The sequence below is a fragment of the Amphritea balenae genome (assembly GCF_003858655.1).
Lineage (GTDB): Bacteria > Pseudomonadota > Gammaproteobacteria > Pseudomonadales > Balneatricaceae > Amphritea > Amphritea balenae.
The window spans coordinates 1-57,671 of the sequence record NZ_RQXV01000015.1 but is presented as its reverse complement, the minus strand read 5'-3'; the positions used below and the strand labels follow the sequence as shown (position 1 = coordinate 57,671).

The following is a 57,671-nucleotide window of genomic DNA, read 5'->3' as shown; positions in this document are numbered from 1 at the left end:
GATTGCTGGCCGAAACAGGCTGAGGCGCGGCCACTTCCTGAGTCACTACGGTAAATGGCTGCGCTGTCGCTATTGGCGTAGTCACAGCAGTACCCGTTGTCACATCAGAATCGATAACCACCGGACCACGTCCCCCGTCAGAACGGTCTTCAACCGGTGGAGAGAGATTGGCATTACCACTAATACAGCCCGTTAACAGCGCCGCTGTTGCCAGCGCTGAACCTGTCTTTAACATATTTTTCATTGCTTTATTCCGTTCTGAACCAGCGTTTAAACCAGTCTATCGGGTTACCTACGACAGCATCTCCACAACCGGAAGACTGCTGTGGCGCCGTCCCTTCAATAAATGGCAGCTGCCGGGCACCTTCACAATGTTCACCGGAAAGGAGTCCACTCACATCATCAACCCAATGATACTGGATACTGGACGGTCTTTCCGCCATAAATGACTGAGGTTTAGCCTGACGCATAAACTCGGTCCATACTTTCAAGGCTCCACTACTACCGGTTAACGGGAGTGGCTTATTATCATCCAGTCCCAGCCAGACAACCGCCAGACGGTCACCGGCAAAGCCGGCGAACCAACTATCGCGCTGCTCATTCGTGGTACCGGTTTTACCGGCAACGTTAAGGTCTTCAGGTAATGCGCTATACACTGACCGTGCGGTCCCCTCACGTACAACCTCTTGCATCGCATACTGAATCAGATGCACTGGTCCGGCAGCGACTGTTTGCTGAATACTGAAAGAGTAGCGAGACAGCTCCTCATTCTGGCTATCCGTCACCATACGAATAGCCCGCATCGGCACCTGAAACCCATTTCCAGCAATGGTCTGATACAACTGAGCCACCTCAACCGGCGACATCGCAGTTGCACCCAGCAGCATCGACGGATAATTACGAATCTCCCGTTCGAGTCCTAGCCGCTGCAGCATATCGATCACTTTATCCGTACCTATGGTCATCCCCAGCCGGGCAGCTGACTGATTATAGGATAACGCCAGCGCCCGATGCAGAGGCACCGACCCATGGCTTTTTCGATCATAATTTTTGGGCTGCCACTGATCACCATTAGGCAGATCAACCGTAATCGGCTCATCTTCAAGCACGGATGCCAGACTATAACCATCCTCCAGCGCAGCCAGATAAAGCGCAGGCTTGATTAGCGATCCGATCGGGCGCTGCGCATCCAGTGCCCGGTTAAACCCCTGATAACGGGTTTTACGTCCACCCACAACGGCCATTACCTCACCACTATGAGGGTTGCTGACCACCATACCTCCCTGTAACTCTTCGACAGGTTTTCCATAACGTTGCTGAAGCTTGTTAAGGGTACTCACCATACTGCGCTCAGCACGAACCTGAGCGATGGGATCCAGGGCTGTGAATACCCTCAACCCCTCACTATTCAACGCCTCTTCCGGATACTCTTCACGCAGCTGTCGTTTAACCAGATCCAGATAAGCCGGGTAAGCGCCCTTATGTAATGTTTGTTGTTGCACCACACCCAAAGGCTTCTTTTCTGCTGCCAGGCGTTCCGCCAGCGTGATACTGCCCTGGTCCTGCAATACAGAAAGCACCAGATTCCGACGTTTAGTCGCCCGTTCAGGGTTACGACGGGGGTCATAATAGGAAGGACCTTTGACCATAGCAGCCAGCAAGGCAACCTGATGTAGTTTTAGCTCCTGAATGGGCTGTGCAAAGAAATACTGACTGGCCAGACCAAAGCCATGAATCGCCCTTAAACCCTCTTGCCCCAGATAGACTTCATTAAGATAAGCTTCCAGAATCTCATCTTTGCTATAGTGCCGATCCAACAGCATCGCCATAGGAATCTCTGCCAGCTTACGGCTCAGAGATCGCTCAGAGGTCAGGTAAAAATTCTTAATCAACTGCTGCGTCAGGGTACTCCCCCCCTGAACAAAGCGGCCTGCTTTCACATTGGCGACCATCGCCCGGGCAATACCCCGGGGCGAAACACCATAGTGACTGTAATAAGCCCGGTCTTCGATTGCTATCAGTGCATCGATCAGATGGGGTGGCGCTTCAGCCAGCTGAATCAGATCCCGGTCTTCATTATCTTTCGGATAGATACCACCAATCAGAATAGGTTCAAGCCGCGCAAGCGGCAGCACCGCGCCTTTATCGTCACGGATTCGACTAATGGTATTACCGCTAAAATCGATCAGTAATCGCTGCGCAGCTTCGTGGCTATCAGGGAAATCAAAGCCCCGGGTATAAACCCGCACCCTGGAACTGGCCCACTCGGCACTGCCTGGCTGAGTAGCACGGGACTGAAACTGATATCCCAACCCTTTCAGCTCAATTTTCAAATCATCCCGACTCAGTGGCTGCCCCGGATAAAGTTCTAACGGACGTGCGTACACCTTGGCCGGCAGTGCCCAACGCTTACCCTCAAACTTTGATCGCACCTGGGCATCCAGATAGAGCAGCACCGCCGCACCGATAACCAATCCCAAGACAGATAACTTTAACAACAGTTTAATCAGGCGCCGTTTCCAGGATGGCTTTACCGCTTTAGTGCGCTTTGATGCTTTAGCACTCTTTTTTGCCCGGGACGAAGCTGCCCCTCTCTTTTTTGCCATTGGCTACGTATAATCCTCTATGACTTCCGGTAACGATTATAAAAAACATGCTTCCAGTATTGATTTCAGCTCTGCTCAACCCCCAAAGCTATCCTCACCCGGTATCTGAAATACAGGTGATTGAGACGCATATTTCCTGGGTGATCCTGACCGGCGAAATCGCATACAAAATAAAAAAACCGGTAGATTTTGGTTTTCTCAATTTTACCAGTCTGGAGAGCCGTAAACACTACTGTTATGAAGAACTACGATTAAATCAGCGTTTAGCTCCGGATATTTATCAATCAGTGGTGGCATTTTGTGGCTCTGCATCTGAACCTGAATTGAACGGTTCGGGCGAACCATTCGAGTATGCCGTACAGATGCGTCAATTTGATGATTCACTCCGGTTAGACCGTTTATTACATAAAAGTGCCCTGACCTCGCAACATATTGATGCCCTGAGCCAACAAATTGCTGAATTCCACCTACAGGTCCCCCACGCCAGTGCCGATGGAGCCTGGGGGGAGCCAGAGACAATCTGGCAGGTAGTGAGCGATAACTTTCTTCATGCAGCAGAACATCTGGACAATCTTGATGACTGGATGCAACTACAGCAACTGGCTTACCAGATTAGTCAGCAATTCCGCAGCCTGACGCCAAAAATAGTGCAACGTAAACAGGACGGTAAAATCCGCGAATGCCACGGCGATCTACATCTGGCAAATACCACCCTGCTGAACGATCAGGTCCGACTGTTTGACTGTATCGAGTTCAATCTCGAATTCCGTTGGATCGATACTATTTGCGACCTCGCGTTTCTGCTAATGGACCTTGAAGCCAACCAGCAACATCGATTTTCCCATCGCTGTCTGAATCGTTACCTGGAGCTGACCGGCGATTATGATGGTACCCGCCTGCTTAACTTCTACAAAGGTTACCGGGCCATGGTGCGGGCCAAAGTCGCCCTGATCGGCGCACAACAAGATTTTGATGAATACCATCAGTACATTCAATTGGCGCTCAGCTATGCCAACAAGCCCTCCCCCGTACTGTTTCTTATGCATGGCGTATCCGGGAGCGGCAAAAGCTATCTGAGCCAGCAACTACTGGAGAGCACCGGCTCGATCAGAATCCGTTCTGATGTTGAACGCAAGCGCTTGCACCGGGAATTAAGTTTAAAAGGTGAGAACCTTGAACTTTACGGCCATGAAATGAACGCGCATACCTATAATCATCTTAAAGGATTAACAGAAAAGCTGTTGCGAGCGGGCGAGTCTGTCATCGTCGATGCCACTTTCATTCGCGAACGCACCCGCAGTAGCTACATAAAAATGGCCGCACAGCTAAACATTGAGATCCGTATTATCTCATGTCAAACCGACCAGCCATTGCTGGAGCAACGGCTGGAACAACGCCAATTAGAAGATATTGATCCCTCTGATGCGGATATCAACATCATGCGCCAACAGCAAAAAAGCCAACAACACCTGAATAACGCAGAGCAACAGATTAGCTATCTGATTGATACAGGCCATAGCAACCCTATTGATCACCTTTATCAACAGATACGCAACGATAAGCAAATCAGTAACATCTGGCCTGATGATCTAATTCCGGAGCGACGCTAAAAATGCCTAAAATTACGACATTATTTGATATTGATGAGATCGGCGAAGGCGCCGCAAAAGGCATCCAGCTCGGCCAGCGCAACCTGTTTGCAGTCAATCACCAGGGGCAGATCTATCTGTATGAAAACCGCTGCCCGCACAAGGGGATTCCCCTTGAATGGATGCCGGATACTTTTCTGGATGCGGAGAAGCAATATATCCAGTGCTCAACTCATGGCGCACTGTTTACTATCGATCAGGGGCTCTGCATTGCCGGCCCTTGTAACGGGGCCAGCCTGAAACCGATCACCTACGATGTAGTGGAAGGCAAGATCTGTATCGCAGAAGATTCAGATTAATTTATAACAGTACCGGCAGAGAATGACTGATCGTCACCTCTTGCGGGGTGATTTTTGCGCCATAAGCATAGATTTCTACGCCAGCCAGAGCCGCTTCGCGTAACAGCTGACCATATTCAGGATCAATATGATCCGCCGGACGAACCTGTTCTATACCCGTGTGCGGCACACAGAACATCAATACCGCACGGTGCCCCTGCTCTACCATCAACATCAGCTCACGCAGATGTTTTGCCCCCCGGGCAGTGACTGCATCAGGAAAAGCACCAACACCGCTATGTTCCAATAGGGTCACATTCTTGATTTCAACATAACAAGTCGACTTAGCATCATCTTCAAGCAGCAGATCAATACGGCTGTTCTCATCGCCATATTTAACCTCCTGCCGAATAACACCATAACCCTGCAATTCAGCGATCACACCACTTTCAATTGCTTCGCGAATAAGTCCGTTCGCCCGACCGGTATTGATACAGGCCCAGTAACGATTTTTGACTCTGACCAACTCCCAGCCAAACAGATATTTACGTTTCAGATTACCTGAATCCATTATCCAGACGTCACTACCCGGATCGGCGCAGTTTTTCATTGAGCCGGTATTAGGACAGTGCACAGTTATCTGACGACCGTTTTCCAACTCAATATCAGCCAGAAAGCGTTTATAGCGCTTAATTAGTCGCCCTGACTGCATATTTGTAAGCTGCATCAGTTAAACCTATATTTTAATCGGGTCAGCATTTTCTCAATCTGTTCGATACCCGTGGTATAGGAGAAACGAATAAACTGATTGGCTCGGTGTTCACCAAAATCGACACCCGGCGTCACCGCTATTTTATCCTGTTCCAATAGTTCCCAGCACAGGTCAAAGGTATTATCAGTCAGATGAGAGGCGTCCGCATAGACATAAAACGCGCCTTCAGGCGTCAGCGGTATACCAAAACCCAGTTCGCGCAGGCCATTCACTAACAGATCCCGACGCTCACGAAAGGCTTCACGGCGCGCTTCAAGAATATCCAGGGTTTCCGGCTCAAACGCTGCCAGCGCGGCATGCTGAGCAATAGTCGGCGGTGATATAAACAGGTTTTGCGCCAGCCGTTCAATATCCGCCACGGCAGCATCAGGCACAACTGTCCAGCCTAAACGCCAGCCCGTCATACCAAAATATTTAGAAAAGCTATTCAGAACAAAGGCATCCTGATCCACTTCCAGCACGGATGTCGCATCAAAACCGTAGGTTAATCCGTGGTACAGCTCGTCAACGACAAGGTGCCCCCGGTTAGCCCGCACAGTCTGAGAAATGAGTTCTAACTGCTCCCGCGGCACGACACTCCCGGTTGGGTTTGCAGGTGAAGCCAATAGCACACCAGCGGTATTCGGCTGCCAATTCTGCTCAATCAATTCAGGTGTAAGCTGATAGTTATCTCCGGCATCCGTCGGTACCAACTGTCCCCGGGCTTCGATCAGGCGTAGAAAACGAGGATTACAGGGATAACCCGGATCAGCCATCATAAACGTCTGGCCCGGATTGGCCAGGGTCGAGAACACCATTAGCAGAGCACCTGAAGCGCCTGCCGTAACAATAACTCTTTCCGCCGGGATGTCTAACCCATAGCGCTGCTGATAAAAGCCGGCAATCGCTTCCCGCAACTGAGGGATACCCGCCGCAGGTGTGTACTGAGTATGTCCGGCCCGTATCGCAGCAATACCTGCTTCAGCGATAGGTTCCGGCGTTGCAAAATCGGGCTCGCCTGCGCACATATGCACGACATCATGACCCATAGCATCCAGCTCTTTCGCACGCTTCAGCAGATCCATTACTTTAAAGGATTCAATCTCGGCAACCCGATCAGACCAGTTACTCATTCCCGACACTTCCTGTCACTTAAGAATTATTCAATGGCGGGGATTATACATTAAGGAAGGTACGAATAAGTCCATTGTTTTCTCTGCGGGCTATAGAATAGCCAATACCCAAAGGGCATGCTAATGCGCGAAAGACTGTGCAGTGAAATGTCTGGACCTTTTCAAACTGTCTGACAACGCAAATGGCCATTCTAGGGCCCACCCCTCTTTTTAAAAGAAGCTGAGGGGCTTGTTCGCACCTTCCTCGCCCAGCCCCCCCATATAAGAGACAAACCAATTTCAGCTGAAAACTAGCAGATCACTGCTATAGTTACCTGATGTGCTGCTTTCTATTAAACATGTGCTACACAACAGACTGAAAGAATTAAGAAAAAGTTACGGATGGCATTATGCAGGAGTTTTTTGTTACTGGGGCTGGTGAAACTCTGAAGGTTCTGGTAACTTCAGCTCCCTTCTGATTACTGGTTTAGATCAGTAGTAGATAACTGTAGATACGTTCGGGCACGGTTGCCCGACCTGAGAGAGAGAAGCGGGGCAGACTATGCCGAATCAAGATACACAGTTCACACACTTCGAACCATACCCAATTAAGGAAGGCGAAGAGTATATGAATGATCCACAAAAGGATCATTTCCGCGCTATTCTGAATTCCTGGAAAACGGAATTAATGGAAGAGGTTGACCGCACGGTTAACCATCTGCAGGAAGAAGCGACAAACTTTGCTGATCCAAGCGACCGCGCAAGCCAGGAAGAGGAATTCAGCCTGGAACTACGTACCCGCGATCGCGAACGCAAGCTAATTAGCAAAATCTCTAAAGCGATGGAAAGCATCGACGAAGACGATTACGGCTACTGCGACGCTTGCGGCGTTGAGATTGGCGTACGCCGTTTGGAAGCGCGTCCTACAGCGACACTTTGCATCGATTGCAAAACTCTGGCTGAGATCAAAGAGAAACAGCTCGGTATCTGATCTGTCTGCGGTCAGCTCTGCGGCTGACCGCTGCTATTGATGGTCTATACAGGACGTTTCGCCCCCTCACCCACTGGGCCGCTCCACTTCGGTTCATTGCTGGCTGCGCTAGCCAGTTTTCTCGATGCACGCGCCCATCAGGGTCGCTGGCTTATTCGTATTGAAGATCTTGATCCCCCCCGGGAAATTGTCGGTGCCAGCGACAGCATTCTTCGCACGCTTGAACAATTCGGTTTTGAGTGGGATGGCCCCGTCTGGTATCAAAGCCAGCGTCATCCGGTTTATCACGAAATCCTTGAACAGCTTCTGCATCAGAACAATGCTTATCGCTGCAGCTGCTCCCGACAAGAGATTATCAAACGTACCGGCAGCTCGGTGTATGACGGCTATTGCCGAACCCATTCAGCCGATAGAAATAAAGCCTGCGCGATCCGCTGTCACTGTAGCAATCACTACGCTTTTCAGGACCGGATTCTCGGATTACAGGACTTTTCCAGCCGGCAAGACGATTTTGTGATTTTCCGCCGCGATGGCTACTTCGCCTACCAGTTAGCCGTCACTATTGATGATGCGGAGCAACAGATCAGCCACGTAGTGCGCGGCTCCGATCTGCTCGATTCGACCCCCAAACAATTACAGCTACAACATCTGCTGAACTACCCTCAGCCTGAATACGCACATATTCCGGTAGCGACAAACAGTCAGGGGCAAAAGCTCAGTAAACAGACCTTTGCTGATGCACTGAATGACCAACAACCCGTACCACAACTTATTCAGGCGTTGAATTTCCTTAATCAACAGCCACCAGCAGAACTGACCGAAGCGACTACATCAGAATGCCTCAACTGGGCAGTTCAGCACTGGAACATAACCGCAATCCCTGCTCAGCTGGGTATCACGTTGGAGGGGCACTGATGCATTTTTACCGTCTACTAATCGTCATGGTCATCGGGGGCTATCTGTTATCCCCGGTGCTGGATCAGTGGTGGCCCGACTCCGCCACGCCCTGGTACCGACCTTTTCTGATCTGGGCAGCCCTGATCCTGATTGTAGCCATATTAGAACGGAGACGTCGCAGCGATGAGTTTTGATCTTAGCGAACTGCTGATCATCGGCATTACTTATCTGACCTTTCTGTTTGGTACCGCTTATATTACCGAGCGAGGCTGGATTCCGGCGCGTATTATTTATCACCCCATCACCTACATTTTATCGCTGGGTGTATTTACCAGTGTCTGGACCTTTTATGGCACCTTCGCTATGGCAAAAGAGTCCGGATTCAGTTTTCTGGCCTCCTATCTGGGGGCAAGTGCTGCGTTCTTTCTCGCCCCCGTTATTCTGGTGCCCATTCTACGTATCACCCGAACCTATCAGCTCAGTTCACTAGCCGACCTGTTTGCATTCCGTTTTCGTTCAGCAACGGCGGGCACACTGACCGCAGTCTTTACGCTGCTAGCCACACTGCCACTGATCTCTATTCAAATTCAGGCAGTTGCTGACTCACTGCATATCATCAATCAGGATTTCACTTCTAATCAGATCGCCATCGGTTTCTGCACCGTTATTGCGCTGTTCTCTATTCTGTTTGGTGCCCGCCATGCATCGCTACGTTATAGCCGAACCGGTCTTATTGTTGCCATGGCGACCGGTTCACTTATCAAGCTTATCGCGTTAGGCGGCTTCGCGATTTATGTTTTCTTTAATGTTCTGGATGGTCCAGCAGGGCTTGAGCAGTGGCTAAAGGCGAACCCTACGCAACTGGACGTTTTTAATACCCCCTTAGACAGTGATATGTGGCGCACTATGCTGCTCGGCTTTTTTTCCGCCGTCATAGTGATGCCCCACACCTTTCATATGATGTTTACCGAAAACACATCATCCAACAGTTTGCATAAAGCCAGCTGGGGCGTGCCTTTATATCTGTTATTACTCGCACTGGCTGTTCCCCCGATCCTCTGGGCCGGCATTAAGATAGGTGTAGCCGATCAGCCCGCCTTTCTGATCCTGCATCTAGGGATGGGCCTACACTCAGACTTCCTTACTATTCTTGCCTTTATCGGCGGTCTGGCGGCGGCCAGCGGCATCATAATTGTTGCCACTATCTCAATCTCTTCAATGTTGCAGAACCACCTGATACTGCCGTTACTACCGGTGCCCAGCACCCAACAGCTTTACACCCGGCTACTATGGTTACGTCGACTACTGATCATAGTGATAATGCTCTGCAGTTATCTGTTCTACACCCGTATCGGACTAAACCATAACCTGCACTGGCTGGGCACGTTGGCATTCATTGCGTTTATGCAATTTCTACCCGGTATACTCGCTACGCTGTTCTGGCCCGGCGCTAACCGTAAAGGGTTCTGCCTTGGTCTGGTCGTGGGTATGGGCATCTGGATCTTTACCATGCTGCTAGGGCTGATGAGTGAAGTAGAGAGCACCTTTGAAGTAACCTTCCTTGCAGAGCAGGGCTGGCATCAGATCGCCATCTATTCCCTGGCAGCAAACATTACGGTGTTTCTGCTAACCTCACTGATAACCCGTAGCTCAGCCGAAGAGATCACCAGTGCCAGCGCCTGCCTGCACAACAGTCTGCAACGCCCGGTAGGGCCTCAGCTTAATATTCGCCACAGTGATGAACTGGTAGAGTTACTTTGCAAAAGACTGGGCCGACTGACCGCGCAACGTGAAATTGATAACGCCCTGAATGAACTTAATCTAAACAGCGGCGAGCTTAATGCAATCGATCTGATGCGCCTGCGAACATTAATAGAGAGCCGGCTCAGTGCTCTCTTTGGTCCTGTAGAAGCCAGTGCTCTACTTAATCAACAGAGTCATGACAGCACTTTGGGACAGTATCGTACCCGGGACATTCACCTGCTTGAAGGCCAGCTGGAAAACTATCAAACTCAGCTCAGTGGTCTGGCGGCGGAACTGGATAACTTACGCCGCCATCACCGCATGACCCTGCAACGCTTACCTATCGGCGCCTGCTCGCTGGATGAAAAAGGCCAGATTATCTTCTGGAATAGCGAAATGGAGCTCTTTACCGGTTTGGCAGCATCATCGGTGCTGACCAAAAACCTGAAAAGCCTGGCACCGCCCTGGGGAGATTTATTAGCTGACTTCTCCCATCAGGATCAAAACCATCTGCTATCCCACCATCTGCTAATTGATGAGGAAAACTGCTGGCTTAGCCTGCACAAGGCCAGCCTGGCCGATGATAGCGATGCGATGGTTATTCTGCTGGAGAACGAAACTGAGAACCAGATTCTGGTAAACCGTTTATCTCACAATGAACGACTAGCTTCTATCGGTCGTTTTGCCGCCGGTGTCGCCCATGAAATTGGCAATCCGGTTACCGGCATTGCCTGTCTGGCACAAAATCTTAAGTACGAGACTGACGATGAAATCATTCTTGAAAGTGGTGAGCAGATTGTTGAACAAACTCACCGCATCACTCGTATCGTTCAATCACTGATTCGGTTTGCCCATACCGGCCAGAGTGATATTCAGGAAATGCAGGAAGCGGTAGATCTCAAGCATATTATTGATGAAGCGATCCATCTGGTTTCAATGGATAGCCGAGGCAAACAGATACAACTGATTAATCATACCGATGTAACAACCAGTGTTAGTGGTGATCCGCAGAGGTTGCTGCAGGTATTCGTTAATCTGATCAATAATGCCTGTGATGCATCACCGGTTAATTCGTCGATCTGGATTGATGCCGAAGTCGGCAGCAACTCAGTTAAAATCACAGTAACAGACGAAGGTTCAGGTATTCTACCCGAACACCAGAGCCGTTTATTCGAACCATTTTTCACCACCAAAGACCCGGGGAAAGGCACTGGCCTGGGCCTGCCTTTGGTGTATAACATCATTGAAGAGCATTATGGTAGTATTAGCGTTGTGAGTCCTGCCAATAAAAATCAGAACAAGGGCACTCAGGTGGTTATCACCCTTCCCAGAAGTCCACAGGCGAATTAATCCTGAAGGACAGGTGTTTTTGAGCAAAGGTAAACCGAATGAGCCGTATTCTGATAGTTGAAGACGAAACTATAATCCGTTCTGCCCTTCGGCGGCTGCTAGAACGTAATGATTATAACGTCGACGACGCCGCCTCCGTTGATGAGGCGAGCAGTAAGTTTAATCTGAATGATTACAATCTGATCATCAGTGATCTGCGACTTCCCGGCGCACCGGGAACAGATCTTATCACCCTGGCGAAAGCCACTCCCGTCGTGATCATGACCAGTTATGCCAGTATGCGCTCAGCCGTCGATGCCATGAAACTGGGTGCCGTCGATTATATTGCTAAACCTTTCGACCACGATGAGATTCTGGAAACTATCGCCAATATCCTGAAACTCAGGGGTGAAGCAGATAAAACTGCGGCGGATACAACTGAACAGAAAGCGCCGACAGGGTCAGGTAATCAGATGGTTGGCACCTGCCAGCCTATGCAGAATCTGTTTAAACGTATTGAAAAAGTTGCCCGTACCGATGCCACCGTGTTGATACAGGGTGAATCCGGAACAGGTAAAGAGCTGGCCGCTCGGGCGATCCACCAGCAAAGCGCCCGTGCCAACGCGCCGATGATCTCTGTTAACTGTGCATCCATCCCAGAATCACTAATCGAGTCAGAACTCTTCGGCCATGAGAAAGGCGCCTTTACTGGCGCTGACGCTACCCGAAACGGACTGATTGAGGCGGCTAATGGCGGCACTCTGTTTCTCGATGAGATCGGCGAACTACCACTGGAAGCACAGGCACGCTTGCTACGTTTCCTGCAGGAAAGTGAGATTCGACGGGTCGGCTCGGTTAAGTCTCTAACGGTCGATGTAAGGCTGATAGCAGCAACACACCGTAACCTGAAGGCACTGGCTAAAACCGGCGAGTTCCGGGAAGACCTGTATTACCGCCTCTATGTTATGGAGCTCCAGATGCCACCGTTGCGTCAACGGGGTGAAGATATTATTCAGATTGCACAGCAATTCCTGAAAAAAAGCTGCGAGAAAATGGGTTCCCGGTTACTTAAATTCAGCGATGACGCCTGCAATACCATGCTTCGCTACAACTGGCCCGGTAATGTCCGCGAATTACAGAATGCTATTGAGCGTGCGGTTATACTGGCTGACGATCATACCATTACGACCGACCTGCTGGGTCTGGATATCGAACCTGAATCCTTAGCCTCACTAGAGAGCAGCTTCGCCAGCGGTAGCTCACTGGTTGCCGAAACCACCGATAATAAAGTTGAACAGCGAGCCGACCATAACCTCTCACTGGATGATTACTTCCAACGCTTTGTCTTGGAAAATCAAAATAGTATGAGCGAAACGGTATTGGCTAAAAAACTCGGTGTGAGCCGTAAATGTTTGTGGGAGCGCCGTCAGAAACTTGGCATCCCCCGTAAACCGAAATAGCACTAAAAGTAGTACCAGGGGAGTAATCCGCAGGTAACAACAGATCCCCCAAAAGTGTTACTTTTCGCTATTTACGCACCTGCAGCATGGGTAGTTAGGTAACACTTTTTGTTACCCCTCCTGTAAGAAAACAGGTAACAAACATAAAAAATAAAACCTTATTACTTAAATAACAACAAGTTACAAAAACTGGCACAAGCCATGCTTATATACATGTAACAAGAAAAAAAATACTTGTAGCAAATAATCATAATAAAAATAAAACCCAGATTATGTGCCGTCAGGTAACCCTGCCTCGAACAACAATAACAATGAGGCTTAAAAGCTGATCGCTGAATTTGACACCCAATACAACGGTCCCGAATCAGTGCTCTTAGAACAAAAACAACAAGCTAAGAATAGCGTTGTTGTCTAATAGGCGGTCAGCTTGCCCATCTCCTTCTTCATCTCGTATTACTTTTTCATCACGCACTACTCTTCCATCTCGCTTTAATGGTTCACTATTTCTAATATCCACAGATCATGGTCGAAATGCGATCAGCTTTGCATATTTTCACGCTTATTTCGTGCTATGATGCGCGCTTTCATTCCGGACAAGAATTTCACAGGGCTTTTTCAAAGAACCATGGAAAATAAGTCATCACCGATCGGTTCATTTATCCGCCGCCTGTTTGGCCGGAGCCAGGACGATAATCACATGCCTGCAGAGCAGTCAAGCCAGGGCCGACGTCTGATTCCTGAAGAGGAACATCAGATCCCGCGCCGCCATCTAAATGATGCAGCGATGAAAACCGCATATCACCTTCAGGATGAAGGCTATGAAGGCTACCTGGTCGGCGGATGCATACGCGATCTGCTATTAGACAAGCGACCAAAAGATTTTGATGTAGCGACCAATGCCACGCCGGAACAGGCGCATGCCCTGTTTCGCCGTTCACGCCTGATAGGCCGTCGCTTTAAGCTCCTGCATGTCCGGTTTGGCCGAGACCTGATTGAAGTTGCCACGTTCCGCGCCAGCCACGACAGCCAGCCGAAGAACAGCGACGGAGAGCACGGCCGCCAGAATGATAGCGGCATGATTGTACGCGACAATGTTTACGGCACTATTGAAGAAGATGCGCTACGTCGTGACTTTACCGTCAATGCACTCTACTACTGTCCTAAAGATCACTGCGTTTACGATTTTGCTAACGGCTACAGCGATCTGAAGAACAAGACCCTGCGTATGATTGGTAACCCTGACGATCGCTACAGGGAAGATCCTGTACGAATGCTCAGAGCTGCCCGCTTTGCTGCCAAGCTGGATTTCAATATTGAACCCGCTTCAGAAGCACCAATAAAAGAACTGGCCTATCTGTTAAAAGACATTGCTCCGGCACGCTTGTTTGATGAAGCACTAAAGATTTTCCAGTCTGGACATGGCGTTGCATCATACCACCAGTTCCGTCGCTACAACCTGATGGAACAGTTGTTCGGTCAAACGGTCTATTGTCTCGATAATCCAGAAGGCTATCCGGTTGAAAAACTGGTGCTAAACGCCCTACAAAATACTGACCGCCGACTCCAGCAAGGCAAGAGTGTTACACCGGCCTTTCTGTTTGCAGCCCTGCTCTGGTATCCAATGCAGCGCCGCATGAAACAGTTACAGACTGAAGCGGGTATGCATACCGTACCGGCTATGCATGAAGCCGCCAATCAGGTAATTGGTGAGCAGATTCGCCAAACCGCTATTCCACGCCGTTTCTCTACGCCTATTCGTGAGATTTGGGAGTTACAGTTCCGCCTGCCACGCCGTCAGGGCAAACGCGCCGAACGAATTATGGAGCACCCACGTTTCAGAGCAGCATACGATTTGTTGGTACTGCGTGAAAACAGCGGTGAAGACCTCGAGGGGCTGGCCCAGTGGTGGACCGACTACCAGGTTCAGAACCCTCAGATCCGCAGCCATATGAGCCGTGAAGCCAATCGGGATGAGCCTCAGAAAAAACGGCGCAGACGTCGGCCACCACGTAAGAAAGAGCGCAACGATGGCTGATAGCTGGACTCGCTGCTATATCGGTTTAGGCAGCAACCTGGAAAACCCTGTTACTCAGGTTACAACGGCTTTGGTAGAACTTCAACAGCTCCCCGACTGTCGCAACCTGATGCATTCCAGCCTGTACCGCAGTGACCCGGTCGGCCCCGCTGGCCAACCGGATTATATTAATGCGGTTGCGGCCATTGAAACGACACTGACACCCTTAGATCTTTTAGACGCCTTACAAGCACTCGAGCAGAAGCATGAGCGCGTCAGAATCCAGCACTGGGGACCCCGAACACTGGACCTGGATCTGTTACTTTACGGTAACCAGCAGATAAACTGCGAGCGCCTGACTGTACCCCACGCCTATCTGACAGAGCGTAACTTTGTCCTTTATCCCCTTGCTGAAATTGCACCAAAACTCAGCATTCCCGGTGAAAAAAACCTCTCTTTTTATCTTAAGAACTGTGAAATAAGTACACTTGAAAGAATTTAATTTACAAAATACCCCCTTATAAACAAAGGGTTACTTCGTTTGTTACGCTTATGCACAATAGATAATAGTTAATCCGATACGGCATAGGTATAATCCCCATCCGTGTGAGTAACAAATAGACAGGTTTCTTATGAACAACATTACCCTACATACACTGATGGCTCGCAAGCAGGCCGGTGAGAAGTTTTCGGTACTGACAGCATATGACGCCTGTTTTTCCCACCTTATCAGCACCGCAGGTGTTGAGGTGATGTTAGTGGGCGATTCCCTGGGCATGGTATTACAGGGCAATGACAGTACTTTGCCAGTCTCGGTTGAAGAGATGGCATACCATACCGCTGCTGTTAAAGCGGGAAATCAGGGCTCTATGATCATGGCAGACCTGCCGTTCATGAGCTATGGCACTCCGGAACAGGCGATGGACAGTGCAGCGGCATTAATGCAGGCTGGCGCGCACATCGTCAAACTGGAAGGCGCTGCCTGGCTGGATGAAACCATCAGCTTACTGGCTGAACGAGGCATTCCGGTATGTGCACATCTGGGTCTTACGCCACAGGCAGTTAATGTCCTGGGCGGTTATAAAGTACAAGGACGTGATAATAGTGCCGCTAAGAAGATGATCGAGGACGCAGTACGTCTGGAACAGGCAGGTGCAGCGATGCTGTTACTTGAATGTGTTCCGACCATACTGGCCGGTGAGATCACGCAAGCGGTTGATATTCCAGTCATCGGTATTGGCGCTGGACCTGAAACGGATGCTCAGGTACTGGTAATGCACGATATGCTGGGTATTACTCCGGGCCGTAAGCCAAAGTTTGTTAAAAACTTTATGGCTGATAGCAGCGATATCGCAGGGGCCTTTAAAGCCTATGCTGATGCTGTTAAGGAAGGCACCTTTCCGGGACCGGAACACGGGTTCGAATAATCATGCAAACAATTTTTTCTATCACCGAGCTGCGTAAAGCACTCGGTGCGGAGCGTCGTGCTGGCAAAAGAATCGGCTTTGTACCAACTATGGGTAATCTCCATGATGGTCATATCCAGCTGATTCACCAGTCCAACGCTACGGCTGACATTACGGTCGCCAGTATCTTCGTTAATCCGCTGCAGTTTGGCGAAAATGAAGATCTTGACGCCTATCCACGCACTTTGCAGTCAGATTCTGAGAAACTGGCAGCAGCTGACTGCGACTACCTTTTCGCCCCCAATATTGACGAGATGTATCCTAACGGCCAGGTCATTCAGACCCAGGTTGAGGTACCTGTCATCTCTGATCTTCATTGCGGTACAAGCCGTCCCGGACACTTCCGCGGCGTAGCAACAGTGGTTTGTAAGCTGTTTGGTATGGTTCAACCCGATGTTGCTATCTTCGGTGAGAAAGATTTTCAGCAGCTGATGGTTATCCGTCGCATGACCGAAGATCTGTTCCTGCCGGTTGAAGTTCAGGGATCACCCATCGCTCGTGCAGACAACGGCCTGGCACTCAGCTCTCGTAATGGCTATTTAACGCCGGAAGAGCTAGCCATTGCGCCGACACTGAATCGCACTATCCGTAACACAATCAGTCAGATTAAAGCGGGTCGGACTGATTACAGTGCACTACAGGAAGAAGCTCAGGCAGTGCTTGAAGAGGCAGGCTTCTCCCGCGATTACTACAACATTTGTAACCGCTATGATCTTCAGGCTGCGAAAGCCGATGACAGCGAGCTGGTTCTGGTAGCAGCAGCTTACCTGGGCAAAGCCCGTCTGATCGATAACATGGTTATCGATCTCTGATCAGCACCTCTCCTATACGGTATCCCAACCGGGATACCGTATTCTCATTATGTGTATTGTTCTTTGGTCTGCTTGGTTATTCATTAACCAACTGGTAGATTCTGTTCTGTGTCGTTTTTTTCTTACAGATGCCACCTAACCGGGTTAATCCCATTGCAGTTGCCTTTTGACTATGCTGTACTGCACTGCACCATAAATAATGATTATAAAATAAGCTGCTGAGTTGCTATGGCTGGCTGCTGACTCACCTGCCATAAACTTGACTACTGCAGCAAATATACAAGCAAGAGGAACTATCCATGCGTGATGTTGTTATTGTAGCTGCCGGTCGTACGGCTGTAGGTAATTTTAACGGTTCACTGGCCTCTGTTGCTGCCAGCGATCTTGGCGCTACGGTTATCAAAGGTTTGCTGGAAAAATCCGGTGTACCGGGCAATCAGGTTGACGAAGTTATTCTGGGCCAGGTACTGACTGCAGGCTGCGGTCAAAACCCAGCTCGTCAGGCGACTATCAATGCAGGTCTGCCGGTTGAAGTTTCTGCCATGACTATCAACAAAGTATGTGGTTCAGGCCTTAAAGCTATTCAGCTGGCTACTCAGGCGATCCGTTGTGGTGACGCTGAAATCATTATCGCTGGCGGTCAGGAAAACATGAGCCAGTCTGCTCACGTACTGCCAAACTCTCGTAACGGTGCCCGCATGGGTGACTGGAAGATGGTTGATACCATGATCAAAGATGGTCTGTGGGATGCGTTTAACGACTATCACATGGGCATCACGACCGAGAACATCGTTGAGAAATACGGTTTCTCCCGTGAAGAGCAGGATGCATTTGCAGCTGCATCTCAGAACAAAGCTGAAGCCGCTCAGAAAGCTGGCAAGTTTGAAGAAGAGATCATCCCGGTTGTCATTCCTCAGCGTCGCGGTGACGATGTTGTATTTAACACCGATGAGCAGCCACGTCACGGCGCTACTGCTGAAGCTCTGGGCAAGCTACGTCCGGCATTTAAGAAAGACGGTTCAGTAACCGCCGGTAACGCATCTACCATCAACGATGGCGCCGCTGCAGTAATTCTGTGTTCCGCAGAGAAAGCAGCTGAACTGGGTCTGCCTGTGCTGGCTAGCATCAAAGCTTACGCATCTGCAGGTGTTGATCCATCTATCATGGGTACTGGCCCAATCTGCGCAACTCAGAAAGCACTGGATAAAGCTGGCTGGTCTGTGTCTGATCTGGATCTGGTTGAAGCAAACGAAGCTTTCGCAGCACAAGCAATGTCTGTAAACAAAGATCTGGGCTGGGATACTGACATCGTTAACGTTAACGGTGGCGCAATCGCTCTGGGTCATCCGATCGGTGCTTCAGGTTGCCGTATCTTTGTTTCACTGCTGCATGAAATGGCGCGTCGTGATGCGAAGAAAGGTCTGGCAACACTATGTATCGGTGGCGGTATGGGTACTGCTCTGGCTATCGAACGTAGCTAATATCGCAATCGCTATTTAAAAATAGCATTAGCAAACAGCTAGATAAAAAGCCGCGGCAGATACCGCGGCTTTTTTTATTCCCGCCTATCTCCGACTCCAGTTTCAGCTTCTATACTTAGCATTATCGTTCTCAATTGAAATGCCGCCATGAATTATAAATATCTGGGCATCTCAACACTGCTTTTGCTTCTGCTTAGTATCGTTGTCGCCCTATTCATCTACTGGACCACCCTGCTAAATCTTTTGCCTGATCCGAAAGTTTATCCTTATGCAAAAGTTCAGGGCTTGCCGCCAGTCACTACGCAACGCTATCTGCCCTATACAGGCCCCCACCCCAGGTATTGGAATCGCCCTCAGGATAGCTTCCATTACCCGATAAAACTGGGACAAACCGGCCCGCTGACCTCAAATTATGATATCCCTCTACAGTACCCTTTCTCCTGTGAAGGAGAGTATGCCGGACTGGGAAACCCCACCCCTGATAACAACCAGGGCTGGGGCACCAAAACACCGCCAGATAGCGACACAGGACTGAGTTACAGTAAAGACTGTCTGTATCCGACCCACGCCTGGTACCTGTATAACCGAACCGGTACTAAAAAATTCTACCCCCTGGAACAAGCCAGCGATGACATCGCTCAAATCGAGATAGCCGGTCAGACCCAGGACTTTATCATCCGTGTCGAAACCGGCACCATCAACCGCTTCATCTATAGCATTGCCGCCCTCAAAGGTACTGAAGGCAGTTTAGACAAACCCGATGCCAGCTCTTGGAATAAGCGCCTGATCTATCAGTTCAAAGGCGGCGTCGGTATCGGTTTCCGTCAGGGTAAAACTAAGCCGGGATCGATTCCCGCAAAGCATTTTGAACAGCTTAAAGCGGGTTATGCAGTGGCTTACTCCACCGCTAATCAGACCTCTAATCATTACGATATATGGCTGGCTGAAGACACCGCCCTGAGAGTCAAACGTCAGTTCATGTCACTCTATGGTAAACCTGATTTCACTATCGGCATTGGCGGATCAGGCGGTGCTATTCAACAATACCTTATCGGCCAGAACGGCTCCTCATTGTTGGATGGCGCTATCGCTCAGTATGCCTATCCGGATATGCTCAGCCAGACATCTTATGTGTTCGATTGTGAACTGTTGGAATATTACTTTGATGTTCTGGCCCCCGGTTCAGACTGGCAAAGTCGTAAACAGCGGCAATTAGTAGAAGGCCTGAACAGCGGTAAATTAAAAGACAAAAATCGCGCCTATATCTATGCCGCCGCACTGATCAATCAGGGTTTACTACCCCGCTTTTCTGATAGCAGTAACGAATGCGTCCGTAGCTGGCGCGGCTTAACACCGCTGGTTTATAACCCCCGCTACGCCAGTTTCCTGCCCCATTACAGTAAGCCAATACAACAAGCCACGCACTGGAGTCACTGGGACAGTCTCAAGTATATTTTTGGTCATCGTCAAGATGGTTATGCCATGCGCACCTGGGATAACGTTGGCGTTCAGTATGGTCTTAATGCTTTGCGTAACTTTCAGATAACAATAAAAGAGTTTCTCCATCTGAATGCCAGTATCGGTGGTTGGAAACAACCGGCACTACTGAAACAGGAAAACTTTTGGCGCCTCAATGGTCAGGGATCATTCTGGGACTTCAGCCCCTGGAGCCATCACAATATGAACCTCAGCCCGGATGACGGAGAGACACCCGCGATCAGAACCCGGGCCGATCTGGCAGCAATTCAGGCGGCCTACCGCGCCGGACACATTTTTATAGGCCAGCTGGATATCCCGGTGATAGATCTGCGCCACTATCTGGAACAGGAACTGGATATGCATCACAGCAGCGCCTCATTCTCAGCCAGACTGCGGTTATTACAACAGCAGGGGCATCATGACAACCAACTGATCTGGGTGTCTGACAAGCAGTTTAATCCAACCCCCATAGCGCTAGAAGCGATGTCGCAATGGCTGGAGAATCAGCACTCTTCTGATAACAAAGACCTGTTCACCGCCCGACCTGAAGGATTAAATGATCGCTGCTACGACCGTCAGGGCAATATCATTGCCAGCGGTAGCCAGACCTGGGACGGTGAGTGGAATAACAAACCCGAAGGCCAGTGCATGGCGCACTTTCCTATCTTCAGCACATCACGTGCTGAAGCCGGAGAAAGTCTGAGTGGTGATATATTCAAATGTCAGTTACAACCCGTGGCAGAGGCACTTGATAGCGGGCTCTATGAGCCGGTCGATATGAGCACTCAGCTAGCCCGGCTGGAACAGATATTTCCGGAGGGGGTCTGTGACTACAGCAAACCCGACATGGGACGCCCCGCCGATCTGCTGATCAATTAGCTCCTGGCGGATAGCTTAGGTTCGATGAAGTGATTGATCGCTTTCGAGCTCAGGCCGTCGCAATCGCGCCTTTGCCTACACCTTCAAAGGCTCTTACCATCACATCCCGATCAGAATGCTCAGCCTTAACCTGTTGCGCAAGGTGGCAGGCGATCTGCTCAACGGTAGTTTCAGTATCAATCAGATAGCAATATTGCGCCGGCAGACGAATCTCAAATTCCCCTTGCGGTGCTTCGTAACGGTAATGATGCTCCGCACCCGGCTCACTCACCAGATGGTCACGGGTACCTATATAGATATCATGGTAGGTTTCGGCCCACTGCTGTTCGACACCGGTATCACGCTGACCATCAAGAAAGATCTCAATACGGGAACGGTGCCCGTGAGCGATACGCTGACAGTTGCCATCATGTTGCTGCAGGCCGTGGCTGTATTGATAAAACGCGCCACTGATCGCTTCAGGTACAAAACTGATCTCCAGCCCTTTTACCTCATCAGGGAAAATAGCCAGTAACTGATCACGACACCATTGCGCCAGACTGGTTTCGGTAATCTGCTCCAGATCCACCAGCACGATCGCCTGTTCAGGGGAGCGACAATAAAACTTACCGCCCGCCGGATACTGCCAGTTTACCGACGTTTCACCATCCGCCTGCTTAACCTGCAGATTATCCATCCCGGCCGGGACCACCAGCGCGTGATCGATACAGTTATCAAACCACTGTTTTACCGCCTTTTTAACGATACCAAAATCACAGATCATACCCTGATCATTCAAACTTCCATCCAACACCAGCTGTACCAGCCAGGACTCGCCCAGCAGGCCTCGCTGCGGATGCAGGTAGGAAAAATCAACATTAGTAAGGTTATCTACGAACAGCTTCACTTGATATCACACAGGTCAGATTTGAAAGGCCGCTATCTTATCGCATTACTGCTATTTTTGCATTCTACTCAGCTTCCTCAAGGCTTATCGGAATGTATGAACTCATGAGGTATACTAGCCCTCTTTTTTTATTGTAGAGCAGATCTATAACGATGCGACTGGACAAATATCTCAGCCAGGTGACCGGCTTACCCCGTAGTCTGACTAAACGTCAGATCAAATGTAAAAATGTTGAGGTCAATGGCGAGATCAATCAGGATCAGGGCTATCAGGTCAAAGCCGGTGATGAAGTACAACTGGATGGTCGGATTCTGGCACCACCGGGCCCAAAATACCTGATGCTGAATAAGCCTGAAGGTACGGTCTGTGCGACTGAAGATCCTGAACACCCAACAGTGATTGATCTGCTGGACCTGGAGAACATCAAGGGTCTTCACCCAGCTGGCCGGCTGGATATCGACACCACTGGCATGGTACTGATAACCGATGATGGCCAATGGTCCCACCGCGTGACGTCACCTAAGCATCAGTGCGACAAAGTCTATCTGGTCACTACCGCTGAGCCGGTCTCTGAAGATTACATTGCACAGTTTGCCCAGGGTATTGAGCTACGCAACGAAGATAAGCCAACACTGCCTGCAGAGCTGGAAATACTGTCTGAGAATAGTGCCCGGGTCACGCTGCACGAAGGCCGTTACCATCAGGTAAAACGTATGTTTGCTGCCGTAGGCAATAAGGTTATCGGTCTGCACCGTGAGCAAGTTGGCGCGATAGCATTAGATGAGCAGCTTGAACCCGGCGAATACCGCTTCCTTACCGAACAAGAGGTTACTTCCTTCAAATGATCGATAAAGCGTTTAACCTGCTAAAACCGGAACTGGACAACGCATCAGGTACCGCCCTCTGGATCGCCGATGAAAATCTGCTTAACCAGATGAACCGGGTCAATACTGAAGTCACCGTCATCACCAACCGCTTCGATCTGCGCCAGCAGCTGGATGATGCCGGCTGGCAAGCAACCTTTTCTGACTTTGATTTTACGGGTTACAACGATCACAGTGTGGATAAAATTCTCTACCGTATCTCGAAAGAGAAGCCGGTCGTTCATCATGTGATTAATCAGGCCATCAGAATCCTGAAGCCTGGCGGTCAACTCTGCATCTCCGGCCTTAAAAACGAAGGTATCAAAACCTATCTGGATAAAGCTAAGAAACTGTTTGCCGGACAGATGGAGATGGTTAAAGCGGATAAGAACACCTGGATGGGCATCCTCAGCTCCCCCGGCGCCGCAGATACCGAACTACTCGAAGACCAGCACTATACTGAACTTCGTGAAGTCGCCAACGATGACAACTACAGCTATATCAGCAAACCCGGCGTCTATGGCTGGAATAAGATAGACAAAGGCAGTGCCTACCTGATTGAAGAGCTGAACCTGTTTCTGGAACGGTTACCCAACGCCCCGGAAAGCATTCTTGATCTGGGCTGTGGATATGGCTACCTGTCGCTCAATTGTGCGTCTTTAGGCGGTAAAATTACCGCGACAGATAACAACGCTGCCGCCGTGCGACTCTGCCAGGAAAACTTTGACCGTCAGGGTATTGAAGCGGAAGTGATCGCCGCCGATTGCGGTGATGGTATTCAGGGCAAATTCCCGCTGATCATCTGTAATCCACCCTTCCATCAGGGCTTTAGCACTCAGGGCGACCTGACCGACCGGTTTCTTAATACTGCCCGGCGCCGGCTACAAGCTAACGGTGTGGCCTGCTTTGTGGTGAACCTGCATATTCCGCTGGAACGTAAAGCCCTGAATATGTTCGACAGTATTGAGACCGTTGCCGCTAACGGCAGTTTTAAACTAGTTCTGCTGGCTCAGCCGCAATAACGTTATTTTGTACGGAGCCGCTATGGTCCCCATTTATCTGAAACAAACCTGGTTCTTTTTCCGGGCTAATTTGATGCCGATTATGCGCATCCAGCTACCTTTCATCATACTGATTACACTGATCAGCATGTCTGCTATGCAGTCCGTTGATCCGGAAAATCCACAGATGAACAACTCTGTGATGATGTTCTATCTCACCAGCCTGATTTTCCTGCCACTCTATGCCGGCGCCACCATCGCCTATCTGGAGTCAGTGGTTAATGAGAAACCGATCAGCACATTGCACGCCCTGAAAATTGGTCTGTCCCGCTGGGGGCCGCTATTCCTGACTAAGATGCTCGGCGCCTTCGGTATTGTGATTGGCCTGTTCCTGTTCTTCATCCCCGGTATCTACGTACTGATCCGCTGGGCATTTGCCGAGTACCACTGCATCATCGAAAAAGCAGGCCCGGCCACTGCCCTTAAAAACAGCTGGGACGACAGCTCAGACTTTTTCTGGCCCCTGTTAAATGGCCTGGCCGTACTGTTTGTGATTCTTCTGGGCGGCAACCTGCTGATCGAGATGTTACTGCAGATGATGGGTATAGAATCCATGATGATCCGTCGCCTGCTGGATATCGTCTTCGGCTTCCTGAACTGCCTTTATACAATCTATGGCTATCGTCTGTACTGCGTTATGCGCGAAGGCGGCCCTGCGGAGCAGGACTCGGCATAGAACGCGGCTTCGCCGCTCGCTAGAAAAGCTCTTTAAGAACCGCCTTTTGGCGGTTTTTTGTTGCCCGCTGCTTAAGATCAGGATCAAGGAATCAACATTAATAGTTGAATGCCAACAGTGCATGTAGCAGTATCGGATGTAGCACAGACTCGGATGATCTGAGTTTACAGGTAGAAAGGGTATTACCTCCTTCCAGCAGTCACCTCACAGAACCATAGAATTAGTCATGTAGATAGTCATCACTTTGATGCTTTTCTGCAGATTTTTTAGAAACTAATTTCTTATCCAACCGTCTGTTTTAATTGATAATTAATCAACAAAACGCTGTGCAGTGTTTTGGAAATATACATCAAACTTACGCGTTATATCACGTCACTTTTAGGTATATTTAGCTGTTAGCACTCTTACGGAGAAATATTGAAAATTAGATTAACTCCCAGATCAGTCGGTATTTTTTATTTATCTCTGGTTCCAATATTCGGAATCATATACTGGCTTGCCGATTCACTATGGAAAGCACCACTTGGGTTTGTCGAGAGCCTATATTTTAGTGTCGTTACAATCACAACATTAGGTTATGGGGATATTTCTCCGATAACTGATGCAGGGCGAATACTGACAGGAACACAAGCTATACTGGGCATTGTTTCAATCGGTCTTTTTTTAAACTCAGTATCGGAGAGACGGGCTGAGCTTCAGGAAAAGAAAAGGCATGATGCTGTTGTTGGGCACTTGCTCTGGCAATACAAAAATTTTAGAGAGTCTGTGACGGAGATATGTCTGCGTGCCATTGCAGGAGGCTATAACACTGACTGGAAACTTAAACTTCACCTCCCCGAGATGCTTAAATTCAGGGAGTATTTTAGTGAAAACAATAGTGAAAAATGGTATGTCGTTTTAAATGCCCTAGAGTCCGATGATGGCCTGCTTCAGGATTTATTGGTAGAGATAGATATGTTTTCCGAACAGGTAACATTCGCTCTGAACAATACTTCAGCTAATGACCATGAGGTATTGAGGTTTTTGACGAGGTTCTCTCAACATCCGCATCGCCTCAATAACCTCGACGTTTATTCGGGGGATAAAGTTAAATATATTGGGGGCTTCATTTATGAAGTCATGGCTGGCTGGAGCGTCATAGACGGTTATAGAGATAATGATATATTTCTCGAAAGGTTTAAAAAGTTGTAGCACCAAGCGGCAACGTGCTAACAAGCAAAGGCAGTCGGACGGCTTCGCCGCCCGCTGCTTTGGGCGTTATATTTACTAAAGAGGCAAGTATTATGGCCAGTATGAAATTACTTAATTCCCCTTTTGGCATTTGGGTACTTTCATCATTAATAGTCGGAACGTTTGGCTTTTCTTATAGCGTTTATTCCCAAGAGCGAGAATTAACATTGGAGCGATTACGTTTGTTAGCTGAAATCAGGTACCGAATGGATAAGGCTTCTATATTCTTTTCAAGACATGAGAAGATGTGCTTTCTTATTGAAAATAACTCTAACGAAAATGGTTATTCAAATGAACATACAGAAGATATGGAAACTTTTTTTGATGTTTTTCTAGATAAACAAAATATAGGTTTATTTGATGAATACTCAAAACATGGTGGTTACGCCTTAATTATTGATTTCGAAATAAATCTTAAGCGTAGCTATTTCAAAGAATATATTGATGATTCGCAAATGAATATTGAAGATATTCATAAAGATTTATCTTTACTTATTGTATTTCGTGATAAATATAGCAAGGGTGATGAAAATGGTTTGCTAGCTATTTCATATTTAGCTTCATACACTAGTTTAGCAATATATTTCCAATACATGTATTCAAAATATTACCTGGATGGAGAGTATGATCACTCAAATATTAATTGCTCTGACACGTAGGTTTATCGTTGAAAATATAACAAGTCGCTCAAGCATCGTTACGGCCAAAAAAACGGCCTCCACTGGACTCGCCAACGTTCGCCACTTAGCGAAGCGTTATATTTCTTTTAAGAAGTCGAGAATAAGCTAACAAATTTCATGAATTTTTTTATAATAACTGTAATTGCCGAAACACAATTTAGTGTCTCTCAGAGGTGGCCTCCTGAGACTGATGATGGCAGGCTTTTTTGTAATAAATCCGCTCGATTTTTGGGCGCAATTTGTAGTATCAGAAATAATCGGTTATCTATCATCTCAACCAAAGGAGGGTTTGCTTATGGTTATTAAGGTCTTTAGAGAAGTTAAGTCATATGTTAAGCATCTAGTAGAAAGTGTCATTATTTCTTGGGAGGTCCACCTTCCTTACAGGCTTAGCCTGCTGATGATCTGGTGAAATTCCAGTGAAAAGAACTGAGAGAAATATAACAAGTTTAGGCATGCACACACAGCTTCGCTGTGTTGGACTCGCGCTGCTTCGCAGCACGAGCCCATGCTAAAGGCGTTAGATAGCAAGGAGAAAGTGGTGCAGTACCGCCAAGCTAAGGAATCAGATATTACCGAGATCTGTCTGCTGCCTGATAGCCCTGAAGAGTTGTTTTATTGTTTTCCTACAGCGTCTTTCCCCTTGTCTAGTGAGGAGGTAAGTAAATCAATCGCAGACCGTTCTGATTCAACAGTGGTAGAGCACAATGGCCATCTAGTTGCTTTTGCTAACTTCTATCGTTGGGGGAAGGAAGGGTGTTCTATTGGGAATGTGGTTGTAGCTTCAAGTGTACGCGGTGAAGGTGTTGCTAGTTACCTCATCAAACAAATGATGAGTTTAGCCTTTAAAAAACACAAGGCACAAGAGGTAACTGTCTCGTGTTTCAATCAAAATATAGGTGGTTTTCTTTTGTATAAGAAACTCGGTTTTCTGCCTTACGATCTGGAAGAGAGGATTGATAATAACGGTAAACGTGTTGTGCTTGTTCATATGAAAGTTGGGCGCAATGCAATTTAACAAGGCACTGCACAATCGACCACTAAAGCTTCAACTGCTTTAGGCATTAAGCATCTAGCTACTCATTTAATAACTCCCGAATATCCGCTTCAATAGCCTTAGCCTGCTTAGTCCCCGAATGCGTCTCCCCAATATAAACCGAGCGTACCTGCCCCTGCTTATCTAACAGATAAAATGTTGGCCAGTACTTGTTACCCATCGCCTGCCAATAGAGAAACTCGTTATCCATCATCACTGGATGGTGCAAGTTAAATTGCTTCACCTTGGTCTCTACGTTCGCTCTGACACGTTCATGCTTGAATTCGGGAGTGTGGATACCGATGACGGTAAACGGCTCGTCAGCGAGCGCCTGCTCAAGCTTATTCATCCAGGGAAAAGAGCGGTAGCAGTTCCAGCAATCGAAGGTCCAGAAGTCGAGCATCACTACTTTGCCCCGTAGCGCCTTCAGGGATAGTGGCGGACTGTTAATCCAGCTTGCAGCATCGGTCTGAGTAAAGTTCGGTGCTGGCAGTGGCCGATCCAACTGAACCGCCTGTACGCTGAAGCTAAGGCCCAGACTCAGGCTAAAAAATAACAACTGAGGTATTCGGTTAATCCAGTTCATATGCGTCTCCCGGTTTCTAATAGGACAGGCTTAGTATCCCCAAGTTCATGACGTTGGTGATCTACCTTTGTTCTCGCACGAGCAAGATGCAAAGCAGCATCTAGCAATAGCCCTCTTCTTATCCCCAGTTATCGGCGTACAACGCTGTGCATAACTTTCGGATAACTCCTCTAAAGCCTGTCAGCATTGGCTTTCAGGGGGTAGTGTAATAAATATGCAGGTCCGTCTAAAGCCTGTAATCGAGACTGAAAATCAAGGGGTAAGGGTTGCAGGTCTTCGAAAAATATAGATGAGCTAACAAAAATTAGCTGTCCAAAAAAATCACTCGAACTTCAGACTTTTTCTTTAAAGCCGACGGCTCAACTACCTTTATCCCCAGACAAGATGCTAAGCATCGGCTAGCGACTCATTATTTTTATCCCCACCTTTGACCGTACAACGCTGTGCATAACTTTCGGATAACTCCCGTAAGCCCCGGTACCAATAGCTTTCAGGTCTTAGTGTAATAAATATGCAGCCCTGACTATCACCACAAAATAATAGTTGAAATATTCTCTCAACCAATCATAATGAGAATCATTATCAATAACTAAAGGAATTAAGCATTATGTCTGCACTGAGAATTAATGCCTGGCTGGAGCGCCGCGAACCCGTTATTGCGTTACATAGTGGACTATCTGACAGCCTGATTGCCGAATGGCGCGGCAGCGCTGTCGCTGAGTTATTAGAACAGGGAATAGTGACTTGTGCGGAGCTATTCTCAGATAGCCAAAAAGTACAGCAACAGGCAGCCCATGAACTGTTACTCAATGCCTGCGCCAACTCACTGTGCAGCCGAAACGGACCTCAGTGTTTCAGTTGCATCACCGGCCGGCTACTCAAAGCACTGGCACTGAGCGACAGCAATGCAGACCAACCTTCAATACGCGGACTGGGCCAATATAAAACAGCCGTATAAAGTGGCTGGTTTGAAGCTTTTCTAAAACTCTTCGTCAGACTTAAAGCTTAAAAGACGTTTGCACCACAGAGGACACGAAGGACACGAAGGACACGGAGAAAAGAATAAACAAAGATCTTAACGCTCTACTCTGTGTTCACTATTTCCTCTGTGGTGATCAGCTCTTAGACGCCCTTTGGGTACTGTGGTAAACCGCTCTTCAGAAACTATAAGAACCTAAAAACATTTTGCACCACGGAGGACACAGTACCCAAGGGGCATACTAAGGGCACGGAGAAAAGAATTAACAGAGATCTTAACGCTCTACTCTGTGCTCTCTGTGTCCTCTGTGGTTATATCTTCTTTTCCGCCTTTTCGGACACGCGGCAAAGCCGCATCGGACCAGTGAAACGATCGGACAAGCAACGCGTTCGGACATCGGCTCTTAACGCTCTACTCTGTGTTCTCTGTGACCTCTGTGGTAAATCGCTCTTATCTTTTCTCTCTTTCGGACGCGGCAAAGCCGCATCGGACAGTGAAACGATCGGACAAGCAACGCGTTCGGACATCGGCTCTTAACGCTCTTCTCTGTGCTCTCTGTGTTCTCTGTGGTTATATCTTCTTTTCCGCCTTTTCGGACACGCGGCAAAGCCGCATCGGACCAGTGAAGCGATCGGGCAAGCAACGCGTTCGGACATCGGCTCTTAAAGCTCTCCCGACGATAAATCTAACCACCCGGATTGGTGATTTTTTGATACGCCATGGTTCCCCACAGCGGCACCGTCGACAGGCTGTGCTTATAGCTACCGTTGATCTCTTTAGTTGAGTAAGACAGGTACATCAGTGTTTGCGATTCTGCATCGAAAATGCGGCGCACCTTCATGGTTTTGAACAGCACACTTTTGGACTTTCTGAATACCACCTCACCATCTTTTGTGCGATCTATCCCGGCGATCATATCCGGTGTAATTGCACCGGTTTGACGACAAGCGATCGACGAATCACTAGGGTCAGCAAAATCCAGATCGGCCTCAACACTGGCGATATGACAAGTGACACCCGGTACTTTCGGGTCCACTAATACATTCAGTTTAATATCTTTGGTGGTGAGCAACCCCAACGAGACATCACCTACCTCGTCACTACTACAACCTGCTGTTAGACAAACAAATATCAAAACGACTACAGCACTCCACAAACGATTAATCATAACCACCCCCACTGTTTCAGATTCTGCCTCATATACCTATCCCTTGCTTTCAAGCTAATACTAATAAATAACACTAAACATTCATTTTAAATTAGCGTTTGTCTATCATTTTTACTAAACCTATTAAAACCAATACAAACCTTACATGGAATGTTTATGAGAACTATACGTAGTTTTTCTAATTTATTGATACCTGGGTTCTTTCTGATAATTTATGGCTGCTCCCATATTCAAGAGGGACATACCGATTACGCAATGTCTGAGCCTTCGGCTAGCACTCCTTGCTTCAGTGACTGCGCTTATAGCCAACTAATAACAAATCGCTACCTTAATGACTCTGAGGTCAGCAACCCGGTTCGAATAAACGACAAACTATCTATCCACCTTAGTCAGGCGTTTATCAAAGACTTTCCAGAATGGATACTGCCAACCAAAGGAGAGTACACCCCAGGTTCAAGTAATGGTGAGATTGTTATTATCGCTTACGCATGCGAACAAGGTATTGAAGGATGTGATTTGCTTCCTAGCGATAAAAGCCGCAAAGAGGGACGAGTTGTATACTATTCTGATGGTGTACAGGAAGGCCAGGCACTGAATTTATCTTACCTTCCAATCTATGGACCCATCACCTATACGGGTAAACCGCTTATTCTTCAGCTACATATAATGGAGCTGGATATTCAGGGAGAGCAAAGCAGCAATCTAATCAAGACACTGGCGGACTATGGTAAGAAAAGCCTGGCACCTGCAACAGCAACACTCTCATTACTTGAAGATTTGGGTCTCTCTCTACTGCAGGGAGAACAACACGACCGTATTTTTAGTTTCAGTATGGTCTTAGCGCCTGAGGGCGGCGTCCATGGCGTTCCATATCCTCACCTTAGTGCCGGAAACTACCTGTTTGTACGTCAGGATAATTCAAATACGAATCATTGGGACAACCTGAAGTTTGATACCGGCCGAGGGCGACTTATGACCTGCACAACCTCAAGCAGCCCACAATGTGTTGAATATCAGGAAAATACTTATATGGTTGTTCAGATTCAGAAAGGCTTTGCAGAAGCATCATTAGACAAGCAGCAAACTCTCGCTGTTCTACTAAAAGAGCTGGAAAGTAAGCAGGATGCCAGTACTTCTGAAATCGAAAAAATCTGGCGTCAAAGGCTTAATCAAATTGTCAGTTCAGACCTGTTTAGTACACTATCGGATAAGCTTTATTTATTAGAGCAGCCCCTTCCGCCAACACCTAACGCGGATAAACCAGTCAAACTATCTCAATGGCAACAAAAGAAGGACAACAAAGCTCTAACTGCCAGTCGGTTTTTTGATCAATTTACATTGGCTTTGAATAACTACAGAGCAAAGAAATGTTGGAGTAAGGACAATGCAGACAGCTGTAGTGACAAGTTAAGCAACTCTCAAATTGATTCGCTGGTCGTGCGTATCCGGGCACTACCAAATATCAATGATAGTGATATCCCTTTAAACCTTTCTTCAGAAAGCGCCACTACAGGTTTAAATAGTAGTAAATTAAAAGCGCCTTTCATTGCAGAATAGGCTACTCAATGAAACAAGCTGGCATCATCAGAATATAATTTAGCAACTTTGCTCTATCTCTTATTTATTCTCTAAAAACAAAAAAGCCCCGCAGTGCGGGGCTTTTTTATAACGGAGAGTGAGCTATCACTCTACTGTTTCGTCCTGTTCCATATCACGCATAGTCAGCTTGATACGGCCACGTGGATCAACGTCCAGTACCTTAACCTTAACTACATCGTCCATCTTGATGTAATCAGTTACTTTCTCAATACGCTTGTTAGCGATCTGAGAGATGTGTACCAGACCATCTTTACCCGGCAGGATGTTAATGAACGCACCGAACTCTTCCAAGCGTACAACCTTACCTTCGTAGATCTTACCTACTTCAGCTTCAGCAGTGATCTCTTTAACGCGATCAGTTGCCAGCTTAGCAGCAGCCTTGTCAGCTGCGTAGATACGTACGATACCAGTATCTTCGATATCGATAGTCGCACCGGTCTCTTCAGTCAGCGCACGGATAGTTGCACCACCTTTACCGATAACGTCACGGATCTTCTCAGGGTTGATCTCGATCAGTGTCATTGCAGGCGCGTTGTCTGGCAGCTCTGGACGAGCGTAACCGATAACTTTCGCCATCTCTTTCAGGATGTGAGCACGCGCTTCGTATGCCTGCTCCAGTGCGATATCCATGATCTCTTCGGTAATACCGGTGATCTTGATATCCATCTGCAGTGCAGTAATACCTGCATCAGTACCGGCTACTTTAAAGTCCATGTCACCCAGGTGATCTTCGTCACCCAGGATGTCGGTCAGTACGGTGAAACGATCACCTTCTTTAACCAGACCCATTGCGATACCCGCAACTGGCGCCTTCAGAGGTACACCCGCATCCATCATAGACAGAGACGCACCACAAACAGAAGCCATAGAGCTTGAACCGTTAGATTCAGTGATCTCAGATACAACACGAATAGTGTAAGGGAAATCTTCCTGAGACGGCAGAACCGCTGCAACACCACGACGTGCCAGACGACCGTGACCAATCTCACGACGGCCAGCAGACATCATACGACCCGCTTCACCAACAGAGTATGGAGGGAAGTTGTAATGCAGCATGAATGGATCACGACGTTCGCCTTCCAGCGCATCGATGATCTGCTGATCACGGGCAGTACCCAGAGTACAAGTAACTACTGACTGAGTTTCACCACGGGTAAACAGTGAAGAACCGTGTGTACCGGTCAGTACATCGATCTCTACTTCGATTGGACGAACAGTCTTGCCGTCACGACCATCGATACGTGGCTGACCATCTACGATGCGACCACGAACAATCTCTTTTTCCAGTGAGCTAAAGATACCGGAAACTTCATCAGCAGAAGCCTGACCTTCTTCTTCGCCGCACAGTGCGTCAACCGCTTGTGTCTTCAACGTGCTCAGAGCAGCCTGACGCTGCATCTTGTCAGCAGTCTGGTAAGCTTCAGCAATACCTTCGCCAGCGACACCACGAACCTGCTCGATCAGCGTTTCGTTCTTTTCAGCAGGTGTCCACACCCACTTCTCTTTACCGGCTTCAGCGGTCAGCTCGTTGATCGCATTGATCACGGTCTGCATCTGCTGGTGTCCGTAAACAACCGCACCCAGCATCTCGTCTTCAGACAGTTCCTGAGCTTCAGATTCAACCATCAGAACCGCATCAGAAGTACCGGCAACAACCATGTCCAGCATGGAGCCTTCAAGTTCTTCAAACGTTGGGTTCAGGAAGTAACCCTGCTCTTCGGTATAACCAACACGTGCGCCACCGATTGGACCCTGGAATGGGATACCGGAGATAGACAGTGCTGCAGACGTACCGATCATCGCTGCGATATCTGGATCATTGATCTTGTCAGCAGACATAACAGTACAGATAACCTGTACTTCGTTCATGTAACCCTTAGGGAACAATGGACGAATTGGACGGTCGATCAGACGCGAGGTCAGTGTTTCTTTCTCAGATGGGCGTGCTTCACGCTTGAAGAAACCACCTGGGATACGACCAACAGCATAGTACTTCTGCTGATAGTGAACAGACAGCGGGAAGAAGTCCTGACCTGGACGGCCTTTCTTAGCGCCAACAACAGTACACAGAACCTGTACACCACCCATAGTTACCAGTACAGCACCAGTCGCCTGACGTGCAACACGTCCGGTTTCCAGCGTTACTTCATGCTTACCGTATTGAAAAGTCTTAGTAATTGCTTGTGGCACGATGTTATTCCTTACCTTGATGCAAAATTGAAATAACCTGTCTCGCCATACCGGCCTCTTTGTAGCCAGTACTCTGCTGGGCTCTGTTAGCAGAACTCACCAGAGTACAGGCTGGTTGGTATGTACGTTTACAGGTCTCTGTTTTTTACGCTCATAAAAGAACCGGGGTCATCAAAGATGACCCCGGAACATTATCTTAGCGACGCAGACCAAGACGCTTGATCAGATCAGCGTAACGGCTTACGTTTTTCTTCTTCAGGTAGTCCAGCAGCTTACGACGCTGGTTTACCATACGGATCAGACCGCGACGAGAATGGTGGTCGTGGATGTGACCCTTGAAGTGAGACTGCAGGCCAACGATGTTGTGTGTCAGCAGTGCAACTTGTACTTCTGGAGAACCAGTGTCGCCTTCAGCACGAGCGTAGTCAGCTACGATCTCAGCTTTCTTTTCAGCAGATAATGCCATTTTCAAAACTCCTAATATGAATATGCACACCACTTCAGTGGTGGTATTTAAAGTCGCGTTGGACCGAGCATATTTTCAGTACAACGTCAGATTGCCGGTGCCGCCTGAGCCACACCAGCAAATTCAAATAAAGGTTATTGTGTGCTCATCAGACGACGCGGCAATATATGCCCTTTTTCGTCGATCTCACCAATACCTAAAAAGCGCCCACTGTCCGCATCAATAATACGGATCAATGGCTCTGCAGGATTCTCCCCAGAAGGAAAATCCAACACCACCGTCTGCCCAAAACAGAGCGTACGGGTCTGGGATTCAGTTAACTGTACCTCTGGGGTATCAGCGACCGGACTCCAGGATGGCAATAATAACTCATCAAGACGCTTTTGTATGCTTTCCGGCTCAGCATCACTGCCCATATCTGCGACTAGCTGCTCTAAATCAGCCAATGGCATCATCTTGTCGGCCTTATAAGGGCCCGAGTCTAGTCGGCGCAGCATCTGAACATGTGCTCCACAGCCCAGCATTTCACCCATATCCTGCACTATTGAGCGAATATAAGTGCCTTTGCTGCAGCGAATATCCAGATCAACCTCATCACCGCGGAAATCCAGTACATCAATACTGTATACCGTGATCTGACGACTTTTCACTTCAACTTCTATGCCCTGACGCGCCAGCTTATAAAGCGGCTGACCATTATGCTTCAGGGCCGAAAACATTGAAGGAACCTGGGTAATCAGACCAGTAAACTGACTTTGCAACAGATCATCGATCTGCTCCAGGGTCAGATTTTCCGGCAGAGGACGTTCTTCAACAACCTGACCATCAGCATCACTGGTATCGGTGCGCTGGCCTAGTTTAGCGGTCGTGATATAACGCTTATCAGCGTTGAGCAGAAACTGTGAAAATTTGGTTGCCTCACCAAAGCAGAGCGGCAACATACCGGTCGCCAGTGGATCCAGCGCTCCGGTATGGCCTGCTTTAGCGGCACCATAGAGTCGTTTTACAATTTGTAGCGCCCGGTTTGACGATATTCCACCCGGCTTATCGAGCAGAAAGATACCGTTGACCGGCCGGCCTTTTGCCCGCCTTGCCAATGGTTATTCCCCGTCTTCCGAATCGCTGTCTGAACGACTGCTGTCATCCCGGTTAACCTGAATGATCAGATCATTCAAGCGACGTCCGCGATCAACACTTTCATCGAAATGAAAACGTAAGTGCGGCATCACCCGCAGTTTGATCTGGCGGGACAGTTGCCCACGCAGGAAGCCAGACGCGTTATTCAGAACCTTAAGGGATTCTTTAACAGCGGTCGCTTCATCTTTACCACCCATCGCCATGACAGTGACGTAAACATCAGCATAGCCAAGATCTTTGGCGATCTTGACGTAGCTGATAGTTACCATCCCCAGACGCGGGTCTTTTATCTCACGCTGGATAAGCTGGGCCAGATCCTTCTGGATCTGGTCAGCTACCCGTTGTGTACGGCTATAGTCTTTTGGCATGCTATCTCGTTAACTCAGAGTGTACGTGCAACTTCAATAGTATCAAAGACTTCGATCTGATCGCCGACTTTAACATCGTTGTAGTTCTTCACGCCGATACCACATTCCATACCCTGACGTACTTCAGCAACGTTGTCTTTAAAGCGACGCAGTGATTCCAGCTCGCCTTCATAGATTACAACGTTTTCACGCAGGACACGGATACGCTTGTTACGGAATACAGTACCCTCGGTAACCATACAACCGGCAACTGCGCCGATCTTAGGTGCACGGAATACATCACGTACTTCAGCAATACCAACGATCTCTTCTTTGAACTCAGGTGACAGCAGACCTGTCATCGCCTGTTTTACATCATCGATTACATCGTAGATTACGCTGTAGTAACGCAGCTCCATCTCTTCACGTTCGACGATTGCACGAGCCTGAGCATCAGCACGTACGTTGAAGCCAACCATAATAGAGCTGGATGCCAGCGCCAGGTTAGCATCAGTTTCGGCGATACCACCTACACCGCTACCAACGATGTTGACTTTAACTTCTTCAGTACTCAGATCAACCAGTGATGCTGACAGTGCTTCTAAAGAGCCACGTACGTCTGTTTTAAGAACGATGTTCAGCGTCTTAACTTCACCGGCCTGCATGTTTTCAAACAGGTTCTCAAGCTTAGCCTGCTGCTGACGCTGCAGTTTAATCTCGCGGTATTTGCCCTGACGGAACATTGCCACTTCACGGGCTTTCTTCTCGTTAGACACAACGGTGAACTCATCACCTGCACCCGGCGTACCATCAAGACCCAGGATTTCTACCGGGATAGACGGACCAGCGGACTTAACCGGTGCACCGTTCTCATCCAGCATGGCACGAACACGTCCATACTGCAGACCTGCCAGTACGATATCGCCCTGTTTCAGGGTACCGTTCTGAACCAGCAATGTTGCAACAGGACCACGGCCTTTATCAAGACGGGATTCAACTACTACACCACGACCAGCCGCATCAGGAACAGCTTTCAGTTCCAGCAGTTCTGATTGCAGCAGTACCGCATCCAGAAGCGCATCAATGCCTTCACCAGTCTTAGCAGAAACGTTAACAAACTGTACGTCACCACCCCAATCCTCTGGGATAACGTCGCGTTGTGCCAGCTCGTTTTTAACACGATCCGGATCCGCTTCTTCTTTATCGATCTTGTTAACCGCAATAACCAGCGGAACACCTGCCGATTTAGCATGGTTAACCGCTTCTTCTGTTTGCGGCATTACACCGTCATCAGCAGCAACTACCAGGATTACGATATCGGTCAGCTGAGCACCACGGGCACGCATTGCGGTAAACGCTGCGTGTCCAGGAGTATCCAGGAAGCTAACCATGCCATGGCCAGTTTCAACGTGGTATGCACCAATGTGCTGGGTAATACCACCGGACTCGCCTGCCGCAACGCGGGTTTCACGAATGTAATCCAGCAGCGATGTTTTACCGTGGTCTACGTGACCCATAACGGTAACAACCGGTGCACGCTCAACCTGATCACCAACGATCTCTTCACCGGTAGATGTTTCTACCAACTGATCTTCGACGGTATTCTCAGACATAGGCACAGCAGTGTGGCCCATCTCTTCAACAACCAGCGTAGCAGTGTCCTGATCGATAACTGAGTTGATGGTCGCCATAGCACCCATCTTAAACATTACCTTAATCAGGTCAGCGGCCTTAACCGACATTTTCTTCGCCAGATCAGCAACAGAGATTGACTCAGGAATTGATACTTCATGAATCACTGGTGCAGTTGGACGCTCAAACGCCTGAACGTTGGCGCTGGTCATCGCCTTCTGCGCTGGTTTGCCGCGACGATTATCACGACCGCCAGACTTATTACGGGACAGACGCTTATTATCTTTACGACCTGCTGCTGGCTTATCCTGGCTACGGAAATTCTTCTCGCGAGCAGGTTTCTTGTCCTGCTTAGCTGGAGCTGCAGGTGCTGCAGCTGGCTTATTACCCGTAGGCTTATTACCTGCTGGTTTGTTACCCGCAGGCTTAGCACTGGAAGGTCTGGCCGGTGCGGCTTTTTTAGCATTCGCATCGGTTTCACGCTTAGCCTTTGCTTTCGCTTCAGCAGCAGCCTTCTGGCGAGTTTCTTCACGCTGCTTTTGCTGCGCAGCCTGCAGATCATCATCACGACGTGACTGTTGCTTAAGCTCAGCACCTAATGCATCGGTTGCAGCAGGCTTAGCTGGCGCATCATCAACTTCAGAGCGCTTCACGTAAGTACGCTTCTTACGTACTTCTACGTTGATAGTTTTCTTACCTGACGCACCAGCCACTTTAAGCTGGCTTGTCGTTTTACGCTTCATGGTAATTTTCTTAGGCTCACCATCGGTTTTTTCACCGTGGCTACGCTTCAAATGATTCAGCAGTTTCTGACGCTCATCTTCGGTTACTGATGCTGCATCATTTTTGCCTGAAATACCTGCTTCTTTCATCTGCGTAAGCAAACGATCAACGGGAACGCCAACTACCTCGGCAAGTTGTTTTACACTGACTTCTGCCATCTGGATTAATCTCCTCCGTCGACTTATTCTTCGTCCGCAAACCATGGAGCGCGCGCAGTCATAATTAGCGCAGCAGCTTTTTCTTCATCCAGCTCGTCGATATCCAGCAGGTCGTCAACCGCCTGCTCAGCCAGATCTTCCATAGTTACGATACCTTTACTGGCTAATACAAAAGCCAGGTGACGCTCCATACCTTCCATTTCAAGCAGATCCTGAGCAGGTTCGACATTATCAAGAACCTCCTCACTCGCTATCGCCAGGTTTAACAGAGCATCTTTCGCGCGGGTGCGCAGCTCTTCGACGATATCTTCGTCGAAGCCATCAATTTCAAGCATTTCATCAGCCGGTACGTAAGCGACTTCTTCCAGAGAGGTAAAGCCTTCGTCAACCAGCACTTCTGCGACGTCATCATCAACGTCCAGATGCTTCATGAATACTTCAAGAATGGAACCGACTTCAGACTGCTGCTTTTCAGCGGCTTCATCTTCAGTCATTACATTCAGTTTCCACTCGGTCAGCTCAGAAGCCAAACGTACGTTCTGACCACTACGACCGATCGCCATTGCCAGATTTTCCTGAGCAACAGCAACATCCATAGAGCGGGAATCTTCATCAACTACGATCGAAGCAACTTCAGCCGGAGACATTGCATTCAGAACCAGCTGAGCCGGATTATCATCCCACAGGATAATATCAACACGCTCGCCGCCCAGTTCGTTAGAAACCGCCTGAACACGTGCGCCACGCATACCTACGCAAGCACCGACAGGGTCGATACGACCATCGTTAGTTTTAACGGCGATCTTAGCGCGGGAACCCGGATCACGGGCCGCTGCACGAATATCAATAACTTCTTCAGAGATCTCTGGTACTTCGATGCGGAACAGTTCGATCAGCATTTCAGGGCAGATACGGCTCATGACCAACTGAGGGCCACGGCCTTCAGTGCGAATCTCATGCAGCACTGCACGTACACGATCGCCCATACGGAACGCTTCACGTGGCAGAAGCTGATCACGCGGCAGTACCGCTTCAGCATTGTTACCCAAATCAACAATAATGTTGTCACGGGTTACTTTCTTAACCGTACCGGAGATCAGTTCACCCAGACGGCCGCTGTAAAGAGCAACCACTTTAGCGCGCTCTGCTTCACGTACTTTCTGAACGATAACCTGTTTTGCAGTCTGAGCAGCAATACGACCAAACTTAACAGACTCCACTTCTTCTTCGTGGATATCACCAGGCTGTAAGCTCGTATCAATCTCTTCAGCTTCTTCCATCGTCAGCTCAGTGCCAAGCATCGGCACCTCTTCATTGCTAACGACAGTCCAGCTACGATATGTGTCATAACCGCCAGTAGTACGATCGATAACCACGCGAATTTCCGCTTCTTCGTCGTAACGCTTCTTTGTTGCCGTTGCCAACGCTAGCTCAATTGCTTCAAAGATTACCTCTTTCGAGACATCCTTTTCGTTAGAAACCGCTTCTGCAACCAGTAGAATCTCTTTATTCATACAACTGCCCCAACCTCAAAATTCAATTCTTTTCTCTGCTCTCAGAACTGAGGAACAATGTTTGCTTTCTCTATATGGTCGATCGGTAACAGGTACTCTTCCTGATCGACAACCAGCACAACATCTTCATCTTCAATACCGTTCAGAACACCTTTAAATTTACGGCGTCCATCAAACGGCATCCGCAGTTTCAACTGCACAACATGTCCGATATATGCTTTATACTGTTCCAGGTTAAAAAGTGGACGATCCATCCCCGGTGAGGAAACCTCAAGGGTATATTCACCACTAATCGGATCCTCTACATCAAGGATACCGCTCACCTGACGACTGACTTTGGCGCAGTCTTCCACATCGATACCGTTTTCAGCATCGATATAGATCCGCAGCATGCTATGACGCCCTTGAGATACCATATCGATACCCCATAACTGATAGCCCAACGCCACAACGGACGGTTCAATCAGATCCTGTAACAAACTTAACTTTGCAGACACGCAAAAAACCTCTAAATGCACTTTTGATGCAAACAAAAAATGGGTCAAAGACCCATTCAACGTACGACCCTCTGGGCCGCAAGTACGAAAAAGCCCCTAAAAAGGGGCCAATCAACGTACTGCTTGATCGACAATTTCAGTAAATAAAACCGGATACTGAAATTGGAAAAGGTAAATCAGATAACTGATCAACCTCTGATATAAGCTAAAAAAACACAGTTAACTTATAACACTGCAGAGCACGTCAATTCGGCTCTGAGATTTCTGAAAAATGGTAGCGGAAGCCAGATAATAAATCTGCGATCTTCCGTTCTTTATGAGAGTTGGCATGACGCTTCTTTCTCATAACCTAAATTTCAAAAACATTTCCTGATAATGGTAGCGGGGGCCAGATTTGAACTGACGACCTTCGGGTTATGAGCCCGACGAGCTACCAGGCTGCTCCACCCCGCATCAGAAATCGGGGTGAATTATACTCCCAGCTGCTTCATAGTACAAGGACCGTACAACCTGATTTAACACTAACAAGCGATCATTCATGCCAGCCCACTTAAAAATTGCAAAAAGGTGCCGACCCGATACAGCTAAAACAACCAGCACCCAATCCTAAAGTAATACAACAACAGCTGCACCAGGCATAAAAAAAGCGCTCAAGTGAGCGCTTCTTAAATATGGTGCCGACAATCATACAGATTGGGCATTGGAGCCTGCGACAATGGTCCGCAGGACTTATTCGGAATTTTCAATTTCGAATAACCAACGCGGGGCGCAGTCCCGACGAGGCAAAACAAAAAAAGCGCTCAAGTGAGCGCTTCTTAAATATGGTGCCGAAGGCGGGACTTGAACCCGCACGACCATTAGGTCACCACCCCCTCAAGATGGCGTGTCTACCAATTCCACCACTTCGGCAATATTCGAGGTTTTACCCTAAGGTAAAATGTTACTCAGCAGGCGGTACGTCCGCATCACCTGCCGGCGCACTCTGTTCTTCCAGAACAGGTACCTGATCAACTTGTTCAGATGCGCTTTCAATCAGCTCTGCAGCTGGCACACCAGCATCAGTAACACTGGTTGCTTTTTCTTTCGCATAGACAGCCAGGATAAAACTGGTAATAAACAAACCAACTGCAACGACGCCTGTCATACGGCCCAGGAATGAACCTGTACCCTGACTGCCAAAAACAGTCTGAGATGCGCCAGCACCAAATGAAGCACCAGCTTCAGCACCTTTACCCTGCTGCAATAGCACCAGAGCAATTATGGCTGCAGCCAGCAGAACGTGTACAGCAAGAACCAGAGTTTCCATCTATTTATCCAATTACTTACGACTGTCTGCAGCAGCTGCGCAGATAGTCAGGAATTCGTCAGCTTTCAGAGATGCGCCGCCAATCAGGCCGCCATCAATATCCTGTTGAGCTAAAAGCTCTGCCGCATTAACGGCATTCATACTGCCACCATAAAGGATGGACATATTCTCAGCGACACTATCGTCACTCGCCGCCAGCTGCGCACGAATTGCTTTATGCACATCCTGAGCTTGCTGTGGCGTTGCGGTCAATCCGGTGCCAATGGCCCAGACCGGCTCATATGCTATTACAGCATTAGCCAGAGCAGCAATACCTACGCGTGCTAACACCGCTTCAACCTGGTTTGAAACAACGTTAATCGTTTCACCCGCTTCACGCTCTTCCAGTGTTTCACCAACACAAAGTACCGGAATCAGCTTAGCGTCTAACGTTGCTGCAACTTTTTCAGCGACCTGATTATCGGTCTCACCAAAAATGCTACGTCGCTCAGAGTGACCAATGATCACATATTCACAACCCAGATCCTGGAGCATTGCCAGTGACCACTCACCGGTAAAGGCCCCTTTAGGCTGTGCAGATACATTTTGCGCACCCACTGCAACTGGCGCATTGCCTAGTTGCTGCTTAACCTGAGCCAGATAAACTGCAGGAGGGCAAACCAGGGTCACCAGACCATCAACAGCATTAAGTCCTGCCGTTAGATTTTCCAACAAAGCCTTATTCGACTCAGTGGTACCATTCATTTTCCAGTTACCGGCGACTATCGTCTTACGCATAAGATCCTCTCCGTGCAAAGCGGCGCACATAGTACCCAGTTTCCAAAAAAGTTACAAGCTGATGCAGGCCGCTTGGGTCAAAATATTAGAGTGCGTTTTCGACCACCTGCACCAACTCCTGACAGAGCCCGGCAATCCAGTCAGCATCATCTCCTTCCACCATAACCCGTACCAGCGGTTCAGTACCCGAGGGTCTGAGCAAGACACGCCCCCGATTCCCCAGACGAGCTTCAACATCTGCTACCGCTGATTGAACCTCTGGCAACGAAATAACATCTTTTTTCTCTGTCAATCGAACGTTGATCATCTTCTGCGGCATCTTATTCATCGCCGACTTTAATTTGTGCAGTGATTCTCCGGTTTCAGCCATCGCTTTCAATACCTGCAGCGCAGCCACTACGCCATCGCCGGTTGAAGTCAGATGACGACAAACCAGATGGCCGGAGGATTCACCGCCAAGCTGCCAGTTATTATTTGCCAGCTCAGCCATAACATAACGATCGCCTACCTTAGCACGCACAAAAGGCACATCAGCCTTCAGCAAACCCTGCTCTAAGCCAAAGTTACTCATAAGGGTACCAACGACCCCCCCTTCCAGCTCACCTTTGCGGCGAAGCTCCATGGCGATAATAAACAGCAACTCATCACCATCAACCTGCTCACCTTTGTGGTCAACCATGATCAGACGATCGCCATCGCCATCCAGGGCTACACCAAGGTCAGCTTTTTCAGCAACAACAACGGTTTCCATCAACCGGGTAGAGGTCGCTCCGCAATCCTCATTGATGTTAAGACCATCAGGGGAAGAGGCGACTTCTATCACTTCGGCGCCCAGTTCACGAAATACCTTTGGCGCGATGTGATACGTAGCACCATTGGCGCAATCGACAACGATCTTCAAACCGCGCAGATTCAATTCACTGCCGACTGTGCCTTTACAAAATTCGATATAACGCCCGGCAGCATCATCAATACGACGCGCCTTACCCAGCTCCGCTGATTCAACGGTCGTCATCGCCATATCCATCTGAGCTTCGATCGCATGCTCTATATCATCTGGCAATTTAGTGCCTTGCTCAGAGAAAAATTTAATGCCGTTATCATAAAAAGGATTGTGTGAAGCACTGATCACGATACCGGCATTACAGTGAAAGGTGCGTGTCAGATAAGCGATGGCCGGCGTTGGCATTGGGCCAAGTAGCAACACATCAACGCCCGCTGCAGCTAAACCCGCCTCAAGCGCCGACTCAAACATATATCCGGATATACGTGTATCTTTACCGATAATAATTTTACTACGCCCTTCCCGGGCGAAGACCTTACCTGCGGCCCAGCCCAGCTTCAGCATAAAGTCTGGTGTAATGGGGGCAGTACCTACTTTGCCGCGTATACCGTCAGTACCAAAGTAACGTTTAGTCATTATTAATTCTTCCTTCATTCAATACAGCTTCTGTCATACGGACTACATCCACTGTGTCCTTAACATCATGCACCCGAAATAACTGCGCACCCTTTTGCACGCCAATCGCAACCGTTGCCAAGCCACCTGCCAGCCTGTCATCGACTGAACGATTTAACAGATGATCAATCATACTTTTCCGCGAGGTGCCTACTAACTGCGGCACACCCAGTTTATGCAACCGATCCAGGTTATTCAGCAAACGTAAGTTATGCTCCAGCGTTTTACCGAAACCGAAGCCCGGATCTACTATTATCTGATCATGACCGATACCTGCAGCAACACAGTCTCTGATACGCTGCTCAAGAAAGCCGTAGACGTCATCCAGCACATCATCGTACTCTGGCGCATTCTGCATAGTTGCCGGGCTGCCCTGCATATGCATGACACATACAGGCAAACCTGTCGTCGCAGCAGCACCTAAAGCCCCTTCACGGCCCAACGCACGCACATCGTTGATCAGACCGGCTCCCAAACCTGCCGCTTCCAGGATAAGCTCCGGCGAACTGGTATCGACCGAGATAATCGCATCAACTTCAGCATTCAGACGCTCTACAACAGGCAATACCCGATCCATCTCTTCCTGTAACGCAACAGGCGTTGCTCCCGGCCGGGTTGATTCGCCCCCCACATCAATGATAGCTGCGCCATCAGAGACCATCTGCAAGGCACGCTGAATCGCCTGATCTACACAGAGGGAACTGGCATCATACAGCGCTCCTCCATCGGAGAATGAGTCTGGAGTCACGTTTAGAATCCCCATTACCTGAGGCCGGCTAAGATCGAGAGTACGTGAACCAAAACGGAAGGCAGAAAAGTCAGTCACAGCAGTTCCTGTCAGCTAAATAATCTATAAAAAAGCCGGTCACTGGACCGGCCTTAACATATTATAACCAAGCAGATTACAACAAACTATCAGTGTAAGTTCTGATCTGGTGCATCCGGATCTTTATCGGAAGGACCGCTTTCAGATGAGTCCTTTTCAGAAGAACTTTCATCTGAATCATCCAGATCAAACTCTTCTGAATCAGAATCAGTCTGAGCTTTAGCTTCCTCTTCAGCAGCCTTGCTATCACTTTCTTCCCAACCATCAGGAGCAGAGACCGGCGCCCGATCCATCAACTGATCAATTTGACCACTATCAATAGTTTCGTACTTCATCAGTGCCTGAGTCATATCTTCGAGGATGTCCCGGTTATCTTCCAGCATCTGATGTGCCTTGGCATAACACTCATCGATGATACGACGGGTCTCAGTATCAATTTTCTGCTGAATTTCTTCAGACATAGTCTTAGCCGGCTGACCATAACCGCGATTAAACGGATCCTGCTCTTCATCATCATATAGCAGTGGTCCCATCTCCTCAGACAGACCCCATCGAGCAACCATATTACGCGCCAGACTTGTCGCCCGTTGGATATCGTTGGATGCCCCGGTAGTAACACCATCCTTACCCAGCGTCATCTCTTCAGCGATACGGCCACCATACAGACTACAGATATTAGCAATCAGCATTTTACGGCTGTGGCTATAGCGGTCTTCTTCAGGCAGGAACATGGTCACACCCAAAGCACGGCCACGAGGAATAATAGATACTTTATATACCGGATCATGTTCTGGCATCAGACGACCAACAATGGCATGACCTGATTCATGGTACGCAGTGTTCAGTCGCTCTTCGTAAGACATCACCATCGACTTACGTTCGGCACCCATCATGATCTTATCTTTCGCGCGCTCAAACTGCTCCATACCGACTGTACGCTTACTGGAACGGGCAGCAAACAGCGCCGCTTCGTTAACCAGGTTGGCAAGATCGGCACCGGAGAAACCAGGTGTACCCCGGGCAATAAGCTCCGGTTTAACATCATCACCCAGTGGCACTTTACGCATATGTACTTTCAGGATCTGTTCACGTCCACGGATATCGGGCAGACCTACATGCACCTGACGGTCAAACCGGCCGGGACGCAACAGTGCCGGATCAAGTACATCCGGACGGTTTGTCGCGGCGATAACGATAACACCCTCGGTGCCCTCGAAGCCGTCCATCTCAACCAGTAACTGGTTAAGCGTCTGCTCACGCTCATCATTACCACCACCCATACCAACACCACGATGACGGCCTACCGCATCGATCTCATCGATAAAGATAATACAAGGTGCATTTTTCTTAGCTTGTTCAAACATATCCCGAACACGGGATGCACCCACACCAACAAACATCTCAACAAAGTCAGAACCGGAAATAGTAAAGAACGGTACTTTTGCCTCACCGGCAATTGCTTTTGCAAGCAGCGTTTTACCCGTACCCGGGTTACCTGCCATCAGGACACCGCGTGGAATATGACCACCCAGGCGCTGAAACTTGCCAGGATCACGCAGATAATCAACCAGCTCTTTTACTTCTTCTTTCGCTTCTTCGACACCAGCAACATCGTCAAAGGTGGTCTTGATCTGGTCCTGCCCCATCATCCGCGCCTTGGACTTACCAAAGGACATCGGGCCGCCTTTGCCGCCTCCGCCGCCCTGCATCTGACGCATAAAGAACATAAAGATCGCCAGAATGATCAGAATCGGAAAGCTGGCAACCAGCAACTGAGTCCAGACACTCTGCTTCTCTGGCTGCTTACCTTCAATGACCACGTTGTGGTTATACAGGTCTTCAACCAGTTTTGGATCCTGTAGCGCAGGTCGAACCGTTTCAAAGTGCTCGCCATTAATGCGCTCACCCTCGATGGTATAACCTTCGATCACGACACGGCGGACACGATCTTCTTTCACTTCAGTAATAAATTCTGAATAGGTAAGGTTCTGCGATGTACCTTCGCTATTAAAATTATTGAAAACGGTCAACAAAACTGCCGCTATCACAAGCCACAGGACCAGATTCTTTGCCATATCGTTCAAAGGAAAACCCTCTGTTTACTCAAAATTAGTGTCCGCATTAAGGCAGACAAAGCTACAGTAGTTACACCGTATTGACCATATCAGGGACGGAAATTTCGTCCAATCAGATACACTTCCCGCGAACGAGCCCGGGATGAGTCAGGCTTACGCGTATAAACTTTAGAAAAGCTATTGCGCATATCATCCATATACTCATCGAATCCTTCACCCTGAAATACCTTGGCGACGAAGTCACCGCCGGGGCGCAGAACCTGACGAGCCATATCCAGCGCCAGTTCGACCAGATACATAGCGGCCGGCTGATCTACAGCACTCATACCACTCATATTGGGGGCCATATCGGAAATTACAAGGTCTGCAAGCTCATCACCTAAAGTTTGCAGTATTTCATTCAATACCGACTCTTCCGTAAAATCGCCCTGCACAAACTGCACACCGGGCAACGGATCCATAGGCAGTATATCAGAAGATACTACTCGCCCATGATCACCGACCATTTCAGCAGCAACCTGAGACCAGCCTCCAGGCGCAGCCCCCAGGTCAACCAGGGTCATGCCTGGCTTTATCAGCTTATCCTTCTCATTGAGCTCTTGCAGCTTAAAACTGGCCCGAGAACGATAGCCCAACTCCTTAGATTTTTTCACATACTGATCGTCGTGATGTTCCTGCAGCCAACGACCGCTGCTCTTTGATCTTGCCACTAACGCATAACTCCATCCGGAATTTGAGCCAATGCCTACTTTCTGCACCGTAACTCAGGTAAAATCGTTTTATTATGATTCTGAGCGGATCTGCCGCTCCCAAATTTAAAGGCTAAGTATTTTAGTATGAGCTTAACCCCTACGCAAAAAAAGCAGTTCCGTTCTATTGGCCACGGCCTGAACCCAATCATCTCTGTTGCCGGCAACGGCCTGAGTGAAAACATCCTGCTGGAAGCCGATCGCGCTCTTGAAGACCACGAACTTATCAAAGTTAAGTTCGCTGTGGGCAGCCGCGATGTCAAAAAACAGATGATTCAGGAACTGGCTAAGATAGTTGAAGCAACTATTGTTCAGGAAATCGGCAATATCGCCCTGCTCTATCGTGCCGCTAAAAACCCAGATCCAAAACTTTCTAACCTGTTGCGCTAAAAGCAGATAAGTTAATAGCAGCTACACTATTAACAAAGAGTTAGATCGTTTTTATCCGATCAGTTCCAATCTTCAGTAAATAAAAAACCGCCGTACGGCGGTTTTTTTGTCATTACAATTATCAGATATGCTGGACCTGATCGATCTCGTACTCAACACCGCCATTAGGTGTTTGTACTACAGCCACATCACCCTCTTCTTTGCCGATTAAAGCACGGGCAATAGGTGAGCTGACAGAGATCTTGCCATTCTTGATATCCGCTTCGTCATCACCCACTATCTGGTAACACACCGTATCATCAGTATCCAGGTTGATAATTTCAACCGTGGTACCGAAAATAACTTTTCCACTGTGTGGAATTTGCGTCACATCGATAACCTGAGCAGAGCCCAACTTACCTTCAAGTTCCTGAATACGGCCTTCGATAAAGCCCTGCTGCTCACGGGCAGCATGGTATTCAGCATTCTCTTTCAGATCACCGTGCTCACGCGCCTCAGCGATAGAAGCAATGACGGTAGGACGCTGAACGGTCTTAAGATCGTCCAGTTCCTCACGCAGTGCTTTCTCTCCCTTGACTGTCATTGGGAATTTTTGCATTACTTCAGTTCCTTAGTGCAGGTCTTGCAGACGACGAACAACTTTCTCTTCGCCATACTTCATTGCCATAGTCGTTGCATCAGCACCCGCCAGCGTCGTGCTGTATGGTACTTTATGCTGCAATGCTGAACGACGAATCTCTGCAGAATCGGCAATCGCTTTACGACCTTCAGTCGTATTAATTACATAGGCGATTTCATCGTTCTTCAGCATATCAACGATATTCGGACGACCTTCCATCACCTTGTTGACTACGCTAACCGCCAAGCCCTGCTCCTCAAGCAACGTTGCAGTGCCACGGGTGGCAACCAGCGTGAAGCCCAGATCAATCAGATCACGGGCAACAGGTAAGATACCCTGCTTATCCACTTCACGAACAGAGATAAACGCCTTACCTTTAGCCGGCATGCTTTCGCCTGCACCCTTCTGAGCTTTCATAAAGGCTTCGCCGAACGTTTCACCAACACCCATCACTTCACCGGTAGACTTCATCTCCGGAGACAGTATAGGGTCAACACCCTGGAACTTATTGAAAGGGAATACCGCTTCCTTAACGTTAAACAGGGTCGGTACAATCTCTTCAGTAAAGCCCAGCTCTTTCAGCGTTTTACCGGTCATCACCTGAGCGCCGATCTTAGCCAGAGACACACCGATACACTTAGAAACAAAAGGCACAGTACGGGAAGCACGTGGATTCACTTCGATCACGTAGATCTCACCATCCTGGTATGCCAGCTGAGTATTCATCAGACCAACAACGCCCAGTTCCAGCGCCATCTTCTTGACCTGCTCACGCATCTCATCCTGCACATCAGCAGGCAGACTATAAGGCGGCAGAGAACATGCAGAGTCACCGGAGTGAACACCCGCTTGCTCGATATGCTGCATGATTGCCCCGATCACAACAGTTTCACCGTCGGATACTGCATCGATATCAACTTCTACGGCAGCATTCAGGAAGTGATCCAACAATACTGGCGCGTCATGGGAAACCTGTACTGCAGTATTCATATACTGACGCAGTTCAGATTCTTTATAAACAATCTCCATCGCACGACCACCCAACACGTAAGATGGACGCACAACCAGTGGGTAACCCAGCTTCTCAGCCTCAATTACCGCTTCTTCCAGGGACCGTACAGTTGCGTTCTCTGGCTGCTTAAGGCCCAGACGCTTCAACATCTGCTGGAACTGCTCACGATCTTCTGCACGGTCGATAGCTTCTGGAGAAGTACCGATAATTGGAACACCCGCTTGCTCCAGAGCCAATGCCAGTTTCAGAGGTGTTTGACCACCATACTGAACAATAACACCCTTAGGCTTTTCAACATCGACGATTTCCAGTACATCTTCCAGGGTAATCGGCTCGAAGTACAAGCGATCAGAGATATCATAATCGGTAGAAACTGTCTCAGGGTTACAGTTAACCATGATTGTCTCAAAACCATCTTCACGCGCGGCTAACGCTGCATGTACACAGCAGTAGTCAAACTCAATACCCTGACCGATACGGTTAGGACCACCACCGATAACCATGATCTTGTCACGATTAGATGGATTTGCCTCGCACTCTTCTTCATAAGTGGAGTACATGTAAGCAGTATCAGTTGAAAATTCTGCCGCACAAGTATCAACCCGTTTGTAGACAGGACGAATCTCAAGCTTCTGACGATGCTTGCGAACCTGCTTCTCGGACACACCCAGCAAAGCAGCCAGACGCGTATCGGAGAAACCTTTACGCTTAAGTCGGAACAGGCTGTCTTTATTCAACTCAGACAGCGCCATTTCAGAAACACGCTGCTCATCTTTGATGATATCTTCAACCTGTACCAGGAACCACGGATCAATACCGGAGATCTCGTACAGTTCTTCTACAGTCATACCCATGCGGAACGCATCACCCAGATACCAGATACGTTCTGCACCAGGCTGTTTCATCTCATGAATAATATCGGCACGCGCATCTTCACTTTCAAGATCGACGATAGGATCAAAACCGGAGACACCAACTTCCAGGCCACGCAATGCCTTTTGCAAAGATTCCTGTTGGGTACGGCCAATAGCCATAACTTCACCAACGGACTTCATCTGCGTTGTCAGACGGTCATTCGCCTGCGGGAATTTTTCAAACGTGAAACGAGGTATTTTTGTAACAACGTAATCGATAGCTGGCTCGAATGAAGCAGGTGTCGCACCACCGGTAATATCGTTCTGCAGCTCATCCAGAGTAAAACCGATAGCCAGCTTTGCAGCAACTTTAGCAATTGGGAAACCAGTCGCTTTAGAAGCCAGAGCAGAAGAACGGGATACCCTTGGGTTCATCTCAATGATGACAAAACGACCAGTCTTCGGACACTGTCCAAACTGAACGTTAGAACCACCCGTTTCAACACCAATTTCACGCAGCACTGCCAGAGAGGCGTCGCGCATAAACTGATATTCTTTATCAGTCAGAGTCTGAGCCGGAGCGACAGTGATAGAATCGCCGGTATGCACGCCCATCGCATCGAAGTTCTCGATAGAACAGATGATGATGCAGTTGTCGTTGGTATCACGTACAACTTCCATCTCGTATTCTTTCCAACCGATCAGTGATTCATCAATCAGTAGTTCGCTGGTCGGCGACAGATCCAGACCGCGTTCGCAGATTTCGATGAACTCTTCTTTGTTGTATGCGATACCACCACCGGTACCACCCATAGTAAAGGATGGACGGATGATACAAGGGAAGCCGAGCTGCACCTGTACCTGCAGTGCTTCTTCCATGCTATGCGCAATAGACGCACGAGGACATTCCAGACCGATGGACTTCATCGCTTGGTCAAAGCGAGCACGATCTTCAGCTTTATCAATAGTATCGGCATTAGCACCGATCATCTCTACGCCAAATTGCTCCAGCACACCTTCACGCTCAAGGTCCAGCGCACAGTTCAGAGCAGTCTGACCACCCATAGTCGGCAACAAAGCGTCCGGGCGTTCTTTTTCAATAATTTTAGCGACAGTGGCCCACTGAATCGGTTCGATATAAGTGGAATCCGCCATTGACGGATCGGTCATAATGGTCGCTGGATTAGAGTTCACCAGAATAACGCGATAGCCTTCTTCGCGCAGAGCTTTACAGGCCTGGGCACCGGAGTAGTCAAACTCACAGGCCTGACCGATAACGATAGGACCCGCACCGAGGATCAGAATACTTTGTATGTCCGTACGTTTTGGCATGTGTAAATAACCGATCGAAATTAATTAATTCTTTAACACTGCCCGGGAATATCTCACCGGGCAGTACGCATGGGTCTCAACTGGCCCGTCGTTACGCTTTACGTGCTTCAATAGCACTAACAAAACGGTCAAACAACGGTGCTACGTCACGCGGACCTGGACTCGCTTCAGGGTGTCCCTGGAAGCTGAAGGCAGAACGATCCGTACGCTCAATACCCTGCAGAGTACCATCAAATAAAGACTTGTGAGTCGCACGCAATGTTTCAGGCATTGATGTTTCATCAACCGCAAAACCGTGGTTCTGGCTGGTAATCATTACCTGTTTGTTATCTAAATCCTGTACCGGATGGTTAGCACCATGATGACCGTGTTTCATTTTCATGGTTGTCGCACCGGAGGCCAGCGCCAACAGCTGATGGCCCAGACAGATACCAAACACAGGCAGATCTGTTTTACAGATTTCCTGTATCGCTTCGATTGCGTAATCACAAGGCTCCGGATCACCAGGGCCATTGGACAGGAACACGCCATCAGGATTCAAAGCCAGCACATCCGCCGCTGGTGTTTTCGCAGGCACAACCGTCAGACGGCAACCGCGTTCAACCAGCATCCGCAGGATATTGCTTTTAACGCCGTAATCATAGGCAACAACGTGATGCGGTAAGTCGCCATCTGCGATATCCACATGACCTTTAACCGGATCCCAGGCTGTAGAAGTCCACTGGTACTGTTCAGAGGTGGTAACCTCTTTCGCCAGATCCATACCCTTCAGACCAGGGAAGCCTTTCGCAGCAGCCAAAGCGGCCTCTTCACTGATATCATCACCGGCCATAACGCAGCCAGAGAGAGAGCCTTTTTCCCGTAAAATACGAGTCAGACGACGGGTATCTATATCAGCGATACCAACGATATTATTCGCTTTCAGGTACTCATCCAGAGACTGCTCGTTACGCCAGTTACTGGCGACCAGAGGCAGATCCCGGATCACAAGACCCGCAACCCATGTTTTAGAGGATTCAGCATCCTCTTTATTTGTTCCCACGTTACCGATGTGTGGATAAGTCAGGGTTACTATCTGACGGCAATATGATGGATCCGTCAGAATCTCCTGATAACCAGTCATGGATGTGTTAAAAACTACTTCACCGCTGGACTGGCCATCCGCGCCAATCGCTAATCCCCGGAAGATACTACCGTCTTCAAGGGCCAGAATGGCTGGTCTTGTCAAATCAACCTCCCCGCTTAGAGCGCAAAATCTAAACAGAATTAATAAACTTAAGTTGCAAAAAAGCGAGGTAGAACAAAATGCCCACCTCGCTTTTCTGTAGAGAATTCTTTATACGTTGCATTTCTTGCATGCAAAACGGCGACATTTTAGATCATATTGCCACCATTGTCTATGTCGAAGACCACCCAATCCGGGTAATCCCACTCGCATAGATTCAGCAATAAATTCAACAGCAGGCAGGCTTGTGTTAATCATTTGTACAGAATTATCTGTTAAGGTACGGCCAGCACATTAACCGAAAAAATTATTCGCTTATATATGACAGACTTACCTCTTTTACTCGCTGGACCTATCGTACGACGCTTCACCGATCAGAAGCTTTATCTATGGTTAGTAACCAGCCAATGCATCGATTTTAATTCTGAAATTTATATCGATGGAAATAAACAATCTATAAAACTTGATTCACATTCAGTGAAAGTCGGTGAAAAAGCTTTTACTTATTTGCTACAAATCGACTTTGTCATTCCACTTACTCCCGGAGATATCCTCACCTATGATCTGACGCTGAATACTGATAACAACAGCCTCAGTCTAAGTGAAGAATTCCCTGAACTGCTTTATCCCGGTGAATCTGAGTTTACGCTCTGCTATCAGCCACATCTGAATTCCGTACTACATGGCTCTTGTCGTAAGCCCCACCATCCGGGCACCGATGCATTAACTACCGCCGATCGGCGCTTAAGCAATACCACTCCGGCACAAAGACCCGCACTACTGATTATGTCTGGCGATCAAATCTATGCGGACGATGTTGCCGGACCGATGCTTCAAGCCATTCATCAGACTATCGCTTTGCTTGGCCTACCCGACGAACAACTACCGACCGGCAACATTAAAAACTCATCTGAACTCTACCTGCATCAAAATAGTTACTATGCACGCGAACAACTGTTACCCGATGACAAACCCGCAGCTGACGCGCTTAAAAAGCTATTTCGCGGCGTACGTAAACCGATATTTACCAGTGATTCAGCCCACAATCATCTGATCACTTTTGCTGAAGTCTTTGCCATGTACCTGCTCGTCTGGTCGCCTGCATTATGGCGCTACGTAGAGCTTGATCCAGACTCCCGAATTCCGGTGGCAAAAAGAGAGCTCTATCTAAAGGAACAACAAGAGATAGAACAGTTCGCAAACAATCTGGATCAGATTCAGCGATTACTGGCCCACATACCCAGCTATATGATGTTTGATGATCATGATGTCACCGACGACTGGAACCTTACCCGGGGCTGGGAAGAGACAGCATACAGCAACCCCTTTGCTCGACAGATGTTAGGCAATGCCTTGATTGGATACTGGCTCTGCCAGGGCTGGGGCAATAATCCACAGGCATTTGCAGAAGAGTGGCCACAGAATGTATCTGAAACGCTCTCAACAATGCAGGCAGATCAGCACCAAAACCTGATTAGCCAAATACTCGACTTTGATCAATGGCATTACACGGTGCCAACGTCACCCAAACTAATAGCTCTGGACACCCGCACGCGTCGCTGGCGCTCAGAAAGCGATCCCAACAAACCTTCAGGCCTGATGGACTGGGAAGCTTTATCAGAGTTACAAAATGAGCTGATAGATGAGCAGTCCGTGCTACTGATATCCCCCGCACCAATATTCGGGGTTAAATTAATTGAATCAATTCAAAGGATATTTACTTACTTTGGCAAACCACTCATCGTAGATGCCGAAAACTGGATGGCCCATCCAGGTTCAGCCAACGTCATTCTCAATATCTTTCAACACCCGAAAACGCCTGAAAACTTCATTATTCTCTCTGGTGATGTGCACTATTCATTCGCATACGATATTCAGCTACGTTCACGCACATCAAGCCCAGATATCTGGCAGATAACCTGTAGCGGCATCAAAAATGAATTTCCGGCTAAACTAATTCGCTGGTTTGATCGACTTAACAGCCTACTTTATGGCTCGAAATCACCGCTTAACTGGTTTACCAAACGTCGTCGAATGCGAATCCGCGCGCGTCGTGTATCAACGCACCCCGATCATAGAATCAGCCTGGGTAATGGAATAGGCTACCTGGAACTGAGCCTGTCAGGCAGACCCGAAAAAATTGAGGTCTGGATGGATAGGAAAGAGGTAAAATTTATCACCAAACAGAGATCAACCTAAAACTACCAGAGCAACAAATAAAAACTGACACAACTTGACGCCATGTACTGCTGGACTAGTTTAGTAATATCGCAGTACCGAATAATGTTACTTCCAGGGACGGAAACACAATGGCTAATTACACAGCAACCTCTTTTCTCTCTCGCTTTACCCGTTCAAAAGTGACATGGCTATCATTGCTAGCTGTCATAATCCTCAGCATTTTTATCATCAGTAAAATCCATACCGCTATTGCCAGCCTGGAATATGGATTAACACCACCCGAATTACCTGATTATCGACCTGCTGAACAGATAGCCCTCAACACAGATGGTTGGAAACAAGACTCAGCATGGTTTCAGCATGCCTCTCAGGGGACAGCTACATTACCGATACCTTATAACTGGTTAATGGCACTGGAAGAGCCAAAGTTTTCTCCATGGTTGATTTTCTGGGGTGAAGAAGAACTCTACACCGGTGATTACTTACTCAGGCATGGTTTTATTAAACAAACCGCCACCAGTGGGAACCCTGACGCACTACCCATCGGATTAGCCACTACCCCCAGCATCTATTTTCCCGGCATCAATCGCAAATCAACCGCTATCGGTTTCAGCTGCGCCGCCTGTCACACTGGGCAACTACTTTTTCAAGGTAAACGCTATATCATCGATGGCGGTGCCGCCATGACCGATTTGGGTCTGTTGACGAAATCATTAGGAGCAGCATTCGGCCAAACTGTACTTTCCAGTCAATTCCCTCTGTTCAATGGTCGCTTTGATCGCTTTGCGCAACGCGTCCTTGGCCTAAATGACAATATCCTAACCCGCAACCAGCTCAAGCAAGAGCTCAGCGCAACCTTACGCTATCTGGCGAAAAATAGTGATGTCATCAATGTCACCGAAGGATTCACTCGCCTGGATGCACTCAACAGAATCGGCAACCAAGTATTCGATACCGCCCTCAATCGTTCTGCAAATTACAGTGCGATTGACGCCCCGGTCAATTTCCCCCATATATGGACTACTTCCTGGTTTAACTGGGTCCAATATGACGGTTCCATCATGCAGCCTTTAATCAGAAATGCTGGCGAAGCACTTGGTGTTGAAGCCTATGTCGATACCACAGGACCTGATTCCCAGCGCTTTGCTTCTTCAATTAACTACCACAATCTGATCGAAATTGAAGAGTGGCTGGCTGGAAAACATCCTCGCCAACAGCAGAAATTCAATGGCCTTAGAGCTCCACAATGGCCCGCCAGTTTTCCAACCATCGACCATCAATTAAAAACACAAGGCGAAAATATTTATCGTGAACATTGCCAAGACTGCCACCTGCCTCCCGTTTCTTCAGAGCTATTTTGGACGGATAAATACTGGAAGAAAATCAAATATATAGAAAACGGCGAGAAAAAAACGACTGAGCAGACTTACTTGAAACTTAACATTATCCCACAAGAGAAGATCAGAACCGACCCAGCCCAAGCCCTCATCTTAGCTAAGAGAACCGTTGATACCACCGGCCTTAATTTAGACACTAATATCTGTACACCTCTGAATGAACAGCTCAATTTCGTTACCTTCAGAGACAGTGCAACCTCGAGCTTTGCACTGGCATTAGGCGCTTTTGTCCAGAGAACTAATCTACAGTGGTTTAAACAAAGCTTCACGGATGAATCTCAAATCAACCGCTTGGAGGGCAGTCGGCCAAACTGTCTACAAGCAGGCCAAGGCTACAAAGCCAGACCACTGAATGGCGCCTGGGCAACAGCCCCCTTCCTACACAACGGCTCTATTGCAACCATCTATGACCTGCTCTCAACCCAGGAGGAACGCCCTGAAGTAATTCAACTAGGCAATCAGGAATTTGATCCTGAACGGCTAGGCATCATACAGCCCAATGATAAGCTTAACTGTATAGATGTTACACAAGACAAGCATTCTAACTATGATGATGGGCTCTTCCTATTGAACACATGCATCGATGGGAACCGTAATACTGGCCACATTTTTGATGACAACCCAGCGGCTCTAGGCAAGATAGGCCCGAAGCTCTCACATGAACAGAAAATGGCCCTTATTGAGTACCTAAAGACAATCTAGTAGCAACCACGCTAAGGTTGATGATTATGTAAGCCTTAACCCGACCACATTTAAGAGCTGTCCACCACAGAGAACACAGAGAATAAGAATCGCAACCTTTCGCGGCTCAAAGCATTACCGGACAAGTTGCGAAGCAACGTTCGGACAAATGCAATGATCGGACACAGCGCACAGCGCTAATCGGACTAGCGAAGCGACCGCTTTTATATCGGACAAGTAGCGCAGCTACGATCGGACAAGCAAAGCGCTCGGACGTGGCATAGCCACATCGGACTTCGGCACTTAAGATCGGACAAGCAGACGTAGCCTGCGTTCTGAAACGAAAAAACCCC

General features: G+C 48.4%; 47 protein-coding genes and 2 tRNA genes (1 of these 49 running past the window's edge). 24 read left to right on the top strand and 25 right to left on the bottom strand.

Annotated elements, in window-relative coordinates; translation table 11 throughout:
* Both EHS89_RS19680 and mrcB read right to left on the bottom strand, forming a co-directional pair.
* On the bottom strand, positions 1 to 244 hold the 5' end (the start) of the coding sequence (locus tag EHS89_RS19680; protein WP_124927882.1) for a tetratricopeptide repeat protein. The gene continues 308 nt to the left of window position 1, outside the view; the window shows 244 of its 552 coding nt (coding positions 1-244); the start codon lies at positions 242 to 244; its stop codon lies beyond the left edge, outside the window.
* A gap of 4 nt (positions 245 to 248) precedes the next feature.
* Positions 249 to 2,606 (bottom strand): penicillin-binding protein 1B, encoded by a 2,358-nt coding sequence (gene mrcB, locus EHS89_RS19675; protein ID WP_124927881.1) that lies wholly within the window; start codon positions 2,604 to 2,606, stop codon positions 249 to 251.
* Positions 2,607 to 2,722: 116 nt separating this feature from the next.
* Between mrcB and EHS89_RS19670 the strand changes: the two genes are divergently transcribed.
* Together EHS89_RS19670 and EHS89_RS19665 are read left to right on the top strand one after the other, a co-directional pair.
* Positions 2,723 to 4,216, top strand: coding sequence for a bifunctional aminoglycoside phosphotransferase/ATP-binding protein (locus EHS89_RS19670; RefSeq protein WP_229753797.1), 1,494 nt, complete (start codon positions 2,723 to 2,725; stop codon positions 4,214 to 4,216).
* Between the two features lie 2 nt (positions 4,217 to 4,218).
* Complete coding sequence (locus EHS89_RS19665; RefSeq protein ID WP_124927879.1) at positions 4,219 to 4,554, top strand: Rieske (2Fe-2S) protein; 336 nt, start codon at positions 4,219 to 4,221, stop codon at positions 4,552 to 4,554.
* Position 4,555: 1 nt separating this feature from the next.
* On the opposite strand, the gene sfsA is transcribed toward EHS89_RS19665, so the two are convergent.
* Positions 4,556 to 5,260 carry a DNA/RNA nuclease SfsA gene (sfsA, locus tag EHS89_RS19660; RefSeq protein WP_124927878.1) on the bottom strand — a complete coding sequence of 235 codons (705 nt, stop codon included), beginning with the start codon at positions 5,258 to 5,260 and terminating at the stop codon, positions 4,556 to 4,558.
* A complete protein-coding gene (locus tag EHS89_RS19655) occupies positions 5,260 to 6,417 on the bottom strand; it encodes a pyridoxal phosphate-dependent aminotransferase (RefSeq protein WP_124927877.1) in 1,158 nt (385 codons plus the stop codon). The genes sfsA and EHS89_RS19655 overlap by 1 nt, the downstream gene beginning before the upstream one ends.
* A gap of 541 nt (positions 6,418 to 6,958) precedes the next feature.
* Between EHS89_RS19655 and dksA the strand changes: the two genes are divergently transcribed.
* From dksA to EHS89_RS19605, 11 genes are all read left to right on the top strand, one after another.
* A complete protein-coding gene (dksA, locus tag EHS89_RS19650; protein ID WP_124927876.1) occupies positions 6,959 to 7,387 on the top strand; it encodes an RNA polymerase-binding protein DksA in 429 nt (142 codons plus the stop codon).
* Between the two features lie 39 nt (positions 7,388 to 7,426).
* Positions 7,427 to 8,302, top strand: coding sequence for a tRNA glutamyl-Q(34) synthetase GluQRS (gene gluQRS / locus EHS89_RS19645; RefSeq protein ID WP_124927875.1), 876 nt, complete (start codon positions 7,427 to 7,429; stop codon positions 8,300 to 8,302).
* Complete coding sequence (locus tag EHS89_RS21170) at positions 8,302 to 8,478, top strand: hypothetical protein (RefSeq protein WP_170167553.1); 177 nt, start codon at positions 8,302 to 8,304, stop codon at positions 8,476 to 8,478. Before gluQRS ends, EHS89_RS21170 begins: the two co-directional genes overlap by 1 nt.
* Positions 8,468 to 11,377 carry an ATP-binding protein gene (locus EHS89_RS19640; protein WP_124927874.1) on the top strand — a complete coding sequence of 970 codons (2,910 nt, stop codon included), beginning with the start codon at positions 8,468 to 8,470 and terminating at the stop codon, positions 11,375 to 11,377. The genes EHS89_RS21170 and EHS89_RS19640 overlap by 11 nt, the downstream gene beginning before the upstream one ends.
* A gap of 38 nt (positions 11,378 to 11,415) precedes the next feature.
* Positions 11,416 to 12,816: a sigma-54-dependent transcriptional regulator gene (locus EHS89_RS19635; protein WP_124927873.1), complete on the top strand. Its 1,401-nt coding sequence runs from the start codon at positions 11,416 to 11,418 to the stop codon at positions 12,814 to 12,816.
* A 625-nt stretch (positions 12,817 to 13,441) separates the two neighbouring features.
* Positions 13,442 to 14,851, top strand: a complete 1,410-nt coding sequence (gene pcnB, locus EHS89_RS19630) for a polynucleotide adenylyltransferase PcnB (RefSeq protein ID WP_124927872.1) — start codon at positions 13,442 to 13,444, stop codon at positions 14,849 to 14,851.
* Positions 14,844 to 15,332, top strand: coding sequence for a 2-amino-4-hydroxy-6-hydroxymethyldihydropteridine diphosphokinase (gene folK, locus EHS89_RS19625; RefSeq protein WP_124927871.1), 489 nt, complete (start codon positions 14,844 to 14,846; stop codon positions 15,330 to 15,332). Before pcnB ends, folK begins: the two co-directional genes overlap by 8 nt.
* A 130-nt stretch (positions 15,333 to 15,462) precedes the next feature.
* Positions 15,463 to 16,257, top strand: a complete 795-nt coding sequence (gene panB / locus EHS89_RS19620; RefSeq protein WP_124927870.1) for a 3-methyl-2-oxobutanoate hydroxymethyltransferase — start codon at positions 15,463 to 15,465, stop codon at positions 16,255 to 16,257.
* 2 nt (positions 16,258 to 16,259) lie between these two features.
* The gene (gene panC, locus EHS89_RS19615) at positions 16,260 to 17,108 is read left to right on the top strand and encodes a pantoate--beta-alanine ligase (RefSeq protein ID WP_124927869.1); all 849 of its coding nucleotides are present in this window, start codon (positions 16,260 to 16,262) and stop codon (positions 17,106 to 17,108) included.
* Positions 17,109 to 17,407: 299 nt separating this feature from the next.
* On the top strand, positions 17,408 to 18,589 hold the full coding sequence (locus EHS89_RS19610) for an acetyl-CoA C-acetyltransferase (RefSeq protein WP_124927868.1): 1,182 nt from the start codon (positions 17,408 to 17,410) through the stop codon (positions 18,587 to 18,589).
* Between the two features lie 147 nt (positions 18,590 to 18,736).
* On the top strand, positions 18,737 to 20,947 hold the full coding sequence (locus tag EHS89_RS19605) for a DUF6351 family protein (RefSeq protein ID WP_124927867.1): 2,211 nt from the start codon (positions 18,737 to 18,739) through the stop codon (positions 20,945 to 20,947).
* Between the two features lie 49 nt (positions 20,948 to 20,996).
* Here the strand turns inward: EHS89_RS19605 and EHS89_RS19600 are convergent, their stop codons facing one another.
* A complete protein-coding gene (locus tag EHS89_RS19600) occupies positions 20,997 to 21,833 on the bottom strand; it encodes a 6-carboxytetrahydropterin synthase (protein ID WP_124927866.1) in 837 nt (278 codons plus the stop codon).
* A 152-nt stretch (positions 21,834 to 21,985) separates the two neighbouring features.
* Here EHS89_RS19600 and rsuA point away from each other — a divergent pair, with 152 nt between their 5' ends.
* The 6 genes from rsuA (at position 21,986) to EHS89_RS19560 (ending at position 27,361) form a co-directional block, all read left to right on the top strand.
* The gene (rsuA, locus tag EHS89_RS19595) at positions 21,986 to 22,678 is read left to right on the top strand and encodes a 16S rRNA pseudouridine(516) synthase RsuA (RefSeq protein WP_124927865.1); all 693 of its coding nucleotides are present in this window, start codon (positions 21,986 to 21,988) and stop codon (positions 22,676 to 22,678) included.
* Positions 22,675 to 23,718, top strand: a complete 1,044-nt coding sequence (locus EHS89_RS19590; protein WP_124927864.1) for a class I SAM-dependent methyltransferase — start codon at positions 22,675 to 22,677, stop codon at positions 23,716 to 23,718. Before rsuA ends, EHS89_RS19590 begins: the two co-directional genes overlap by 4 nt.
* A gap of 22 nt (positions 23,719 to 23,740) precedes the next feature.
* Positions 23,741 to 24,433 (top strand): YciC family protein, encoded by a 693-nt coding sequence (locus EHS89_RS19585; protein ID WP_124927863.1) that lies wholly within the window; start codon positions 23,741 to 23,743, stop codon positions 24,431 to 24,433.
* Between the two features lie 417 nt (positions 24,434 to 24,850).
* Positions 24,851 to 25,624 carry a potassium channel family protein gene (locus EHS89_RS19580; RefSeq protein WP_211340381.1) on the top strand — a complete coding sequence of 258 codons (774 nt, stop codon included), beginning with the start codon at positions 24,851 to 24,853 and terminating at the stop codon, positions 25,622 to 25,624.
* Between the two features lie 92 nt (positions 25,625 to 25,716).
* Positions 25,717 to 26,322: a hypothetical protein gene (locus EHS89_RS19575; protein WP_124927861.1), complete on the top strand. Its 606-nt coding sequence runs from the start codon at positions 25,717 to 25,719 to the stop codon at positions 26,320 to 26,322.
* A gap of 562 nt (positions 26,323 to 26,884) precedes the next feature.
* Positions 26,885 to 27,361 carry a GNAT family N-acetyltransferase gene (locus tag EHS89_RS19560; RefSeq protein WP_211340380.1) on the top strand — a complete coding sequence of 159 codons (477 nt, stop codon included), beginning with the start codon at positions 26,885 to 26,887 and terminating at the stop codon, positions 27,359 to 27,361.
* A gap of 58 nt (positions 27,362 to 27,419) precedes the next feature.
* Here the strand turns inward: EHS89_RS19560 and EHS89_RS19555 are convergent, their stop codons facing one another.
* The gene (locus tag EHS89_RS19555; protein WP_124927858.1) at positions 27,420 to 27,965 is read right to left on the bottom strand and encodes a redoxin family protein; all 546 of its coding nucleotides are present in this window, start codon (positions 27,963 to 27,965) and stop codon (positions 27,420 to 27,422) included.
* 607 nt (positions 27,966 to 28,572) lie between these two features.
* Between EHS89_RS19555 and EHS89_RS19550 the strand changes: the two genes are divergently transcribed.
* Complete coding sequence (locus tag EHS89_RS19550) at positions 28,573 to 28,923, top strand: hypothetical protein (protein WP_124927857.1); 351 nt, start codon at positions 28,573 to 28,575, stop codon at positions 28,921 to 28,923.
* Positions 28,924 to 29,629: 706 nt separating this feature from the next.
* On the opposite strand, the gene EHS89_RS19545 is transcribed toward EHS89_RS19550, so the two are convergent.
* On the bottom strand, positions 29,630 to 30,112 hold the full coding sequence (locus tag EHS89_RS19545; RefSeq protein ID WP_124927856.1) for a CreA family protein: 483 nt from the start codon (positions 30,110 to 30,112) through the stop codon (positions 29,630 to 29,632).
* Positions 30,113 to 30,367: 255 nt separating this feature from the next.
* Between EHS89_RS19545 and EHS89_RS19540 the strand changes: the two genes are divergently transcribed.
* Positions 30,368 to 31,669 carry a hypothetical protein gene (locus EHS89_RS19540; protein ID WP_148091905.1) on the top strand — a complete coding sequence of 434 codons (1,302 nt, stop codon included), beginning with the start codon at positions 30,368 to 30,370 and terminating at the stop codon, positions 31,667 to 31,669.
* 126 nt (positions 31,670 to 31,795) lie between these two features.
* Here EHS89_RS19540 and pnp read toward each other — a convergent pair whose 3' ends face one another.
* The 15 genes from pnp to rlmE all read right to left on the bottom strand — a co-directional run bounded on the left by pnp (position 31,796) and on the right by rlmE (position 47,588).
* Positions 31,796 to 33,901, bottom strand: a complete 2,106-nt coding sequence (gene pnp, locus EHS89_RS19535; RefSeq protein WP_124927854.1) for a polyribonucleotide nucleotidyltransferase — start codon at positions 33,899 to 33,901, stop codon at positions 31,796 to 31,798.
* A 196-nt stretch (positions 33,902 to 34,097) separates the two neighbouring features.
* Complete coding sequence (rpsO, locus tag EHS89_RS19530) at positions 34,098 to 34,367, bottom strand: 30S ribosomal protein S15 (protein ID WP_124927853.1); 270 nt, start codon at positions 34,365 to 34,367, stop codon at positions 34,098 to 34,100.
* A 134-nt stretch (positions 34,368 to 34,501) separates the two neighbouring features.
* Positions 34,502 to 35,464, bottom strand: a complete 963-nt coding sequence (truB, locus tag EHS89_RS19525; RefSeq protein ID WP_124927852.1) for a tRNA pseudouridine(55) synthase TruB — start codon at positions 35,462 to 35,464, stop codon at positions 34,502 to 34,504.
* A 3-nt stretch (positions 35,465 to 35,467) separates the two neighbouring features.
* Entirely contained in the window at positions 35,468 to 35,872 is a 405-nt protein-coding gene (gene rbfA, locus EHS89_RS19520; protein WP_124927851.1) for a 30S ribosome-binding factor RbfA, read from the bottom strand.
* 14 nt (positions 35,873 to 35,886) lie between these two features.
* Positions 35,887 to 38,424, bottom strand: a complete 2,538-nt coding sequence (gene infB / locus EHS89_RS19515) for a translation initiation factor IF-2 (RefSeq protein ID WP_124927850.1) — start codon at positions 38,422 to 38,424, stop codon at positions 35,887 to 35,889.
* Positions 38,425 to 38,447: 23 nt separating this feature from the next.
* The gene (nusA, locus tag EHS89_RS19510) at positions 38,448 to 39,938 is read right to left on the bottom strand and encodes a transcription termination factor NusA (protein ID WP_124927849.1); all 1,491 of its coding nucleotides are present in this window, start codon (positions 39,936 to 39,938) and stop codon (positions 38,448 to 38,450) included.
* 41 nt (positions 39,939 to 39,979) lie between these two features.
* Positions 39,980 to 40,435 (bottom strand): ribosome maturation factor RimP, encoded by a 456-nt coding sequence (rimP, locus tag EHS89_RS19505; RefSeq protein ID WP_124927848.1) that lies wholly within the window; start codon positions 40,433 to 40,435, stop codon positions 39,980 to 39,982.
* A 376-nt stretch (positions 40,436 to 40,811) separates the two neighbouring features.
* Positions 40,812 to 40,888 (bottom strand) — tRNA-Met (locus EHS89_RS19500).
* A gap of 369 nt (positions 40,889 to 41,257) precedes the next feature.
* Positions 41,258 to 41,344, bottom strand: a tRNA-Leu gene (locus tag EHS89_RS19495).
* Positions 41,345 to 41,375: 31 nt separating this feature from the next.
* A complete protein-coding gene (gene secG / locus EHS89_RS19490; RefSeq protein WP_124927847.1) occupies positions 41,376 to 41,741 on the bottom strand; it encodes a preprotein translocase subunit SecG in 366 nt (121 codons plus the stop codon).
* 12 nt (positions 41,742 to 41,753) lie between these two features.
* Positions 41,754 to 42,518, bottom strand: coding sequence for a triose-phosphate isomerase (gene tpiA, locus EHS89_RS19485; RefSeq protein ID WP_124927846.1), 765 nt, complete (start codon positions 42,516 to 42,518; stop codon positions 41,754 to 41,756).
* A gap of 85 nt (positions 42,519 to 42,603) precedes the next feature.
* A complete protein-coding gene (gene glmM, locus EHS89_RS19480) occupies positions 42,604 to 43,938 on the bottom strand; it encodes a phosphoglucosamine mutase (protein WP_211340379.1) in 1,335 nt (444 codons plus the stop codon).
* A complete protein-coding gene (gene folP / locus EHS89_RS19475) occupies positions 43,931 to 44,803 on the bottom strand; it encodes a dihydropteroate synthase (RefSeq protein WP_229753798.1) in 873 nt (290 codons plus the stop codon). Before folP ends, glmM begins: the two co-directional genes overlap by 8 nt.
* 89 nt (positions 44,804 to 44,892) lie before the next feature.
* Positions 44,893 to 46,878, bottom strand: coding sequence for an ATP-dependent zinc metalloprotease FtsH (gene ftsH / locus EHS89_RS19470; RefSeq protein WP_124927925.1), 1,986 nt, complete (start codon positions 46,876 to 46,878; stop codon positions 44,893 to 44,895).
* An 89-nt stretch (positions 46,879 to 46,967) separates the two neighbouring features.
* The gene (rlmE, locus tag EHS89_RS19465; RefSeq protein ID WP_124927845.1) at positions 46,968 to 47,588 is read right to left on the bottom strand and encodes a 23S rRNA (uridine(2552)-2'-O)-methyltransferase RlmE; all 621 of its coding nucleotides are present in this window, start codon (positions 47,586 to 47,588) and stop codon (positions 46,968 to 46,970) included.
* A gap of 126 nt (positions 47,589 to 47,714) precedes the next feature.
* On the opposite strand from rlmE, the gene EHS89_RS19460 reads away from it, so the two are divergent.
* A complete protein-coding gene (locus tag EHS89_RS19460) occupies positions 47,715 to 48,017 on the top strand; it encodes a YhbY family RNA-binding protein (protein ID WP_124927844.1) in 303 nt (100 codons plus the stop codon).
* Between the two features lie 121 nt (positions 48,018 to 48,138).
* On the opposite strand, the gene greA is transcribed toward EHS89_RS19460, so the two are convergent.
* From greA to carA, 3 genes are all read right to left on the bottom strand, one after another.
* On the bottom strand, positions 48,139 to 48,615 hold the full coding sequence (greA, locus tag EHS89_RS19455) for a transcription elongation factor GreA (protein WP_124927843.1): 477 nt from the start codon (positions 48,613 to 48,615) through the stop codon (positions 48,139 to 48,141).
* Between the two features lie 12 nt (positions 48,616 to 48,627).
* The gene (carB, locus tag EHS89_RS19450; protein ID WP_124927842.1) at positions 48,628 to 51,834 is read right to left on the bottom strand and encodes a carbamoyl-phosphate synthase large subunit; all 3,207 of its coding nucleotides are present in this window, start codon (positions 51,832 to 51,834) and stop codon (positions 48,628 to 48,630) included.
* Between the two features lie 91 nt (positions 51,835 to 51,925).
* Positions 51,926 to 53,062, bottom strand: a complete 1,137-nt coding sequence (gene carA, locus EHS89_RS19445) for a glutamine-hydrolyzing carbamoyl-phosphate synthase small subunit (protein WP_124927841.1) — start codon at positions 53,060 to 53,062, stop codon at positions 51,926 to 51,928.
* A 318-nt stretch (positions 53,063 to 53,380) separates the two neighbouring features.
* Here carA and EHS89_RS19440 point away from each other — a divergent pair, with 318 nt between their 5' ends.
* Together EHS89_RS19440 and EHS89_RS19435 are read left to right on the top strand one after the other, a co-directional pair.
* Complete coding sequence (locus tag EHS89_RS19440; protein ID WP_124927840.1) at positions 53,381 to 55,258, top strand: alkaline phosphatase D family protein; 1,878 nt, start codon at positions 53,381 to 53,383, stop codon at positions 55,256 to 55,258.
* Positions 55,259 to 55,368: 110 nt separating this feature from the next.
* Positions 55,369 to 57,339, top strand: a complete 1,971-nt coding sequence (locus EHS89_RS19435) for a di-heme-cytochrome C peroxidase (RefSeq protein WP_211340378.1) — start codon at positions 55,369 to 55,371, stop codon at positions 57,337 to 57,339.
* Positions 57,340 to 57,671 lie beyond the last annotated feature (332 nt).

Coding starts and splice junctions, on each gene's coding strand:
- mrcB (WP_124927881.1), bottom strand. CDS start 2,606: ATGGCAAAAAAGAGAGGGGCAGCTTCGTCCCGGGCAAAAAAGAGTGCT.
- EHS89_RS19665 (WP_124927879.1), top strand. CDS start 4,219: ATGCCTAAAATTACGACATTATTTGATATTGATGAGATCGGCGAAGGC.
- sfsA (WP_124927878.1), bottom strand. CDS start 5,260: ATGCAGCTTACAAATATGCAGTCAGGGCGACTAATTAAGCGCTATAAA.
- EHS89_RS19655 (WP_124927877.1), bottom strand. CDS start 6,417: ATGAGTAACTGGTCTGATCGGGTTGCCGAGATTGAATCCTTTAAAGTA.
- dksA (WP_124927876.1), top strand. CDS start 6,959: ATGCCGAATCAAGATACACAGTTCACACACTTCGAACCATACCCAATT.
- gluQRS (WP_124927875.1), top strand. CDS start 7,427: ATGGTCTATACAGGACGTTTCGCCCCCTCACCCACTGGGCCGCTCCAC.
- EHS89_RS21170 (WP_170167553.1), top strand. CDS start 8,302: ATGCATTTTTACCGTCTACTAATCGTCATGGTCATCGGGGGCTATCTG.
- EHS89_RS19640 (WP_124927874.1), top strand. CDS start 8,468: ATGAGTTTTGATCTTAGCGAACTGCTGATCATCGGCATTACTTATCTG.
- EHS89_RS19635 (WP_124927873.1), top strand. CDS start 11,416: ATGAGCCGTATTCTGATAGTTGAAGACGAAACTATAATCCGTTCTGCC.
- pcnB (WP_124927872.1), top strand. CDS start 13,442: ATGGAAAATAAGTCATCACCGATCGGTTCATTTATCCGCCGCCTGTTT.
- folK (WP_124927871.1), top strand. CDS start 14,844: ATGGCTGATAGCTGGACTCGCTGCTATATCGGTTTAGGCAGCAACCTG.
- panB (WP_124927870.1), top strand. CDS start 15,463: ATGAACAACATTACCCTACATACACTGATGGCTCGCAAGCAGGCCGGT.
- panC (WP_124927869.1), top strand. CDS start 16,260: ATGCAAACAATTTTTTCTATCACCGAGCTGCGTAAAGCACTCGGTGCG.
- EHS89_RS19610 (WP_124927868.1), top strand. CDS start 17,408: ATGCGTGATGTTGTTATTGTAGCTGCCGGTCGTACGGCTGTAGGTAAT.
- EHS89_RS19605 (WP_124927867.1), top strand. CDS start 18,737: ATGAATTATAAATATCTGGGCATCTCAACACTGCTTTTGCTTCTGCTT.
- rsuA (WP_124927865.1), top strand. CDS start 21,986: ATGCGACTGGACAAATATCTCAGCCAGGTGACCGGCTTACCCCGTAGT.
- EHS89_RS19590 (WP_124927864.1), top strand. CDS start 22,675: ATGATCGATAAAGCGTTTAACCTGCTAAAACCGGAACTGGACAACGCA.
- EHS89_RS19585 (WP_124927863.1), top strand. CDS start 23,741: ATGGTCCCCATTTATCTGAAACAAACCTGGTTCTTTTTCCGGGCTAAT.
- EHS89_RS19575 (WP_124927861.1), top strand. CDS start 25,717: ATGGCCAGTATGAAATTACTTAATTCCCCTTTTGGCATTTGGGTACTT.
- EHS89_RS19555 (WP_124927858.1), bottom strand. CDS start 27,965: ATGAACTGGATTAACCGAATACCTCAGTTGTTATTTTTTAGCCTGAGT.
- EHS89_RS19550 (WP_124927857.1), top strand. CDS start 28,573: ATGTCTGCACTGAGAATTAATGCCTGGCTGGAGCGCCGCGAACCCGTT.
- EHS89_RS19545 (WP_124927856.1), bottom strand. CDS start 30,112: ATGATTAATCGTTTGTGGAGTGCTGTAGTCGTTTTGATATTTGTTTGT.
- EHS89_RS19540 (WP_148091905.1), top strand. CDS start 30,368: ATGTCTGAGCCTTCGGCTAGCACTCCTTGCTTCAGTGACTGCGCTTAT.
- rpsO (WP_124927853.1), bottom strand. CDS start 34,367: ATGGCATTATCTGCTGAAAAGAAAGCTGAGATCGTAGCTGACTACGCT.
- rbfA (WP_124927851.1), bottom strand. CDS start 35,872: ATGCCAAAAGACTATAGCCGTACACAACGGGTAGCTGACCAGATCCAG.
- infB (WP_124927850.1), bottom strand. CDS start 38,424: ATGGCAGAAGTCAGTGTAAAACAACTTGCCGAGGTAGTTGGCGTTCCC.
- nusA (WP_124927849.1), bottom strand. CDS start 39,938: ATGAATAAAGAGATTCTACTGGTTGCAGAAGCGGTTTCTAACGAAAAG.
- secG (WP_124927847.1), bottom strand. CDS start 41,741: ATGGAAACTCTGGTTCTTGCTGTACACGTTCTGCTGGCTGCAGCCATA.
- tpiA (WP_124927846.1), bottom strand. CDS start 42,518: ATGCGTAAGACGATAGTCGCCGGTAACTGGAAAATGAATGGTACCACT.
- glmM (WP_211340379.1), bottom strand. CDS start 43,938: ATGACTAAACGTTACTTTGGTACTGACGGTATACGCGGCAAAGTAGGT.
- ftsH (WP_124927925.1), bottom strand. CDS start 46,878: ATGGCAAAGAATCTGGTCCTGTGGCTTGTGATAGCGGCAGTTTTGTTG.
- EHS89_RS19460 (WP_124927844.1), top strand. CDS start 47,715: ATGAGCTTAACCCCTACGCAAAAAAAGCAGTTCCGTTCTATTGGCCAC.
- greA (WP_124927843.1), bottom strand. CDS start 48,615: ATGCAAAAATTCCCAATGACAGTCAAGGGAGAGAAAGCACTGCGTGAG.
- carB (WP_124927842.1), bottom strand. CDS start 51,834: ATGCCAAAACGTACGGACATACAAAGTATTCTGATCCTCGGTGCGGGT.
- EHS89_RS19440 (WP_124927840.1), top strand. CDS start 53,381: ATGACAGACTTACCTCTTTTACTCGCTGGACCTATCGTACGACGCTTC.
- EHS89_RS19435 (WP_211340378.1), top strand. CDS start 55,369: ATGGCTAATTACACAGCAACCTCTTTTCTCTCTCGCTTTACCCGTTCA.